This is a genomic window from Pseudomonas sp. GW821-FHT02B10 (assembly GCF_059421865.1).
In genome coordinates, this window is record NZ_JBWKVU010000019.1 from 55,939 (window position 1) to 109,814 (window position 53,876).

At 64.5% G+C, this 53,876-nt stretch carries 54 protein-coding genes and 1 pseudogene (1 of these 55 running past the window's edge); 27 read left to right on the forward strand and 28 right to left on the reverse strand.

The genetic code is table 11. The annotated features are described in order from the left end of the window. From AC07VU_RS28915 to AC07VU_RS28925, 3 genes are all read left to right on the forward strand, one after another. Nucleotides 1–156, forward strand: the end of a protein-coding gene (locus AC07VU_RS28915; RefSeq protein WP_495030920.1) for a GlxA family transcriptional regulator. It extends 843 nt beyond the left edge of the window; the window shows 156 of its 999 coding nt (coding positions 844–999); the start codon falls outside the window, past its left edge; the stop codon is at nt 154–156. 183 nt (nt 157–339) lie between these two features. Next, entirely contained in the window at nt 340–1,449 is a 1,110-nt protein-coding gene (locus AC07VU_RS28920) for a DUF3182 family protein (protein WP_495030921.1), read from the forward strand. Continuing rightward, nucleotides 1,439–2,194: an alpha/beta hydrolase family protein gene (locus tag AC07VU_RS28925; protein WP_053262835.1), complete on the forward strand. Its 756-nt coding sequence runs from the start codon at nt 1,439–1,441 to the stop codon at nt 2,192–2,194. The genes AC07VU_RS28920 and AC07VU_RS28925 overlap by 11 nt, the downstream gene beginning before the upstream one ends. 69 nt (nt 2,195–2,263) lie before the next feature. Here the strand turns inward: AC07VU_RS28925 and AC07VU_RS28930 are convergent, their stop codons facing one another. The 6 genes and pseudogenes from AC07VU_RS28930 to AC07VU_RS28955 form a co-directional block, all read right to left on the reverse strand. Further along, the gene (locus tag AC07VU_RS28930) at nt 2,264–3,259 is read right to left on the reverse strand and encodes a lysylphosphatidylglycerol synthase domain-containing protein (RefSeq protein ID WP_495030922.1); all 996 of its coding nucleotides are present in this window, start codon (nt 3,257–3,259) and stop codon (nt 2,264–2,266) included. Continuing rightward, on the reverse strand, nt 3,246–4,547 hold the full coding sequence (gene clsB / locus AC07VU_RS28935; protein ID WP_495030923.1) for a cardiolipin synthase ClsB: 1,302 nt from the start codon (nt 4,545–4,547) through the stop codon (nt 3,246–3,248). The genes AC07VU_RS28930 and clsB overlap by 14 nt, the downstream gene beginning before the upstream one ends. After that, a complete protein-coding gene (locus AC07VU_RS28940) occupies nt 4,544–5,341 on the reverse strand; it encodes an endonuclease/exonuclease/phosphatase family protein (RefSeq protein ID WP_495030924.1) in 798 nt (265 codons plus the stop codon). The genes clsB and AC07VU_RS28940 overlap by 4 nt, the downstream gene beginning before the upstream one ends. Nucleotides 5,342–5,373: 32 nt before the next feature. Continuing rightward, nucleotides 5,374–5,949: pseudogene (locus AC07VU_RS28945) on the reverse strand (DUF72 domain-containing protein); the annotation flags it as partial. Between the two features lie 256 nt (nt 5,950–6,205). Then, on the reverse strand, nt 6,206–7,417 hold the full coding sequence (locus AC07VU_RS28950; RefSeq protein ID WP_274304804.1) for an MFS transporter: 1,212 nt from the start codon (nt 7,415–7,417) through the stop codon (nt 6,206–6,208). A gap of 194 nt (nt 7,418–7,611) precedes the next feature. After that, nucleotides 7,612–11,925: a DEAD/DEAH box helicase gene (locus tag AC07VU_RS28955; protein WP_274304803.1), complete on the reverse strand. Its 4,314-nt coding sequence runs from the start codon at nt 11,923–11,925 to the stop codon at nt 7,612–7,614. 222 nt (nt 11,926–12,147) lie between these two features. Here AC07VU_RS28955 and AC07VU_RS28960 point away from each other — a divergent pair, with 222 nt between their 5' ends. Beyond that, complete coding sequence (locus tag AC07VU_RS28960; RefSeq protein WP_037034303.1) at nt 12,148–13,032, forward strand: sugar nucleotide-binding protein; 885 nt, start codon at nt 12,148–12,150, stop codon at nt 13,030–13,032. Continuing rightward, nucleotides 13,025–13,954 carry an NAD-dependent epimerase/dehydratase family protein gene (locus AC07VU_RS28965; RefSeq protein ID WP_457275035.1) on the forward strand — a complete coding sequence of 310 codons (930 nt, stop codon included), beginning with the start codon at nt 13,025–13,027 and terminating at the stop codon, nt 13,952–13,954. Before AC07VU_RS28960 ends, AC07VU_RS28965 begins: the two co-directional genes overlap by 8 nt. A gap of 58 nt (nt 13,955–14,012) precedes the next feature. Here AC07VU_RS28965 and AC07VU_RS28970 read toward each other — a convergent pair whose 3' ends face one another. The 5 genes from AC07VU_RS28970 to AC07VU_RS28990 form a co-directional block, all read right to left on the reverse strand. Continuing rightward, entirely contained in the window at nt 14,013–14,711 is a 699-nt protein-coding gene (locus tag AC07VU_RS28970) for an OmpW/AlkL family protein (RefSeq protein WP_087092695.1), read from the reverse strand. 235 nt (nt 14,712–14,946) lie between these two features. Further along, nucleotides 14,947–15,465 carry a DUF3299 domain-containing protein gene (locus tag AC07VU_RS28975; RefSeq protein ID WP_274304801.1) on the reverse strand — a complete coding sequence of 173 codons (519 nt, stop codon included), beginning with the start codon at nt 15,463–15,465 and terminating at the stop codon, nt 14,947–14,949. Nucleotides 15,466–15,493: 28 nt separating this feature from the next. Beyond that, nucleotides 15,494–16,759, reverse strand: a complete 1,266-nt coding sequence (locus AC07VU_RS28980) for an ABC transporter permease (protein WP_101339240.1) — start codon at nt 16,757–16,759, stop codon at nt 15,494–15,496. 1 nt (nt 16,760) lies between these two features. Then, entirely contained in the window at nt 16,761–17,471 is a 711-nt protein-coding gene (locus AC07VU_RS28985) for an ABC transporter ATP-binding protein (protein ID WP_009045830.1), read from the reverse strand. Between the two features lie 138 nt (nt 17,472–17,609). Further along, nucleotides 17,610–18,206 (reverse strand): DUF2796 domain-containing protein, encoded by a 597-nt coding sequence (locus tag AC07VU_RS28990; protein WP_277589694.1) that lies wholly within the window; start codon nt 18,204–18,206, stop codon nt 17,610–17,612. A 135-nt stretch (nt 18,207–18,341) separates the two neighbouring features. Here AC07VU_RS28990 and AC07VU_RS28995 point away from each other — a divergent pair, with 135 nt between their 5' ends. After that, nucleotides 18,342–18,695 (forward strand): hypothetical protein, encoded by a 354-nt coding sequence (locus AC07VU_RS28995; RefSeq protein WP_053262824.1) that lies wholly within the window; start codon nt 18,342–18,344, stop codon nt 18,693–18,695. A gap of 60 nt (nt 18,696–18,755) precedes the next feature. On the opposite strand, the gene trxA is transcribed toward AC07VU_RS28995, so the two are convergent. The 3 genes from trxA to AC07VU_RS29010 form a co-directional block, all read right to left on the reverse strand. Then, nucleotides 18,756–19,628 carry a thioredoxin gene (trxA, locus tag AC07VU_RS29000; RefSeq protein WP_097138542.1) on the reverse strand — a complete coding sequence of 291 codons (873 nt, stop codon included), beginning with the start codon at nt 19,626–19,628 and terminating at the stop codon, nt 18,756–18,758. A 160-nt stretch (nt 19,629–19,788) separates the two neighbouring features. Beyond that, entirely contained in the window at nt 19,789–20,445 is a 657-nt protein-coding gene (locus tag AC07VU_RS29005; RefSeq protein WP_495030925.1) for a class I SAM-dependent methyltransferase, read from the reverse strand. Further along, a complete protein-coding gene (locus tag AC07VU_RS29010; protein WP_457275032.1) occupies nt 20,442–20,900 on the reverse strand; it encodes a hypothetical protein in 459 nt (152 codons plus the stop codon). The genes AC07VU_RS29005 and AC07VU_RS29010 overlap by 4 nt, the downstream gene beginning before the upstream one ends. Nucleotides 20,901–21,029: 129 nt before the next feature. On the opposite strand from AC07VU_RS29010, the gene nrdR reads away from it, so the two are divergent. The 12 genes from nrdR (at nt 21,030) to AC07VU_RS29070 (ending at nt 29,714) form a co-directional block, all read left to right on the forward strand. Continuing rightward, entirely contained in the window at nt 21,030–21,494 is a 465-nt protein-coding gene (nrdR, locus tag AC07VU_RS29015; protein WP_007924133.1) for a transcriptional regulator NrdR, read from the forward strand. Further along, nucleotides 21,491–22,624, forward strand: a complete 1,134-nt coding sequence (ribD, locus tag AC07VU_RS29020) for a bifunctional diaminohydroxyphosphoribosylaminopyrimidine deaminase/5-amino-6-(5-phosphoribosylamino)uracil reductase RibD (RefSeq protein WP_457275031.1) — start codon at nt 21,491–21,493, stop codon at nt 22,622–22,624. The genes nrdR and ribD overlap by 4 nt, the downstream gene beginning before the upstream one ends. Nucleotides 22,625–22,670: 46 nt before the next feature. Continuing rightward, entirely contained in the window at nt 22,671–23,333 is a 663-nt protein-coding gene (locus AC07VU_RS29025; protein WP_007924128.1) for a riboflavin synthase, read from the forward strand. A 31-nt stretch (nt 23,334–23,364) separates the two neighbouring features. Continuing rightward, nucleotides 23,365–24,456, forward strand: coding sequence for a bifunctional 3,4-dihydroxy-2-butanone-4-phosphate synthase/GTP cyclohydrolase II (ribBA, locus tag AC07VU_RS29030; protein WP_007924126.1), 1,092 nt, complete (start codon nt 23,365–23,367; stop codon nt 24,454–24,456). Nucleotides 24,457–24,547: 91 nt separating this feature from the next. After that, nucleotides 24,548–25,024 carry a 6,7-dimethyl-8-ribityllumazine synthase gene (gene ribH / locus AC07VU_RS29035; protein ID WP_007924117.1) on the forward strand — a complete coding sequence of 159 codons (477 nt, stop codon included), beginning with the start codon at nt 24,548–24,550 and terminating at the stop codon, nt 25,022–25,024. After that, on the forward strand, nt 25,021–25,521 hold the full coding sequence (nusB, locus tag AC07VU_RS29040) for a transcription antitermination factor NusB (RefSeq protein ID WP_007924115.1): 501 nt from the start codon (nt 25,021–25,023) through the stop codon (nt 25,519–25,521). Before ribH ends, nusB begins: the two co-directional genes overlap by 4 nt. Nucleotides 25,522–25,539: 18 nt before the next feature. After that, the gene (gene thiL, locus AC07VU_RS29045) at nt 25,540–26,505 is read left to right on the forward strand and encodes a thiamine-phosphate kinase (protein ID WP_457275030.1); all 966 of its coding nucleotides are present in this window, start codon (nt 25,540–25,542) and stop codon (nt 26,503–26,505) included. Further along, the gene (locus AC07VU_RS29050) at nt 26,502–27,005 is read left to right on the forward strand and encodes a phosphatidylglycerophosphatase A family protein (protein ID WP_053262819.1); all 504 of its coding nucleotides are present in this window, start codon (nt 26,502–26,504) and stop codon (nt 27,003–27,005) included. Before thiL ends, AC07VU_RS29050 begins: the two co-directional genes overlap by 4 nt. Before the next feature lie 10 nt (nt 27,006–27,015). Beyond that, nucleotides 27,016–27,774 (forward strand): substrate-binding periplasmic protein, encoded by a 759-nt coding sequence (locus tag AC07VU_RS29055; RefSeq protein WP_274304792.1) that lies wholly within the window; start codon nt 27,016–27,018, stop codon nt 27,772–27,774. A 112-nt stretch (nt 27,775–27,886) separates the two neighbouring features. After that, nucleotides 27,887–28,504 carry a GTP cyclohydrolase II gene (gene ribA, locus AC07VU_RS29060; RefSeq protein WP_007924108.1) on the forward strand — a complete coding sequence of 206 codons (618 nt, stop codon included), beginning with the start codon at nt 27,887–27,889 and terminating at the stop codon, nt 28,502–28,504. Then, complete coding sequence (locus AC07VU_RS29065) at nt 28,501–28,920, forward strand: hypothetical protein (protein WP_009045819.1); 420 nt, start codon at nt 28,501–28,503, stop codon at nt 28,918–28,920. Before ribA ends, AC07VU_RS29065 begins: the two co-directional genes overlap by 4 nt. Continuing rightward, nucleotides 28,920–29,714 (forward strand): cobalamin-binding protein, encoded by a 795-nt coding sequence (locus AC07VU_RS29070; RefSeq protein WP_274304791.1) that lies wholly within the window; start codon nt 28,920–28,922, stop codon nt 29,712–29,714. The genes AC07VU_RS29065 and AC07VU_RS29070 overlap by 1 nt, the downstream gene beginning before the upstream one ends. A gap of 106 nt (nt 29,715–29,820) precedes the next feature. On the opposite strand, the gene AC07VU_RS29075 is transcribed toward AC07VU_RS29070, so the two are convergent. The 4 genes from AC07VU_RS29075 to AC07VU_RS29090 form a co-directional block, all read right to left on the reverse strand. Further along, a complete protein-coding gene (locus AC07VU_RS29075) occupies nt 29,821–31,710 on the reverse strand; it encodes a TonB-dependent receptor domain-containing protein (protein ID WP_495030926.1) in 1,890 nt (629 codons plus the stop codon). Nucleotides 31,711–31,852: 142 nt separating this feature from the next. Next, entirely contained in the window at nt 31,853–33,751 is a 1,899-nt protein-coding gene (gene dxs, locus AC07VU_RS29080; RefSeq protein WP_274330607.1) for a 1-deoxy-D-xylulose-5-phosphate synthase, read from the reverse strand. Nucleotides 33,752–33,862: 111 nt separating this feature from the next. Then, the gene (ispA, locus tag AC07VU_RS29085) at nt 33,863–34,750 is read right to left on the reverse strand and encodes a (2E,6E)-farnesyl diphosphate synthase (RefSeq protein ID WP_495030927.1); all 888 of its coding nucleotides are present in this window, start codon (nt 34,748–34,750) and stop codon (nt 33,863–33,865) included. Continuing rightward, nucleotides 34,747–34,989 carry an exodeoxyribonuclease VII small subunit gene (locus AC07VU_RS29090; RefSeq protein ID WP_007924102.1) on the reverse strand — a complete coding sequence of 81 codons (243 nt, stop codon included), beginning with the start codon at nt 34,987–34,989 and terminating at the stop codon, nt 34,747–34,749. The genes ispA and AC07VU_RS29090 overlap by 4 nt, the downstream gene beginning before the upstream one ends. A gap of 226 nt (nt 34,990–35,215) precedes the next feature. On the opposite strand from AC07VU_RS29090, the gene nirK reads away from it, so the two are divergent. The 3 genes from nirK (at nt 35,216) to AC07VU_RS29105 (ending at nt 37,738) form a co-directional block, all read left to right on the forward strand. Next, the gene (gene nirK / locus AC07VU_RS29095) at nt 35,216–36,304 is read left to right on the forward strand and encodes a copper-containing nitrite reductase (RefSeq protein WP_495030928.1); all 1,089 of its coding nucleotides are present in this window, start codon (nt 35,216–35,218) and stop codon (nt 36,302–36,304) included. 66 nt (nt 36,305–36,370) lie between these two features. Then, a complete protein-coding gene (locus tag AC07VU_RS29100) occupies nt 36,371–36,670 on the forward strand; it encodes an ArsR/SmtB family transcription factor (RefSeq protein WP_007924100.1) in 300 nt (99 codons plus the stop codon). Between the two features lie 63 nt (nt 36,671–36,733). Then, a complete protein-coding gene (locus AC07VU_RS29105) occupies nt 36,734–37,738 on the forward strand; it encodes a zinc-dependent alcohol dehydrogenase family protein (protein WP_495030929.1) in 1,005 nt (334 codons plus the stop codon). Nucleotides 37,739–37,762: 24 nt separating this feature from the next. Here the strand turns inward: AC07VU_RS29105 and AC07VU_RS29110 are convergent, their stop codons facing one another. After that, nucleotides 37,763–38,212 (reverse strand): DUF3828 domain-containing protein, encoded by a 450-nt coding sequence (locus tag AC07VU_RS29110; protein WP_274304787.1) that lies wholly within the window; start codon nt 38,210–38,212, stop codon nt 37,763–37,765. Nucleotides 38,213–38,383: 171 nt separating this feature from the next. Between AC07VU_RS29110 and AC07VU_RS29115 the strand changes: the two genes are divergently transcribed. Both AC07VU_RS29115 and AC07VU_RS29120 read left to right on the forward strand, forming a co-directional pair. Further along, complete coding sequence (locus AC07VU_RS29115; protein WP_007924097.1) at nt 38,384–38,683, forward strand: type II toxin-antitoxin system RelE/ParE family toxin; 300 nt, start codon at nt 38,384–38,386, stop codon at nt 38,681–38,683. Then, nucleotides 38,680–38,973 carry an addiction module antidote protein gene (locus AC07VU_RS29120; protein ID WP_007924096.1) on the forward strand — a complete coding sequence of 98 codons (294 nt, stop codon included), beginning with the start codon at nt 38,680–38,682 and terminating at the stop codon, nt 38,971–38,973. The genes AC07VU_RS29115 and AC07VU_RS29120 overlap by 4 nt, the downstream gene beginning before the upstream one ends. 115 nt (nt 38,974–39,088) lie before the next feature. Here AC07VU_RS29120 and AC07VU_RS29125 read toward each other — a convergent pair whose 3' ends face one another. The 9 genes from AC07VU_RS29125 to exaC form a co-directional block, all read right to left on the reverse strand. Further along, nucleotides 39,089–39,481, reverse strand: coding sequence for a DUF6124 family protein (locus tag AC07VU_RS29125; protein ID WP_274304786.1), 393 nt, complete (start codon nt 39,479–39,481; stop codon nt 39,089–39,091). Between the two features lie 807 nt (nt 39,482–40,288). Then, nucleotides 40,289–40,816 (reverse strand): inorganic diphosphatase, encoded by a 528-nt coding sequence (gene ppa / locus AC07VU_RS29130; RefSeq protein ID WP_003228599.1) that lies wholly within the window; start codon nt 40,814–40,816, stop codon nt 40,289–40,291. A gap of 264 nt (nt 40,817–41,080) precedes the next feature. Continuing rightward, on the reverse strand, nt 41,081–41,890 hold the full coding sequence (locus AC07VU_RS29135) for a M90 family metallopeptidase (protein ID WP_053262809.1): 810 nt from the start codon (nt 41,888–41,890) through the stop codon (nt 41,081–41,083). Between the two features lie 5 nt (nt 41,891–41,895). Further along, on the reverse strand, nt 41,896–42,552 hold the full coding sequence (locus tag AC07VU_RS29140; RefSeq protein ID WP_007924093.1) for a DedA family protein: 657 nt from the start codon (nt 42,550–42,552) through the stop codon (nt 41,896–41,898). A 253-nt stretch (nt 42,553–42,805) separates the two neighbouring features. Continuing rightward, the gene (locus AC07VU_RS29145) at nt 42,806–43,264 is read right to left on the reverse strand and encodes a GNAT family N-acetyltransferase (RefSeq protein WP_277589684.1); all 459 of its coding nucleotides are present in this window, start codon (nt 43,262–43,264) and stop codon (nt 42,806–42,808) included. A gap of 107 nt (nt 43,265–43,371) precedes the next feature. Beyond that, on the reverse strand, nt 43,372–44,196 hold the full coding sequence (gene eutC, locus AC07VU_RS29150; RefSeq protein WP_457275023.1) for an ethanolamine ammonia-lyase subunit EutC: 825 nt from the start codon (nt 44,194–44,196) through the stop codon (nt 43,372–43,374). Between the two features lie 10 nt (nt 44,197–44,206). Continuing rightward, nucleotides 44,207–45,601, reverse strand: a complete 1,395-nt coding sequence (locus tag AC07VU_RS29155; RefSeq protein ID WP_277589683.1) for an ethanolamine ammonia-lyase subunit EutB — start codon at nt 45,599–45,601, stop codon at nt 44,207–44,209. Between the two features lie 55 nt (nt 45,602–45,656). Beyond that, nucleotides 45,657–47,105 (reverse strand): ethanolamine permease, encoded by a 1,449-nt coding sequence (gene eat, locus AC07VU_RS29160; RefSeq protein ID WP_007924089.1) that lies wholly within the window; start codon nt 47,103–47,105, stop codon nt 45,657–45,659. Nucleotides 47,106–47,270: 165 nt separating this feature from the next. Beyond that, nucleotides 47,271–48,791, reverse strand: coding sequence for an acetaldehyde dehydrogenase ExaC (gene exaC / locus AC07VU_RS29165; protein WP_457275022.1), 1,521 nt, complete (start codon nt 48,789–48,791; stop codon nt 47,271–47,273). A 429-nt stretch (nt 48,792–49,220) separates the two neighbouring features. Between exaC and AC07VU_RS29170 the strand changes: the two genes are divergently transcribed. The 4 genes from AC07VU_RS29170 (at nt 49,221) to AC07VU_RS29185 (ending at nt 53,671) form a co-directional block, all read left to right on the forward strand. Beyond that, the gene (locus AC07VU_RS29170; protein ID WP_495030930.1) at nt 49,221–51,134 is read left to right on the forward strand and encodes a sigma-54-dependent Fis family transcriptional regulator; all 1,914 of its coding nucleotides are present in this window, start codon (nt 49,221–49,223) and stop codon (nt 51,132–51,134) included. 278 nt (nt 51,135–51,412) lie between these two features. Continuing rightward, nucleotides 51,413–52,762 carry a UDP-N-acetylmuramate:L-alanyl-gamma-D-glutamyl-meso-diaminopimelate ligase gene (gene mpl, locus AC07VU_RS29175; protein ID WP_009045799.1) on the forward strand — a complete coding sequence of 450 codons (1,350 nt, stop codon included), beginning with the start codon at nt 51,413–51,415 and terminating at the stop codon, nt 52,760–52,762. Then, nucleotides 52,759–53,391 (forward strand): flavin prenyltransferase UbiX, encoded by a 633-nt coding sequence (ubiX, locus tag AC07VU_RS29180; protein WP_007927126.1) that lies wholly within the window; start codon nt 52,759–52,761, stop codon nt 53,389–53,391. The genes mpl and ubiX overlap by 4 nt, the downstream gene beginning before the upstream one ends. Continuing rightward, nucleotides 53,384–53,671: a YceK/YidQ family lipoprotein gene (locus AC07VU_RS29185; RefSeq protein WP_009051050.1), complete on the forward strand. Its 288-nt coding sequence runs from the start codon at nt 53,384–53,386 to the stop codon at nt 53,669–53,671. Before ubiX ends, AC07VU_RS29185 begins: the two co-directional genes overlap by 8 nt. Nucleotides 53,672–53,876: the final 205 nt, after the last annotated feature.

Sequence of the window (53,876 nt, forward strand, 5' to 3'; positions counted from 1 at the left end):
TTCACCAACGGCACCATCGACCATATCGCCTGGACGGTCGGTTACCAGGACCCGGGGGCGTTCCGCGCCACCTTCAAGAAGATCACCGGGCTGGCGCCCAGTGAGTATCGCGCGCGTTTCGGCGTGACACCGCCGGCACCGCTGGCGCGGGGCTGACCCCGCGGGTCGTGCAAAATACCGGGCGTCGCCGGCCGATCGTGCAAAATAAAACAGGCGCAATGCCAGCAGCGATGGCCTGGAGCGCTTATTCCATGGGGGCATTCGACTTCCCCCCTGGCCTTGGCGTGATCCCTGCACCCTGTCTTGTACATTCATCACGCCGATGACGAAGGGGGACGCATGACCCCGACGCAACGCAAGAAGCTAGTGGTCGCCCACTCGGTCCATCCGGGGGCCTCGCAGCATGTCGTGGAGACCAATCGCGCGCTGGCCCGCTGGCTGGCGCAGATCCTCGGGTTGCAGTTCGCCGGTGACTACGACCCGCTCGTGCATGGGCAGAGCGAGCTGTACCTGTTGCCGACGCAGACCATCGTCGGCCCCGCCGCGGCCCGGCAATTGCGGCTCAAGGGGCCGGACGACCTGTGGGGCGGGTATGTCGAGCATGACTTTATCTGCACCAAGGCCATTACCCATGGTCTGTTGAACAGGAACGCCGTGGCCCCGCCGGGCTGGGCGCCGCTGTTCTCCCAGCGGGTGCGCAATGTGGTGCTGGACGGCCTGAGCGTGTTTTCCCTGAATGACGCCCGGCCAGCGGCCAGTCATTTGCTTTACAGCGGGCCGATCCGCATGAAACCGATCCATGCCTGCGCCGGTCGCGGCCAGCAGGTGATCGAGAGCCTGGAGCGCTTCGACGAGATGCTGGCGCAACCGGACGTCGCCCGGCAGTTCAATCAAGGCGTGGTCCTGGAGCAGGATCTGCAACAAGTGGCCACCTACAGCGTCGGCCAGTCCTTTATCGCCGGCCACGTCCTCAGTTACTGCGGCCAGCAGTACCTGACCGAAGACTCCGACAGCGAGCAGGTCTACGGCGGTTCCGAGCTGTTGGTGGTGCAGGGTGGCTACCCTGAGTTGCTGGCGCTGCAACTGCCGCAGGAAGTGCGCCTGGCGGTACAGCAGGCGCGGGTTTTCGACGCCGCCGCCGATGAGGCCTACCCCCGATTTTTCGCCTCCCGGCGCAACTACGACATCGCCCAGGGCCTGGACGCCGAGGGCCGGCAGCGCAGCGGCGTACTCGAGCAATCGTGGCGCATGGGCGGTGCCAGCAGCGCCGAAGTGGCGGCTTTGCAGGCCTTTATCGAGCATCCGGACATGCGCGCGATTCGTGTGTCCGCGGTGGAAACCTATGTCGACCGGCCCTTGCCGGCCGATGCCATCGAGGTCTATCGCGGGCCCGCGGAACACAGTGACTTTCTTCTCAAATATGTAACGGTCCAATCCTATGACGGCTAGAAGCGAAAGCATTCAAATCGACATCGATGACGAGCAGATGCGCGGGACTTTCCTCAGCCCCAAGTCGAAAGTCCCCGGCGTACTGTTTGTCCACGGCTGGGGTGGGAGCCAGGAGCGCGACCTGGAGCGTGCCCGCGGCATCGCCGGGCTGGGTTGCGTGTGCCTGACCTTCGACCTGCGGGGCCATGCCGGCAGCGGCATCCCGCTGAACCGGGTGACCCGCGAAGACAACCTGCGCGACCTGTTGGCGGCCTATGACCGCCTGCTGGCCCATCCGGCCCTCGACACCTCGGCGATCGCCGTGGTGGGCACCAGTTACGGTGGCTACCTGGCGAGCATCCTGACCTCGCTGCGACCGGTGCGCTGGCTGGCATTGCGGGTGCCGGCGCTGTATCGCGACGAAGCCTGGAACAGCCCCAAGCGCGACCTGGACAAAGCCGACCTGCTGGATTACCGCAGCAGCCTGGTGCGTGCCGACAGCAACCGGGCGCTGCATGCCTGTTCGACGTTCACCGGGGATGTGCTGCTGGTGGAGTCGGAAAACGACGAGTATGTGCCCCACGCCACGTTCATGAGCTACCGCGCGGCCTGCCAGCAGACCCATTCCATGACCCACCGGATCATCGACGGCGCCGACCATGCCCTGAGCGATCCCGTGTCGCAGCAGGCCTACACCTCGATCCTGGTGGACTGGATCACGGAAATGGTGGTGGGAGAACGCTTGAGCATCATTCAGTCGCGATAGTCGCAAGCGCTGGTTGAATGAGGCGCGCAAGCTCGCTCCTGGAGAGGAGCGCGCGCGTGCGCGATAGCCTCAGCTGCCTTTGCGCGGATTTTTCTCCACGCGCAACGCCTTGGCCCTGGCCTCCACCACCAGGTACATCAGCAGCGCGATCAGCAGCGGCAGGATGAAGTAGATCGCTCGGTAGGCGATCAACCCGGCCAGCAGGCTGCCGCGGGACACCTCATGTTGCAGCAGGGCGATAAACACCGCCTCCAACACCCCGAGCCCCGCCGGAATATGGGTGATGACCCCGGCGATGCTGCTGATCAGCAGCACCCCGAGCACCACCGGGTAATCGAGCTTGCTGGGCAGCAGGGTAAAGATCACCGCTGCCATCAGCGACCAGTTGAGTGCGCCCAGGGCCAGTTGCAGCAGGGCCATGTGCAACGAGGGCAAGTTGATCTCGACCCCGTGTATCGACCACTCGCGCCGTCGGGAAAACCGACAGGCCGCCAGGTAACCCACGCCCAGCACCAGCAGCAGGACGCCCACCCCCTGCAACGCGCCGTTGCTGAGTTGCCAGCCGGGCGGCAACTTCATCAGGCCACTGGCGAATACCGCGCCGGCCAGGGCCATGTAGCCGAACCAGTTGGTGGCCAGGCTCAGGCCGAGGATCTTGGCGATATTGCCGGTGCTCACCCCGAGCCTGGAATACAGCCGGTAGCGCATGGCGATTGCGCCGACCCAGGCGCTGAGGTTGAGGTTGAAGGCGTAGCTGATGAACCCCACCGGCAGGATCTGCCGCCAGCCGAGGTTCTGCCGGATGTAGGTGCGACCGATCAGGTCGAAGCAGGCATAGACCAGGAAGCTGGCCAGGGTCAGGCCCGCGGCGATGACCAGGGTGCGCACCTTGAAGTCGGCCAGGGTGCCGAGCACTTCGCTCCAGTCGATGCGTCGGGCCAGCAGGGTGAACAGCACGATCAACAGCAGGAAGAAGGCGATGGTCAGCGGTTTCTTCAGGCGTTGCCAGCGCGACCGGGAGTGCGACGCGGCGGGCGTCGAGCCATGGGCGTCAGTGCGGCTCATGGGGCGACTCCCGCTGGGTGGCGGCCTGGCCGAAGGGCTTCAATTGCGGCTTATGGGCGGGTAGCCAGCCGGCCCAGGCCGGGAAGTGACGCAGGATGTGAAACACCAGGAAACCCACGGTCAGGCGCCACAAGCGGCCACGCCCGGAGCCCTTGGCCGGCATGGCCTGGCAGTGGTCGCGACTGAGCCGGTCGAGGCGCTCGAACAGGTCGCGATTGAACGCCCGGTCGCGGATCAGCACATTGGCTTCCAGGTTCAGCGACAGGCTCAGCGGGTCGAGATTGCTCGAGCCCACGGTGCTCCAGTCGTCGTCCACCAGCGCCACCTTGCCGTGCAGTGGCCGTTCGCAATATTCGTAGATGGTCACGCCGTCCTTGAGCAGGTAGTCGTAGAGCATGCGTGCCGCCAGCCTGGCCACCAGCATGTCCGGCTCGCCCTGCAGGATCAGCCGCACCTCGACGCCACGGCGCGCGGCGTTGCGGATCTCGCGCAGCAGCCGATAGCCGGGGAAGAAGTAGGCATTGGCGATCACCACCCGCTGGCGGGCCCCGCGCAGCACCAGGCGGTAGACCTCTTCGATATCGCTGCGGTGCTGGCGGTTGTCGCGGTAGACCAGGCGCACCTGGCCGTCATGGTCGGTCAGGGCCAGCTCCGCGCGGCGCTGCCGGCGGCGTTGCCACCAGTAGCGGGCGCGGGCTGGGCGGTCGCCTTGCAGCAGGGCGAAATGGTGGATATCCACTACCGCCGGCCCCTGGATCTCTACCGAGTAATCCTGTTTGGCCTGGGGGCCGAAATCGGCCAGGTGGTCGGCGGAGAAGTTGATCCCGCCGACAAAGGCGATGGCGCCGTCGACCACCACGATCTTGCGATGCAGGCGGCGGAACCAGTTGGTGCGCACCCCGAAAATCGGCTGCGCCGGGTCGAATATCTGCAAGCGCACCCCGGCGTTGCTCATGGCGGCAAGGAACTCGGTGCTCAATTCGCCGCAACCGAAGCCGTCCAGGCTGACGATGACCCGCACGCCACGCTGTGCAGCCTCGATCAGGATACGGTGCAGCTCGTGGCCGACCTTGTCCTCGAAGAGGATGAAGGTCTCCAGCAGGATCTCGTTCTGCGCCTGGCGCAGCACTTCGAACACCCGGGGAAAATACGCCTCGCCATTCTCCAGCAGCACCACCCGGTTGTTGCTGTGCCAACCGTATTCGAGGTCCATCCGTAGCGGTTCGTGGGCCAGCCCCGCGTCAGGCGGGTGGTCCACCGTGGTTTTTTCCAGGGGCATGTCGTTCATAACTCGACCTCGACCGACAGCGGTGCGTGATCGGAGAGATGGGACCAGGGATGGGTGTCCAGTACCTGGGGGCGGTGGATTTTCAGGTGACGCACGTAGATCCGGTCCAGCCGCAGCAGCGGCAGGCGCGCGGGGAAGCTGCGCGCCGGTTTGCCGTGCTGGCTGACAAAGGCCTCCTGCAAGCCACTGGGGGCGAGCTGTGCACCGGCGCGCAGCCGCCAGTCGTTGAAGTCGCCGGCGACGATCAAGGGCGCGTCGGCGGGAAGCTCGGCGATCAGTTGCAGCAGCAGATCCAGCTGTTGCTGGCGATGGCTTTCGCGCAATCCCAGGTGCACGCAAATGGCGTGCACTTCCAGGGCATCGCCGGGCAGGCGCAGCACGCAATGCAACAGGCCGCGGCTCTCGTGCCCGGACAGGGAGATGTCGAGGTTGTCGTAGCGAATGATCTGGAATTTCGAGAGCAGCGCATTGCCGTGGTCGCCGGCCGGGTACACCGCATTGCGTCCATAGGCGAACTGCGGCCAGATGCTGTCGGCGAGGAATTCGTATTGCGGCATGCTCGGCCAATTGTTGTAGCGCTGCGGGTGCTGGTCGTGGGCGCCGTGCACCTCCTGCAGGAACACCACGTCGGCGGCCACGCTGCGCACCGCCTCGCGCAGCTCGGGCAGGATGAAGCGCCGGTTCAGGGCGGTGAAACCCTTGTGGGTATTCACCGTCAGCACCGTGAAGCGGCGCGTGGCGGCGAGCCCGATCCCGGGCGGTATCGGGTTGTTGGCCGACTCGTCATGGCTCATGGCAGCACCCCGGGCGCGGCAGGCTCGCCGGGCGCTGTCGCCAGTGCCACGCCGTGCTGGCGCAGCAGATGGGTGAATTCGGGCACGGCAAAGCTTGCGTGGCGAATTTCCACGGCATGGCGCATGGCTTTTTTGCCGTAGGCCTTGGTGCTGGCGTGGCCGTTGAGGCGTGGTTCGTGCTGGCGGGCGAGGGCGGCGGCCTGTTCGGTATCGGCGGGCAATTGCTGAAGAAAGGCGCCGAACAGCTCGGCGTCGAACCGAAAGCTTGGCGCAAACTGCCACAGGATCGGTCCGAGCTTGTTCTTGAGCTCCAGCACGCCCGAGGCGAAGAAGTTGGCGATCGGCTTGTGCACATCCCGCAGCCGCAGGATATGGGTGATGTAGCGTGGCGCCTTGACGCTGAACACGAAGTCCTTGGGCGTATCGGCATACCAGTCGGCATAACGCTCGGGGGTCTGCAGCGCGTAGAACGAACCGTTGATTTCGATGCTGTTGACTGCGCGCGAAGCGAATTGCAGCTCGCGCTTGTGCGTCAGCCCCTCGGGGTAGAAATCTCCACGCCAGGGCTTGTAGCGCCAGCCGGAAATACCGATATGAATCGCCGCCATGTCCGCTCCCGTCTCAGGGGCCTTCGAACCACCTCTGTCTTTTGATGACTGCCCGGCTGACGGGAAAGTTTCGACCTTCCTACGGACGGTGTTTTCGATCCTCTAGGAGCCGACCCTGTAGGAGCGCAGCTTGCGCGCGAAGAGCGACAACGCGGTGGAGCAGGCATTGCGCGGCGTGGCGTTCGCGGGCAAGCCTCGCTCCTACAGGGCAGTCAATGGTTTAACTGATCGGCATTAGCCGGTCAGGGCTGTGGGCTCAGTGCCCGACCACCACCCGGCTCGACCCCTCGGCCGGTTCGGCGTACACCGGGCCGAGGCGATCCAGGCGGCCGCTCCAGGCGGTCAGGGCCAGGGCGGCCAGTACCACCAGGCCACCGATCCAGGCGGTGTGGATCAGCCCCAGGTGGGCGACGATCAGGCCGCCGCCCCAGGCGCCGCCGGCGATGCCGAGGTTGAAGGCGGCGATGTTCAGGCCCGAGGCCACGTCTACCGCTTGCGGGGTGTGGTGTTCGGCCTGGCGCACCACGTAGACCTGCAGGCCCGGTACGTTGCCGAAGGCCACGGCGCCCCACACCAGTACGGTGGCCAGTGCCAGCCACGGGTTGCCGGCGGTGAAGGTGAGCAGGAACAGCACGCCGGCCAGCAGGGCGAAGATGATCTTCAAGGCGCTGATCGGGCCGCGCTTGTCCGCCAGCTTGCCGCCCCAGATGTTGCCTACGGCGACCGAGATCCCGTAGACCAGCAGCACCAGGCTGACGGTGCTGGCGCTGAAGCCGGAAATGTCCTGGAGAATCGGCGCGAGGAAGGTGAAGGCGATGAACGAGCCGCCGTAGCCCACCGCGGTCATGGCGTACACCAGCAGCAGGCGCGGTTGTTTCAGCACTTGCAGTTGTTGCAGCAAGGACGCCGGTTTGCTGTGGGCGATGTTTTTCGGCACGTAGACCAGGCTGCCGATAAAGGCGATCACACCCAGGGCGGATACCGCGAGGAAGGTTTCGCGCCAGCCGAAATGCTGGCCGATAAAGGTCCCCAGCGGCACGCCGGTGACCAGGGCCACGGTCAGGCCGGTGAACATGATGGCAATCGCGCTGGCGGCTTTTTCCTTGGGCACCAGGCTGGTGGCAATGGTCGAGCCGATAGAGAAGAACACGCCATGGGCCAGGCCGGTGACGATTCGCGCCAGGACCAGGGATTCATAGCTGGGCGCTTGCCAGGCCAGCAGGTTGCCGAGGGTGAACAGCACCATCAGCGACAGCAGCAACAGCTTGCGCGGGACCTTGCCGGTCAGCGCGGTGAGCACCGGCGCGCCGACGGCGACACCCAGGGCGTACAGGCTGACCAGCAGCCCGGCGGACGGCAGGCTGACGCCGAGGTCGGCGCCGATGGTGGGTAACAGGCCAACGATGACGAACTCAGTCGTCCCGATGGCGAAGGCGCTGAGGGTCAGCGCGAGCAAGGCAATGGGCATGGCTGCAACTCCGGTGGATTTGACAATGGAGCGCAGTGTCCGGATTTGAATCGTGCGGAAAAATAGCGGTTCCGGTATTTGATATTTGACCTGAAGGCAAATATCGAGCTGAGCGCGATCACTGCGCTTCTGTAGGAGCGAAGCTTGCTCGCGATAAGGCCGACGCGATGCACCAGGCCGCCCACGGCCCGATATCAGTGGCGAATCAACCGGGTCCGCAGCTCAAGGCTGGCCTGCGGCTCAAGGTCCAGCCAGACATGCGGTTTGCCGGCGATCTCGGCGGCCGCGGGCAGGCCGTCGCGGTACACCAGCCGGTTGCCGGCCAGGGCCGGAACCTTCGGCCCGGGCAGCAAGGTGCCGGCGAGGTTCAGCGGGTCGACGCCACACACCGCGATCAGGCTACCATCCAGCGGGCGGCGGCGCACTTCGCGCAACAGGGCGATGGCCTCGGGCAGGGCGAACTGCTCGCCGGCCAGGCCGCTGACAAAACGCCCGCCGCGAATTTCGCCGCGGGCCTCCAGCCGATGGAAGGTGCGCAACAGTTCGCGCCAGCTCGGCAGCCAGTCGGCCTCGCGTTCCAGCAGGCGCCAGAACACCACGCCATAACGCCGCAACAGGGTCATGGCGATGTGTTCCAGGGTGGCCGGTGGGGTTTGCCCATGACCGCCGATGCCCTCCGGTACTGGCGACGGACGCCGTAGCAGGGCCCAGCGCCCCGCATCGTCCATGCCGCCGACCACGGCCCCGCGCCCGCGCCGGCCGCTGCGGGCCAGACGCTTGCTGGCCGGGGTGATCAAGGCGCGCAGGCCGGCAAAACTGTCGGCATTCACCAGTCCGGCGGCCACCAGTTCCTGCAGGGCGATCTCCAGCTCGGTGCGCAGGACATGGGCTTCATGCTGCAATTCATCGAAGAACAAGGCGCCGTGCTGGCTCAGGGCCTCATGGACCTTCTGCGCCTTGGGCGACAGTTCGCCGCTGTCGGGCTGTGCGCCCAGCCCGCTCCACAGCGCGACCTGGCTGCGCGGCAGCAGCACGATCGGCGTATTGCGCAGGGTCGCGCCGGCGGCTTTGTGCGGGGCGCTGAGCCGGCTCCAGACCACCTTGCCGTTGCGGCACAGCTCATCCAGCCAGGTGGCGGAGTAATCCTTGATCCGCGCCGGCAGCAGGTCGCTGTCCCAGGCGCCGGCCGCGGCGGCATAGCCTTCGAACTGGGCGACCGTCTGCGCCAGCATGGCACTGCCCTGGCCCTGGGTGGCGCTGGACAGGTGCTGCCAGTCGAACAGAAAACGCATCAGGTCCTGCAGCGACACCGGTTCGATTTCCCGGCGCAAGCGTTTGACGGTGTAGCGATGAATCCGCGCCAGCAGATGCCGTTCGCACCACTCCTCCCGGGCCTCGCCGGGGCTAAAGCGGCCGCGCAGCACATAACCTTCGCCTTCCAGCTGCGCCAGGACCTGGGCGACCTCGCTGGCGCTCAGGCCCAGGGGCATGGCGATGCGCTCCAGCGGCAACGGGCCGAAGCCACTGAGCCGGGCTCGAATCACTTCGACCACCGCTTCATCGCGCTGCCATCGCTCATCGAAGCCGGGCGGCGCCTCGAGGAGCGGTTGCAGCAGCGCCTGTGGATAAATCGCCCGCAGGCAGCCCAGGCGCTCGATGGCCAGCCACAGGGCCTGTCCGTCGCCGATCTGCAAGCGGCTGGCGCGCCCGCTGTCCGCCAGGGTTTGCAGCCAGTCGGTCCACCGCGGGTTGGCCTGGGCTTCGTCCTCGCTGATACAGGCCAGGCTCATCAGCGCTTCATGCATTTCATCCGGGTTGCCGGGGGCGGGCCAGGCTTCCTCGCGCACCGACTGGATGGCCTTGGCATCCAGGGCGCCCAGATCGTCGCTGGACTCGGGGTCGCTCCAGCGGCGGCTGAGCACGGCCTGGGTGCGGCGCTCTTCCAGCGGTGCGTCCTCGAGGAAGGTGTAGGGCCGGGCGCTGAGGATTTCCGCGGCCAGGGGCGAGGGCGCCGGCAGGTCGCGGCTGATCAGGCGCAGCTCGCCGCGCTCCATGCGCCGCAACAGCGTCAGCCAGCCCTCGCTGTCCATGGCTTCGTGCAGGCAGTCGTCGAGGGTCTGTTCCACCAGCGGGTGATCGGGAATCTGCCGTTCGCCGGCGAGGTTCTCCAGGCAGGCGATCTGGTCGGGAAACACGCTGGCGATCAGGTCTTCGCTTTTCATCCGCTGGATCTGCGGCGCTACCTTGCGCCCGCCGACAAAGCGCGGCAGCGCCAGGGCCACCCCGGCATTCCAGCGCCAGCGCACGCCGAACAGCGGCGCCTCCAGCACGGCCTGGACCAGGATGTGTTCGGCGCTGTTGCTGTGCAGGTAACGCCAGACGTCGTCGAGCTCGAAACTGTGGCCGGTGGACAGCGACAGCACGATGGCGTCTTCGCTGGCGGCGGCCTGCAATTCGAAGTTGAAGGTGCGGCAGAAGCGCTTGCGCAGCGCCAGGCCCCAGGCGCGGTTGATCCGGCTGCCGAACGGCGTGTGGATGATCAGTTGGGTGCCGCCGGACTCATCGAAAAAACGCTCCATGATCAGCGTGTCCTGGGACGGCAGCGCGCCCAGGCTCTGGCGTGCGCGGGCCAGGTAGTCGACCAGTTGTTCGGCGCTGGCGGCGTCCAGGCCCAGGCTGTCGCCCAGCCAGTCGAGGGCGGGCTGTAGTTGGCCGGGGGTGGCGCCGAGCAACTCGTCGAGCCGGGCCAGCAGGCGCGCCACGGCAAACGACAGTTCGGCGCTGCGCCCGGGGGCTTCGCCGAGCCAGAACGGAATGGTCGGCGGCTGGCCGTGGGCGTCCTCGACCCGCACCCGGCCGGTTTCCACCCGCAGAATGCGGTACGAGGTATTGCCCAGCTGGAACACATCGCCGGCGATGCTTTCCACCGCGAAGTCTTCGTTGACGCTGCCGATATTCAGCGCCTGGGGCTCCAGCAGCACGGCGTAGTCGGCGTTGTCGGGGATGGTGCCGCCGCTGGTCACCGCCGTCAGCTGGCTGCCCCGCCGACCGCGCAGGCTGCGGTTGACGGCGTCGCGATGCAGATAGGCGCTGCGCATGCCCTGACGCCCGTTGTAACCTTCGGCGAGCATGCGCAGCAGCGCCTGGAAATGCCCTTCGTCGAGGTCGCTGTAGGGCGAGGCGCGGCGGATCATCTCCAGCAGCGGCTGCTCCTGCCATTCCTGGTTGCTGACTTCGGCGACGATCTGCTGCGCCAGCACATCCAGCGGCGCCCTGGGGATCTGCAGGGTGTCGAGTTCGCCGCGATGCACGCAGTCGAGCAGGGCGGCGCATTCGATCAGGTCGTCGCGGGTCAGGGCGAACAGGCGGCCCTTGGGCGTGCCGCCGACCTGGTGCCCGGAGCGTCCAACCCTTTGCAGAAAGGCCGAGATCGAACGCGGCGAGCCGATCTGGCACACCAGGTCGACATCGCCGATATCGATGCCCAGCTCCAGCGAGGCGGTGGCGATCAGTACTTGCAGGTCGCCGCGCTTGAGACGCTGTTCGGCGTCCAGGCGAAACTCCTTGGCCAGACTGCCATGGTGGGCGGCCACCGCGTCCTTGCCCAGGCGTTCGCTGAGGTGGCGGCTCAGGCGTTCGGCCAGGCGCCGGGTGTTGACGAACACCAGGGTGGTGCGGTGTTCCCGCGCCAGTTCGGCGATACGTTCGTAGACCCGTTCCCAGACGTCGTTGGCCATCACCGCCGACAGCGGCACGGGCGGCACTTCGATAGCCAGGTCCCGGGGGCGGGCGTGGCCAATGTCGACGATCTCGCAAGGGCGTTCATGGCCCACCAGGAAACGCGACACCGCTTCGATGGGCTTCTGCGTGGCCGACAGGCCGATGCGCGTCAGCGGCTCGGCGCATAGCGCTTGCAGGCGCTCCAGGCTCAACGCCAGATGGCTGCCGCGTTTGCTGGCGGCGATGGCGTGGATCTCGTCGACGATCACCGTGCGCGTGCTGGCCAGCATTTGCCGGCCGGAGGCCGAGCCCAGCAGCACATACAGCGATTCGGGGGTGGTCACCAGGATATGCGGCGCGCTTTTGCGCATGGCGCTGCGGTCTTTCTGCGGGGTGTCGCCGGTGCGCACCGCGGTGCTGATGCGCAATTGCGGCAGGCCCATGCGTTCGAGTTGCGCGGTGATCCCGGCCAGCGGGTCCTGCAGGTTGATCTGGATATCGTTGCTCAAAGCCTTGAGTGGCGAGACGTAGACCACCAGGGTCTGTTCCGGCAGCGTGCCGCCGTTTTCCAGGCCGCGATGAACCAGCTCGTCGATCACCGCGAGGAAGGCGGTCAGGGTCTTGCCCGAGCCGGTGGGCGCGGCGATCAGCGTCGAGCGGCGCTGGCGGATCAGCGGCCAGGCCCGGGCCTGGGCGGCGGTCGCCGCCGGGAAGCAGCTGTTGAACCAGGCGCTGACCGCGGGATGAAAACCCGGCAGGGCGTTGGCGGGGATCTGGGGAAGGTTCATGCACAACGTTATGCGACCGCCGGAGTGAAGTTGCAAGCCTGCCTTGTCGCCGCTGGCGGCAGCGGCCCTGAAGGGCTGTATGGTTTGTTGCTCTACACTTTCTCAGTGACGGTTGCGCCGGAAACCCGCAAAATGCAACGATTCTGAGCAATATTCATGGCCAAACCCGCGGGTCTGGCCGATTCAAACCATCGTTCCGAACAGATTGGGCCTGCTGACTCTATGCGAATGCGCCTTATGTTACTGGGCGGCGGAAATGCCCTTGGGCAGGCGCTGATTCGCCTCGGTGCGGAGGAAGACATCGGTTTCCTCGCCCCCCGTCCGCCGCAAGACGGCTGGGATGCCGCGAGCCTGACGCAACTGCTCGACGACACCCGCCCGGATGCCTTGATCAACCTTGCGTACTACTTCGACTGGTTCCAGGCGGAGAGTGTCCCCGAGGCACGCCTGGCTGGCCAGGAGCGGGCGGTCGAGCGGCTTTCCGAGCTGTGCCAGCATCACAACATCATTCTTCTGCAGCCTTCCAGCTACCGGGTGTTCGACGGTTCGCGGGCCACCGCCTACAGCGAAAAGGACGAACCGGTACCGCTGGGCCTGCGTGGCCAGGCCTTGTGGCGGATCGAGCAGAATGTGCGCGCCACCTGCCCGCAGCATGTGCTGCTGCGTTTCGGCTGGCTGCTGGACGATAGCGCCGAAGGCACCCTGGGGCGTTTCCTGGCCCGTGCCGAGCAACCCGAAGAGCTGCTGCTGGCCGACGACCGCCGGGGCAACCCGACGCCAGTGGACGATGCCGCCCGGGTGATCATCTCCGTACTCAAGCAACTCGATTGCGCCGCGCCGCTGTGGGGCACTTACCACTACGCCGGCCATGAGGCGACCACGCCGCTGGCGCTGGGCCAGGCGATCCTCACCGAGGCCCGCAGCCTGCATCCGCTGGCCATCGAAGCACCGACCGCCCAGGCCCACGCCGCCCGGCCGGACGCTGCCGAAGAACCGCAGCACGCGGTGCTGGCCTGCAAAAAAATTCTGCACACCTTCGGGATCAAGCCTCGCGCCTGGCGCGCGGCACTCCCGGCTCTACTGGATAGGTTTTATCGTCATGGCTGATGGCCCAATCTTGATCACCGGCGGTGCCGGCTTCATCGGTTCGCACCTGACCGACGCTTTGCTCGCCAAGGGCTACTCGGTGCGGATCCTCGACGATCTGTCCACGGGTAAACCCGGCAACCTGCCGCTGGACAACCCGCGGGTCGAACTGATCCAAGGCGACGTCGCCGACGCGGCCCTGGTGGCGCGGGCCATGAGCGGCTGCCGCGCGGTGGCGCACCTGGCGGCGGTCGCTTCGGTACAGGCTTCGGTGGACGACCCGGTGCGTACCCACCAGAGCAACTTCATCGGCACCCTCAACGTCTGCGAAGCCATGCGCCAGGCTGGCGTCAATCGCGTGCTGTTTGCTTCCAGCGCGGCGGTTTATGGCAACAACGGCGAGGGCGAATCGATCGATGAAGACACGCCCAAGGCACCACTGACGCCCTATGCGTCGGACAAGCTGGCCAGCGAGTACTACTTCGATTTCTATCGCCGCCAGCATGGGCTGGAGCCGGCGATCTTCCGCTTCTTCAACATCTTCGGGCCGCGCCAGGATCCGTCCTCGCCGTACTCCGGGGTCATCAGCATCTTTTGCGAGCGCGCGCAGAAAGGCCTGCCGATCACCGTATTCGGCGATGGCGAGCAAACTCGCGATTTCATGTATGTCGAAGACCTGGTGGACGTGCTGGTGCAGTCCCTGGAAACACCGCAACTGGAAGTCGGCGCGGTCAATGTCGGCCTGAACCAGGCCACTACCCTCAAGCAGTTGCTCGAGGTCCTGGGCGAGGTGTTGGGGCAGTTGCCATCGATCAGCTACGGCCCGGCGCGCTCCGGGGACATTCGCCATTCGCGGGCGAACAACCAGCGCCTGTTGCAGCGCTTCAAGCTCCCCGAACCGACGCCGATGAGCGTCGGGCTGGCACGTTTGCTGGGCCGCTGAGCTTTCCCCAGCGATGAAAAAAGGCGCCTTTGCAGGCGCCTTTTTTTGTCTGGCCGATTTAGAACTTGTAGCCCAGGCCGACCATGTAGACCCATGGATCGACGTCCACGTCGACCTTGGCCCGGGTGCCGCCGGCGACCGCGTTGTTGTTCACGTAGGCGGTGGTGTCGATGTCGACGTAGCGCACCTGGGCGTTGATCATCACGTTGTCGGTCAGCATGTAGTCGGCACCGACCTGCCAGGCCAGGCCCCAGGAGTTCTTCGCCCGGAAGTTGTCGAAACCGGCGGCGCTGGCGCGGCTGCCGACGTGCTCGTCATAGATCCAGGTGTAGTTGATGCCGGCACCGACGTAAGGCTGGAAGGCGGCCTTGTGGTCCAGCGGGTAGTACACGACGCTCAGGGTCGGCGGCAGGTGCTTGAGGGTACCGAGCTTGCCGTTGGCGGCGTCCAGCGCGGTGCCCTTGAGCTTGACGTCATGCTCGAACGGGGTGGCCGCGAGCAGTTCGATACCGACGTTGTTGGTCAGCATGTAGGCGAAGTTCAGGCCCAGCTGGGTGTCGCTGCTCATGGTCGCCTTGCCGCCGAGGTTGGCACCGGCCAATGGACCGCGGTCGACCTTGACGTCTCCGCTGTCGGCTTTCGGATTGACGGTGATGGCACCGGCGCGAACGATGATGTCGCCGGCTTCGTGGGCGTGGGCGATCGGGGCGGCGAGCGCGAGCGCGAACAGGGAGGCGCTGAGCAGGGACTTGTGCATGGGAGCTCCAAAGGACGATTCGAGTTGGCTAGGTCCAATGGTAAGGATCGTCAAGGAACAGGCTTTGACTCAGCTCAATGAAAACCGGATCAGCGTGGAGGCAGGGGAACTGCGGGTGTTGTGTACGCTGTGCAACTGATCGCGGGCAAACGTGCGGCTACAGGGAACTGTGCTGTTTTGTGGGCGCAGGCTTGCTTGCGATGAGGTCATGAATGGCACTGCGAAAAACGCGGTTTCACTCCTGCAATTCGTACACGTAAATTTTCTCTGCCTCCATCTGGTAACCCGCGTCGGCGATTTCGCTGGTGGACGCCTTGACCTGCATCGGCCCCTCGATCCAGTACGGCTGATACAGCTCGTCGAGCTTCACGCCGACGGCGCTTTTCACATGCACGATCTGGTTCGACGGTGGTGGCGGCACGTGGATGCAGGCGCCGAAATACGGCACCAGCAGAAACTCCGTGGTGCGGCCTTCCTCGCTGACTTCCAGCGGCACGATGTAGCCGGGCAGGCGCACCGACAGGCCGTCCAGGCTCTGCACCACCGGAGCGTTGGGCATGTCCTGCTTGGCCGCCGGGGCGGACTCGGCGGCCAGGGCGTCGCTCATCTGCGACAGGTCGTGCAGCGGCTGCATGTTCGGCACCTCCGCCGGCGCGTCCGGCGGGATCATTTCCGACCAGGCCAGGTCACGGGGTTCGGCGGCCCATAGCGGCAGGGCGACCAGCATCAACAGCGCAAGCAGGGCACGGGGCATGCCGGAGCTCCTCATAACCAGAAGTTCCTCATAAACGGATGGACAGGCCATCGGCCAGCGATTGTCGGTAGGCGCGCCAGGCGGGCACGCTGCCCATCAGCAGGGCGGCGATCAGGATACCGCCGAGCAGCGTCCACTCATACTCGCTTGGCCAGGACAGCGGCAGGTACAGGCCGTAGCTCGACTGCACATAACCCTGGGCCAGGGCGATGCCCAGGTACAGCAGGCCCAGCCCGGCGAGCACGCCGGACAGCGCCAGGGCGAAGGCTTCCAGCACCAGCAAGGTCGCGATATGCCAAGGCCGGGCGCCGACCGAACGCAGGATCGCCATCTCCCGGCGGCGCTCGTTGAGGCTGGTGAGGATCGCCGTGAGCATGCCGATCAGGCCGGTCAGCACCACGAACAGCGACACCACGAACAAGGCCTTTTCCGCGGTGCCCATCAGGCTCCACAGCTCCTGCAGGGCGACCCCGGGCAGGATCGCCAGCATCGGTTCGCCGCGGTATTCGTTGATCTCGCGCTGCACCGCGAAGGTGGCGATCTTGCTGTTCAGGCCGAGCATGAAGGCGGTGATCGCTTGCGGCGTCAGGTCCATGTTGCGCGCCTGGTCGGCGCTGATGCGGCCGTTGCCCTGGGCCGGCACGCCGTTGTGCCAGTCGATATGGATCGCCTCCATGCCACCGAGGCTGATGTGCAGCGTGCGGTCCACCGGGGTGCCGGTGCGCTTGAGGATGCCGACCACGGTGAAGGGTTTGTCGTCATGCTTGACCAGGCTGATGGCCGCTACGCCGTGGGCCAGCACCAGCTTGTCGCCGAGCTTGTAATGCAGGGCCTCGGCGACTTCGGCGCCCAGCACCACTTCGAACGGATCACTGGCGAACTCGCGGCCGCTGGCCAGTTGCAGGTTTTGCTGGTGGCCGTACTGGTAATGCTCGAAGTAGGCCGCGGTGGTGCCCATCACCCGGTAGCCGCGATGGGAGTCACCGAGGGAAATCGGGATCGCCCATTTCACTTTCGGGCTGCTGGCGAAGTGCTCGAAGCTGTCCCAGCGAATGTTGTTGGTGGCGTTGCCGATGCGGAACACCGAGTACAGCAGCAGGTTCACCGAACCGGAGCGGGCGCCGACGATCAGGTCGGTACCGCTGATGGTGCTGGCGAAGCTGGCGCGGGCTTCGGTGCGCACCCGTTCCACCGCCAGCAGCAGGCAGACCGACAGGGCGATGGCGAAGGCGGTGAGGATCGCGGTGAAGCGGCGGTTAGCCAGGCTGGCCATGGCTAGACGGAACAGATACATCTCAGACCTCCGCGGGTGTGGCGGCGCGATTGAGTTCGGCCAGCGACAGGTTGCGATCGAACAGCGGCGCCAGGCTCTGGTCGTGGCTGACGAACAGCAGGCTGGCCCCGGCCTCGCGGCATTCGGCGAACAACAGGCGGATAAAGGCTTCGCGGGCGTCGTAGTCCAGTGCCGAGGTGGGTTCGTCGGCGATCACCAGTTCCGGCTGGCCGATCAGCGCGCGGGCGGCGGCGACCCGTTGTTGCTGGCCGATGGACAGCGAGTCGGCGCGACGGCCGAGCAGGCCGGGGTCTTTAAGCCCCAGGTGGGCGAGCAGGGTAGCCGCCGCCTGGTCGACACTGCCGTGGCGCTGTACGGCGCGGCTGGCGCGCAATTTGGAGAAGTGGCAGGGCAACTCGACGTTTTCGCGTACCGAGAGAAACGGCAGCAGGTTGAACTGCTGGAAGATGTAGCCGGTGTGATCGACCCGGAAGCGGTCGCGGGCGCCGGCGGAGAGTTCGGTCAGCTCCTGGCCCAGCAGGCGGATGCTGCCGCGGCCGGGTTTCTGCACGCCGCCGAGCAGGCCGAGCAGGGTGGTCTTGCCGCTGCCGCTGGGGCCCTTGAGGAACAGCGTTTCACCCGCTTCCAGGCGAAAGGCCGGGATATCCAGCAACTGTGGATGGCCGGGCCAGCTGAAGCCCAGGTCGGACAGTTCGATAAGTGCTTGGGTCATGTTGGGCCGATCATGGAGTGAGTTTTGTAGCCGCTGCCGAAGGCTGCGATAAGGTCCGCAGGACCTTGCGAAAACCTCAAGAGCAACGACCCCTTCGGGCTCGATCGCAGCCTGCGGCAGCGGCTACAGGAGTTGCGGTCAGAATTTCAGGCTGGCGGCCTTGGAGGTCGCTTCCACGCCTTGCTGGCCACTTGGCGAGATGAGTTGTACCTGAATTTTCTGAGTGGCGGGGAAGGTCTTGAACACGCCGGCCAGGTCCAGGTTCTTCAGCGCGCCCGGCGTGGCACAGGTGAACTGGTAGTGCGCATGGATCTCGCTGTGCTCGTGGTGATGCTCGTGGCCGCCGGCACTCTTCGCGTCGTCATGGTCTTCGTCGTGATCCTCGGGCTTGTCGCCGAACAGCGGGCTTTCCAGTTCCTGTTGCACCACCACGCAACCGGCGGCGGGCGGCAGGCTGAACAGCGCCAGCGGTTTTTCCAGCTGGGCGCGCACGGCGGCGACCTTGGCCTTGTCCGCGTCGGTGCTGGCGGCGTGCTCGAAGCCCACCAGGTTCATCGCCGGGCTTTCCAGTTCCAGCTCCAGGGTCTGGCCGTCCAGTGCCGCATTCAGGCGGGCCACGCCATGCTCGTGAGCACCGAGGCTGCCGTGCTCATGATCGTGGTCGTGTTTTTCGGCCGCGTGAGCGATGGCCAGGGGCAACAGAGCGAACGGCAGGGCGAGCAGCAGACGACGCATGGCAAGTCTCCGGGAGCGAACATGAAAATAATGTTATGTAATCTTATAACGGAAGTGGCGAGAGTTTGACCGCCTGCTTGGCGTTGCGCAAGACGCATGGGAGCATGCTCGTCAGAAATTTTCGGGAGCAGAGCGATGGTGCGGATTCGTGGAAGCATCGGCGAATGGCCGGTGGATTTGACCCTGGAACTGGACGAGGCCGACTGGGATCAGTTGAGTGCCCGGCTGGGGGCGCCGTTGCAGGCGGCCAAAGCCGAAAGCGGCGCGCCTGTGGCCAAGCCGGCGAGCCAGGACGATGCGCTGTGGCAGATCACCCAGGACCTGCTGCGTAAGGCCGGGCAATTGAGCGGCCCGGATCTTTTGGAGCAACTGGAAGGCCTGACCGGCAGCGCCGCGGCGGGCAAGCGGCTGTTGGTGCGTTTGCGCCATAGCGCACAGGTCAAGGTGGTGAGCGGCGGCGATACGCCGCTCTACAGCTGGATCGAGTAGGCGAGGAAGGCGCGGGCTCGCCCTTGGTCGGGGCGAGTCTGCTTGCGATCCAGTCGTGAATCAGTACAGCGCGGCGAACAGCTTGCGACGGTAGGTGGTCACCAGCGGGTGGTCGTTGCCCAGCAGCTCGAACACTTGCAGCAAGGTCTTGTGCGGCAGGCCTTCGTTGTAGCTGCGGTTGCGGATGAACAACTTGAGCAGGGCATCCAGCGCCGCGTCGTACTGCTGGCGCGCCAGTTGCTGGATGGCCAGCTGATACACCGCCTCGTCATCCTGCGGGTTCTGCGCCAGGCGGCTTTTCAGCTCGGCGCTGTCCGGCAGGTCGGCGGCCTGCTTGAGGAAGGTGATCTGCGCCTTGGCCCCGGCCAGCGCCGCCTTGTGTTCATCGCCGGTGACCGCGTCGAGTACGGTCTGGGCTTCGCCCAGTTCACCGCGTTCGGCCAGGCAGCGGGCGTAGAGGATCAAGGCCTTGGCGTTGCTGTTGTCTTCGCCCAGCAGCACTTTGAGCGTGGCTTCGGCATCGGCGATGCGCCCTTCGGCGAACAGCGCTTCAGCCAGCTCCAGCGGGTCGGCGGCCTTGGGCGGCGGCATCTGCACATGGGGTTCGAGCATGGCGCGCACCGCGGATTCCGGTTGCGCCCCGGCAAAACCGTCCACCGGCTGGCCGTCCTTGAACAGCACCACGGTCGGCAGGCTGCGAATGCCGAAGCGGGCAACGATGTCCTGCTCGATATCGCAGTTGACCTTGGCCAGCAGCAGTTCGCCCTGATAGCTCTCGGCGATCTGTTGCAGCATCGGCATCAGCGCCTTGCAGGGCGCGCACCATTCGGCCCAGAAATCCACCAGCACCGGCTTGTGGAACGAGTTCTCGATCACCGACTGGTCGAAGTCGGCGGTGCTGGCGTCGAAAATGTACGGCGTGTCCTGACTCATGGGGGATCTCGAAGAACGTGAATGGGCCAACTATAAGGCTTGGCGGGGGGCGGCTGAAAGCGGGGTATCGGGTGGCCGGTAGATTGTTTCGCGGGCAAGCCTCGCTCCTGCAGATGCTGCTGGACGTTGCTCGATAGAGCACAAGGTGATTTGTCCTTCATCAATCGCGCTGCGCGTGATACAGGCTCACTTCGCGGAACTCCCAGGGCTCGGCCAGATCCGGCAGGGTCAGGGCGTGGAGCATTTCCAGGCGTTGGTATAGCGGATGTTGGAAGTCCTTGACCCGGGAGTCCGCCACCAGTGCCTGGCGTCCGCGGCTAAGGAATTCATCCAGCAGCGGCAGGTTGGCGCGGTCGTAGAGCACGTCGGCTACCAGGATCAGGTCGAAGCGATCCGCTTGCGCGAAAAAGTCCGTGGAGTAACCCAGTTCAACCCCGTTGAGCGCCGCATTCGCCTTGCAGGCGGCGATGGCCAGGGGGTCGAGGTCGCAGGCCACCACTTCCAGCGCGCCGGCTTTCAGCGCCGCGATACCGGCCACGCCGGAGCCGGCGCCGAAATCCAGGACCCGCTTGCCTTGCACCCACTGCGGACGCTCGGCCAGATAGCGCGCCAGGGCCAGGCCGCTGGCCCAGCAGAAACTCCAGTACGGCGGTTCGTGGAGAATTCGCCGGGTTTCTTCCGGGGTGAAGGCGCGGTCCATGTTGTCGGCATCGATCAACCACAGCTTCAGCTCGGTGCCCGGCAGTTCGCAGGCCACCAGTTGGGCGTCGCCCAGCAGTTCGCTCAGGGCGCGTTGCAGGTCGAGCGGTGGGGTCATGGTGCTTTGATGAATTGCAGTTGGCCCACGGCCTGGGTGGTCGGTTGGGTGATGAGTTGCGCCGGCAGGTGCAGGATCAACTGGCCGGACTGGCTGGCGCGGCCGCGCAGTTCAACGCGGGCGCCTACCGGGAAGACATCGGGATTGAAGCGCAGGCGAAACGGCAGGACCTTGTTGTTGCCGATCAGGTTGCTGCTGGCCAGCAAACGTTGCGGCCGGCCGCGCTCGTCGATCACCAGCAGCGCCAGTTCCACCTCGGCACCGCTCGGTACGCCCTGCAGGGTGCCGCTCAGTTCACGCTGGTAGGCCGGCAGGGGGCCGAGGTCAGTGGATTCCTGGGCTTTTTTCACACTCTGCTGGGGCGGCACGGTGGAGGTGGCCGGTTTCGGGGCGTCGCTGCTGCAAGCGACCAGCAGGCTGAAAAGGCTGAGCAAAACGAGCGGTCGTAGTGGCATGCGAAGCTCCAACAAGGCGAAATTCCATGTGCAAAACATAATAGTCGGTCTGTATACCGTAAAGGCTATGGCTTGTCTTGCCAGTGGGATGCGCTACCATGGCCCTCCCTTTTTTTGTTGCCTGCCACCATGCACTGTCCCTTCTGCGGTGCCAACGACACCAAGGTCATCGACTCGCGTCTGGTCGCCGAAGGCGAACAGGTGCGCCGCCGGCGTGAATGCCTGGCCTGCGGTGAACGTTTCACCACTTTCGAAACCGCCGAACTGGTGTTGCCGCGCCTGATCAAGACTGACGGCAGCCGTCAGCCCTTCGACGAAGAAAAACTCCGCGCTGGCATGCAGCGTGCCCTGGAAAAACGTCCGGTCAGCGTCGAGCGCCTGGAAGCCGCGCTGGTGCACATCAAGCACAAGTTGCGCGCCACCGGCGAGCGCGAGGTCAAGTCCCTGGTCGTCGGCGAGCTGGTGATGGCCGAGCTGCAAAAGCTCGATGAAGTGGCCTATATCCGCTTCGCCTCGGTCTACCGACGGTTCCAGGATCTCAACGAATTCCGCGAAGAGATCGACCGTCTCGCCCGCGAGCCGGGCAAAGAATGAACACCTCCAGCGAACAGGCGGTGCTCGACGCCCACTATATGGCGCGCGCCCTGGAGCTGGCCGCAAAAGGCCGCTTCAGCACTCATCCCAACCCCCGGGTCGGTTGCGTGATCGTGCGCGACGGCCAGGTCGTCGGCGAGGGCTGGCATGTGCGGGCCGGCGAGCCCCATGCCGAAGTCCACGCCCTGCGTGCCGCCGGTGCCAACGCCCGCGGCGCCACCGCTTACGTGACCCTCGAACCCTGCAGCCATCACGGCCGTACGCCGCCGTGCGCCGATGCCCTGGTGGATGCCGGCGTGGCGCGGGTCGTGGCGGCGATGCAGGACCCCAACCCGGAAGTCGCCGGCCGTGGCCTGCAGCGCCTGGCCCAGGCCGGCATCGCTACCCACAGCGGGGTGATGGAGCAGCAAGCCCGTGCCCTCAACCAGGGTTTCCTCAAGCGCATGGAGCACGGCCTGCCGTTCGTGCGGGTCAAGCTGGCCATGAGCCTGGACGGGCGCACCGCCATGGCCAGTGGCGAAAGCCAGTGGATCACCGGCCCCGCCGCGCGTTCCGCGGTGCAGCGCCTGCGGGCCCAGGCCAGCGTGGTGTTGACCGGTGCCGACACGGTGCTGGCGGACAATGCCCGGCTGACGGTACGTGCCGAGGAACTGGGGCTGGATGCGGAACAGACCGCCCTGGCCATGAGCCGTCCACCCTTGCGCGTGTTGATCGACGGCCGCCTGCGGGTGCCGCTCGATGCGCCGTTCTTCAAGGCGGGGCCGGCGCTGGTCGCCACCTGCGCGGCGGTAGAAGAACAGTACGCCAACGGTCCGGAATGCCTGATCGTGCCGGGCGCCGATGGCCAGGTGGACCTGCGTCGGCTGTTGGGCGAGCTGGCTGCCCGCGGCGTCAACGAGGTGCTGGTGGAAGCCGGCCCGCGCCTGGCGGGGGCGTTCGCCCAGCAAGGCCTGGTGGATGAGTACCAGATCTTTGTCGCCGGCAAGTTCCTCGGCTCTACGGCCCGGCCGCTGCTCGAATGGCCGCTGGCGCAGATGAGCGAGGCGCCGCAGCTGAAAATCATTGAAATGCGCGCCGTAGGCGATGACTGGCGAGTCATTGCCATTCCTCTGCCAGCAGCGAGCGTATAATTTCGGGCCTTCGCCACGCGGCGACCCTGTTCTCGAGGAGGACTCCATGTTTACAGGCATCATCGAATCCATCGGCAGCATCCGTGCATTGACCCCCAAGGGTGGCGATGTGCGGGTGTATGTGGAAACCGGCAAGCTCGACCTGGGCGACGTGAAGCTGGGCGACAGCATCGCGGTGAACGGCGTCTGCCTGACCGCGGTGGAACTGCCGGGCGACGGCTTCTGGGCCGACGTCAGCCGCGAGACCCTGGATTGCACTGCTTTCCATCAATTGAAGGCCGGCAGCCGGGTCAACCTGGAAAAGGCCCTGACCCCGACTACCCGCCTGGGCGGTCACCTGGTCAGCGGCCATGTCGACGGCGTCGGCGAAGTGGTGGCCCGGGAGGAAAATGCCCGCGCCATCCAGTTCCGTATCCGCGCGCCCAAGGACCTGGCCAAGTACATCGCCCACAAGGGCTCGATCACCGTCGACGGCACCAGCCTGACGGTCAACGCGGTCAATGGCGCCGAGTTCGAGCTGACCATCGTCCCGCACACGCTGGCCGAAACCATCATGGCCGACTACCGGCCGGGTCGGCAGGTCAACCTCGAAGTCGACCTGTTGGCGCGTTACCTGGAGCGCCTGCTGCTGGGCGACAAGGCCGCGGAGCCTTCGAGCGGTGGCATCACCGAAAGTTTTCTGGCCGCTAACGGCTACCTCAAATCCTGAACCTCAAATTTTGAAAGAAGGGGGGTGCCGCGTGGCGCTCAACAGCATCGAAGAACTGGTTGAAGACATCCGCCAAGGCAAGATGGTCATCCTCATGGATGACGAAGACCGCGAGAACGAAGGCGACCTGATCATGGCCGCCGAGTGCTGCAAGGCCGAACACATCAACTTCATGGCCAAGCATGCCCGCGGCCTGATCTGCATGCCGATGAGCCGCGAGCGTTGCGAGCTGCTCAAGCTGCCTTTGATGGCGCCGCGCAACGGTTCCGGGTTCGGTACCAAGTTCACCGTTTCCATCGAGGCCACTACCGGCGTGACCACCGGTATCTCCGCCGCCGACCGCGCACGCACGGTGCAGGCTGCCGCCGCCAAGGACGCCAAGGCCGAAGACATCGTCAGCCCGGGCCACATCTTCCCGCTGATGGCCCAGCCGGGCGGCACCCTGGCCCGCGCCGGCCACACCGAAGCCGCCTGCGACCTGGCGCGCATGGCCGGTTTCGAGCCGAGCGGGGTGATCTGCGAAGTGATGAACGACGACGGCACCATGTCCCGTCGCGCCGAGCTGGAAGCCTTCGCCGCCGAACACAACATCAAGATCGGCACCATCGCCGACCTGATTCACTACCGGATGATCCACGAACGTACCGTTCAGCGGATTGCCGAGCAGCCGCTGGACAGCGAATTGGGCCAGTTCAACCTGGTGACCTACCGTGATTCGGTGGAAGGCGACGTGCACATGGCGCTGACCCTGGGCAACATCTGCGCCGAAGAGCCGACCCTGGTTCGCGTGCACAACATGGACCCGCTGCGCGACCTGCTGATGGTCAAGCAGCCTGGCCGCTGGAGCCTGCGGGCCGCCATGGCCACGGTTGCCGAGGCCGGCAGCGGCGTGGTGCTGTTGCTGGGCCACCCGCTGGACGGCGACGTGTTGCTGGCGCATATCCGCGAAACGGCCGAGCACGTACCTGCGAAAAAACCGACCACCTACAGCATCGTCGGTGCCGGTTCGCAGATCCTGCGCGACCTGGGCGTACGCAAAATGCGCCTGATGAGCGCGCCGATGAAATTTAATGCGATATCCGGTTTCGACCTGGAAGTTGTAGAATACGTGCCCTCCGAATAAAAGCCGGTTGTTGCGGGCTTGAAATTCGCGGTTCAAATATCACTAGTGAGCGCGTAGTGAACGCGCTCCGGCTCTTTAAGAGATTTGTCGAATGACCCTGAAGACCATCGAAGGTACCTTCATCGCCCCCAAAGGCCGCTATGCCCTGGTGGTCGGCCGTTTCAACAGCTTCGTCGTCGAAAGCCTGGTCAGCGGCGCCGTTGACGCCCTGGTCCGTCACGGCGTGAGCGAAAGCGACATCACCGTGATTCGTGCCCCTGGCGCCTTCGAGATTCCGCTGGTTGCGCAGAAAGTCGCGCAGAAGGGCGAGTTCGCGGCGATCATCGCCCTGGGCGCGGTCATTCGTGGCGGCACTCCGCACTTCGAATACGTGGCGGGCGAATGCACCAAGGGCCTGGCCCAGGTGTCCATGGAGTTCGGCGTACCGGTCGCCTTTGGCGTGCTGACCGTCGACTCGATCGAGCAAGCCATCGAACGTTCCGGCACCAAGGCCGGCAACAAAGGTGCTGAAGCTGCCTTGTCCGCTCTGGAAATGGTCAGCCTGCTGGCGCAGTTGGAGGCCAAGTGATTAGCGACGATAGCGATCGTTTCAACCCGCGCGATCCGAAACCTGCGGACGCTGGCAAGCCATCCAAGAGCGCCAAGCGTCGCGAAGCCCGTCAGCTCGCGACCCAGGCGCTGTACCAATGGCACATGGCCAAGCACTCGCTGAACGAGATCGAAGCGCAGTTCCGGGTCGACAACGATTTCACCGACATCGACGGTGCCTACTTCCGTGAGATCCTGCACGGCGTTCCGGCCAACAAGAATGAGATCGACAACGCTCTCACTCCTTGCCTGGACCTCACCATCGAAGAGCTGGACCCGGTCGAACTGGCGGTTTTGCGCCTGTCCACCTGGGAACTGCTCAAGCGCGTCGATGTGCCGTACCGCGTTGTGATCAACGAAGGTATCGAACTGGCCAAGGTCTTCGGTTCCACCGACGGCCACAAGTTCGTCAACGGCGTACTCGACAAGCTGGCCCCGCGTCTGCGTGAAGCTGAAGTGAAGGCATTCAAGCGCTGATCCGCGCTTGCAGCTGCCATGGGCGAGTTTGAGCTGATCCGTAACTTCTTCGCTGCCGCGCCTTGTGCGCAGGGCGGCGAGGGCGTTGCACTGGGGATTGGCGACGACTGCGCCTTGCTGGCTGTTCCCCCTGGCGAACAGTTGGCGATTTCCACCGACACCCTGGTGGCCGGTGTGCATTTCGCAGATCCCTGCGACCCTTTCCTGCTCGGCCAGCGCTCGCTGGCGGTGGCGGTCAGCGACCTGGCGGCCATGGGCGCCGCGCCTGTCGCCTTCACCCTTGCCCTGACCCTGCCGACGGTTGACGCCGATTGGCTGCAAGCCTATGCCAACGGCCTGAGCGCCATGGCGCAGAGCTGCGGCGTGCGCCTGGTAGGCGGCGACACCACGTGCGGCCCGTTGACCCTGACCATGACCGTGTTCGGTCGCGTGCCCGCCGGCCAGGCCCTGACCCGCAGCGGTGCCCGTCCGGGCGACCTGCTGTGTGTTGGTGGCGAGCTGGGCAATGGTGCCGGTGCCTTGCCCCTGGTGCTCGGACAACGCAGCGCCGAGCCGGCGGTCGCCGAGCCTTTGCTGGTCCATTACTGGTCGCCGCAACCGCAACTGGCCCTGGGCCAGGCGCTGCGCGGCAAGGCTACCGCAGCCATGGATATCTCCGATGGCCTGCTGGCCGACTGCGGGCACATTGCTGCCGCTTCAGCTGTCAGCTTGCTGATCGAAAGTGAAAAACTGCCGATGTCCCGGGCGTTGTTGAGCTTTCTCGGTGAGAATGGCGCCCGCTCGGCGGCACTCAGCGGTGGTGACGATTACGTGCTGCTCTTCACCTTGCCCGAAGCCGAGCTGGCGCCGCTGCTCGCCGCCGGCTGGCCGGTGCATGTGCTGGGCCGGGTCGTGGCCGGGCAGGGCGTGGTGCTGCTGGATGCCGAGGGGCGGGACATCACCCCGAGCACTCGGGGTTATCAACATTTTCGGGAGACACCGTGACAGATCATCCCAAACAGGTTCCGGCAGAGTTCGTGCCGCCCTCCGTCTGGCGTAATCCCTGGCATTTTCTGGCCTTCGGTTTCGGTTCGGGCACCTTGCCCAAGGCTCCGGGTACCTGGGGCTCGCTGGTGGCGCTACCGTTCATCCCGCTGTGGCAGATGCTGCCGGACTGGGGTTACTGGCTGATGCTCGGCATCACCATGCTGTTCGGCTTCTGGCTGTGCGGCAAGGTGGCCGACGACCTGCGGGTGCATGACCACGAAGGCATCGTCTGGGACGAAATGGTCGGCATGTGGATCACCCTGTGGCTGGTGCCGGAAGGCTGGCAGTGGTTGCTGGCGGGTTTCCTGATGTTCCGCTTCTTCGACATTCTCAAGCCCTGGCCGATTCGCTGGATCGACCGGCATGTGCACGGCGGTATCGGGATCATGCTCGACGATGTGCTGGCCGGTGTCTTCGCCTGGTTGGCGATGCAGGGGCTGGTGTGGTGCTTTACCTGAGGAATCAGCCATGCCGGCCGCTCGCGTTCTGCTGGTAACGCTCTGTGTCTTGACCGCCAGCCTGGTCCGGGCCGCCGAGCCGGCGGCGCTTCCCGGCGAAATCCGGGTGGCCAGCGAGGAGTGGGACAGCTACACCCAGGCCGATGGCCAGGGTATGGCCTGGGATATCCTGCGCGAGGTCTTCGAGACCCAGGGCGTAAAGCTCGACATGCGCAGCGTGCCGTACACCCGCTCGGTCGGGCTGGTGCAGCGGCGTGAGGTCGACGCCCTGGTCGGCTCCTATCGGGACGAAACCGATGGCGCCCTGTATCCGCGCTGGAATTACGACACCGACCATATCTACAGCCTGGGCCTGGCGACGAACCCGCCGCCGACCCTGGCCACGCTCGGCAACTATCGTCTGGTCTGGGTACGCGGCTACCGCTACCAGGACTACTTGCCCAATATTCAGCGTTTCAATGAAATCCGCCGGCGTGTCGGTATCTTGCCGATGCTCCAGCAAGGCCGCGCCGACTTCTATATCGATGCCCTGACCGAGGTCGATGTTGTCCTGTCCCAGGCCGGGGACCGCTCGCAGTTCCGGCGCAGCCATTTGGCCGAACTGCCACTGTTCCTGGGTTTTGCCAACAATGAACGGGGGCGGCTGCTGTGCGCGCTGTTCGATCGGCGGATGGCCGAGTTGGTGAAAAATGGCCGTTTGCGCCCGATTTTCCAGCGCTGGCAGCAGCCCTATCCGTTCGATACCGGGCGTCCGCCTGAAGACCGTTGATCTAACTTCTCGATCTTTATGTCCGATAATTCAGCCTAAGCGTCTGTCGGAAGCTGCTGTTACAATGCCGCCTCTGCGAATCTCCAGTCCCATACAGATCAGGAGCACAACGGTGCCCGTCGTTTTTGTTGCCGCTTCCAAGCTGCCTACCCCTTTTGCGCAATTCACCATGCACGGTTTTCTCGATGAAGCCACCGGCCGCGAGCACGTCGTGCTCAGTCTGGGTGATATTGCCGATGGCGCTCCGGTGCTCGGCCGGTTGCACTCCGAATGCCTGACCGGCGATGCCCTGTTCAGCCAGCGCTGCGACTGCGGTTCACAACTGGAAGCCGCCCTGCAGGCGATCGCCCGCGAAGGCCGTGGCGTGCTCCTGTACCTGCGTCAGGAAGGCCGCGGCATCGGCCTGCTCAACAAGATCCGCGCCTATGAGTTGCAGGATGGCGGCGCCGACACCGTGGAAGCCAACGAACGCCTGGGCTTTGCCGCCGACCAGCGTGACTACGCCATGTGCCTGCCGATGCTCGAGCACCTGGGGGTGAAGTCCCTGCGGCTGATGACCAACAACCCGCGCAAGGTCAAGGCCCTGACCGAGATGGGCATAGTCGTTGCCGAGCGCGTGCCGCTGCATACCGGCCACAACCCGCACAACAAACTCTACCTGGCCACCAAGGCCAGCAAGCTCGACCACATGATGGGCAACGAGCACCAGGGCGAGGTAGACCGGGCGTGACCCGCGGTCAGGTCCGGCGGCGCCTGGCCGTCAGCTGGTGGCAATACCTGGCGCTGGCGCTGCTGCCGCTGTTTGTGATCAACCTGGTGTTTGGCCAGGGCGAGCCGTTGCTGCCGATCCTGGCGATGCCGTTTTTCATCGCTGGAGTGGCCTCGATGTTTGTCAGCCTGCGTTTTTTCGGCGGCTACAAACGGGCCTTGATCGCCACCCATAAAGCCCTCGATACCCCTGAAGAGCCAGCGGCCTGGATCGAGTTGGCGGCCCGCCGTCGCGCAGCGTTCCTGGCCGCGGCGCTGCCGGCCTGGGTCGGTGCCCTGGCGGTGTTCGTCGGCCTGGAAGCGGTGCCGCTGATCCTCCTGGCGCTGTCCACCGCGGTGCTGTTCTACCTCTACCGCATCCCGCGTCAGCTCGGTTGATGCGCCGCTGGCTGGCAGTCCTGCTGCTGGCCCTCGCAGGCCCGGCGCTGGCCGTGGAGCGCGTGGTCAGCCTCGCGCCTTCGCTATCGGAAATCGTCGTCGAACTGGATTCCGCCGACCTGCTGGTCGGTGTGCTCGACGCCGGCGAGCGTCCCCCTCAATTGCACAACCTGCCGTCGGTGGGCCGCTACGGCCAGCTGGACATGGAGCGGCTGCTCAGCCTCAGGCCGGATCTGCTCCTGCTCTGGCCCGGCAGCGTCGGCCCGGCTCAGCGCGAACAGCTCAGCCGCCTGGGCATCCCGACCCTGGTGGCCGAACCCCACAGCCTCGACCAGCTCACCACTCAAATTGCAACTATCGCCGCCCGGCTAGGGCGCCCACAACGCGGCCTGGAGCGTGCCAATGAGTTGCGGCAGCAACTGGCCGGCCTGCGTCAACGCTATGCCCGCAGCGCGCCCCTGGCAGTGTTCTATCAGGTCTGGGACCAGCCGTTGTACACCGTGGGCGGCGGGCAAATCATCAGCGATGCCTTGAGTGTGTGCGGCGCGCGCAATGTGTTTGCCGACCTGCCGCTGCCGGCGCCCCAGGTCAGCGTCGAGGCAGTATTGCAGCGCAACCCCGAGGTGATTCTGGCCAGCACCCAGGCGCAACTTGACGCCTGGAAAGCCTGGCCGCAATTGAAGGCGGTGGCGCAAGGCAGGTTGTTGCTGATCAGCGATAAAGGCCTGGAGCGGCCGAGCGGGCAGATGATCGCCGCGACGGCCAAGCTCTGTGAGTTGCTTGATTCTGAGTAGCTGCGGCTAGCGCATCGCGGGTAAGCCTCGCTCCTACAGAAAAATGTGCAATCCCTGTGTAGGAGCGAGGCTTGCCCGCGATAGCGTTCTTACAGGCCCGACCTGACTAAAGCTCCGGCGTCCAGGTCACCCCGAACATCCAGGCCCGGCCTTGCTCCCGATACCCGTACTGCGCGCCGTCATGGCTGTACAGCACCCGGCTGTAGGACTTGTCGAGCAGATTGTCGACCTTCAACTCCAACCGCACCTCGCGAGTCAGCGCCCAATTGCTGCGCAAGCCCAGCAGGGCATAACCGCCGAGGCGTTGCTGGTTGGCCAGGTCGTCATAGCTGCTGCTCACTGCTTGCCAGCTGGCGCCGAGGCCCAGGCGGTCGAACTGCCGATCCAGGTCCAGGCTCAAGGTGCGCCGGGCACGACGGGCCAGGGTGTGGCCGGTGTCGCGGTCGCGGGGATCGATGATCGCCAGCCCCAGATTGCTCTGCCAGCCGAACAACTCCTGCTGCAGCGTCGCCTCGAAGCCGTTGATACGTGCCGAGGCGACGTTCTGCGGGCGCGAATTGCTGCCGAAGATAATCGCGTCTTCCAGGTCGGTGCGGTACAGCGAGGTCTCCAGGCGAGTGCTCTCGCTCAACTGGCTGCGCCATTGCAATTCGTAGCTTTTCGAGGTCTCGGGCTTGAGGTCAGGGTTGCTGAAGTCGGGGTAATACAGGTCGTTGAAGGTCGGGGCGCGAAAGCCTTCGCTGTAGGTCAGCAGGACATCGTTGTCTGCATTCAACGGCAGGGTGAGGGTGCCGCTCCAGCTGTTCTGGCCGCCGAACTGCTGGTTCTGGTCGCGACGCAGGCCCAGTTCGGTGGAGAAACTGTCGGTCTTGAAGCGATGCTGGACAAAGGCCGCGCGGTTCCAGCGGCTGTCTTCGGCGAAGGCGGTACTGCTGTTGACCCGGTCTTGGTACCAGTCGCCGCCGACGATCAGGCTGTTGCGTTCGTCGAGGGTCAGGTCGTTCTGCCAGTTGACCGAGTCGCGGTAGGTGTTGAACACCGTGCGTTCGTCGCTGAGCTTGTCGAAGGTCTTCTCGCGGTTTTCGCTGTGGCCCAGTTCCAGGCGCGACTTCCAGACGTCGTTGATACGCCCGTCGACATAGCTGCTGAAGCTGCTGACCGCGAATTCGCTGTAGGGCTTCTGCGGGAGGCTCTCGAAGGCGCTGCCATTGAAATACGAACGCCCGAAGGGGTTGTCGAACTCGCTTTTACCGCGGTTATCCAGCAGGTTCAGACCGGCTTCCCAGTCGTCGTTGAAGGCGTGGCTCAGGCTCAGGCTGAGGGACTGGTTGCGGTAGGCGTCATTGTCGCGATCGCTGGCATAGGACTCATGGGTGCGATTGCTCCCGGCCGTGTCGTCGAGACTGGCACCCAGGCTGAAGCGGGTCTGCTGGTCGCCGCCGGACAGGCCGATGCTGCGCTCCCAGCTCTGGTGGCTGCCGACCCCCAGGTGCAGGCGGGGTTGCAGGCCCTGCTCGGCGCTGCGCCGGGTGAAGATCTGGATCACCCCGCCGATGGCGTCGCTGCCGTAGATCACCGAGCGTGAACCGCGCAGTACTTCCACTCGCTCGATCTGCTGGATATTCAGATGCTGCAGATTGCTGTCGCCGGAACTCGAACTGCCGATGCGCTGGCCATCCACCAGCACCAGGGTCTGCGCCGACGAAGTGCCGCGGATATAGATCCCCGGCACGCTGCCCCGGCCGCCACTCTGCGCCACTTGGACGCCAGGCACCCGTTGCAGCAGGTCGGTGACGCTGGAGGGTTGCAGGCGGTCGATGTCGTCGCGGGTGAATACGGTGTTGGCAGCGCTGCTGTCGTTGCGGGCCTCTACCTGGCGGTTGGCGCTGATCAGCGTGTCGGGCAGCTTGAGGGCCTGTTCGCGGTCGAGAGTGTCGGCCAGCAGTTGGCCGGTGGGCAGCAGGACAAGGGGCAGGACGAGGAGGGCGGGTTTCATCGGCAATCTATAGCGAATGGAGCATGCGAGGAAAAACCGTAGCCGCTGCCGCAGGCTGCGATAAGGTCCGCAGGACCTTCCTGCGACCTCAAAAGCAACGCCCCCTTCGGGGGCGATCGCAGCCTTCGGCAGCGGCTACAGGTTACAGGCCGAGCCGTTGCAGGCGTGCCCGTATGGCGGCTTCGATACCGGCTTCGTCCAGGCCGCATTCGGCCAGCATCTGCGCCGGCTTGGCGTGTTCGACGTAGAGGTCCGGCAGGCCCAGGTGCAGGATCGGCTTGAGGATCGCTTCGCGCGCCAGGAACTCGCCGACCGCGCCACCGGCGCCGCCCATGATGGCGTTCTCTTCGATAGTCACCAGCAGTTCGTGGCTGGCGGCGATCTCGCACACCAGGGCTTCGTCCAGCGGCTTGACGAAACGCATATCGACCACAGTGGCATCCAGCTTGTCGGCGACTTTCAGCGCCTCGGCCAGTTGCACGCCGAACACCAGCAGGGCGACCTTGCTGCCCCGGCGACGGACCACGCCCTTGCCGATCTCGATCGGCTGCAGGTCCTTTTCGATGGTGGCGTTCGGGCCGGTACCGCGTGGATAACGCACGGCGGCCGGGCCGTTGTACAGGTGGCCGGTGCTGAGCATCTTGCGCAGCTCGTTCTCGTCGCTCGGGGTCATCACCAGCATGCCGGGGATGCAGCGCAGGAACGACAGGTCGAAGCTGCCGGCGTGGGTCGGGCCGTCTTCGCCCACCAGGCCGGCACGGTCGATGGCGAACAGCACATCGAGGTTCTGCACCGCTACGTCATGCACCAGCTGGTCGTAGCCGCGCTGCAGGAAGGTCGAATAGATCGCCACCACCGGCTTGGCGCCTTCGCAGGCCATGCCAGCCGCCAGGGTCACGGCGTGCTGCTCGGCAATCGCCACGTCGAAATAGCGCAGCGGGAAGCGCTCGCTGAAGGCCACCAGGTCCGAGCCTTCCTTCATCGCCGGGGTAATGCCCACCAGGCGCGGGTCAGCGGCGGCCATGTCGCACAGCCATTCGCCGAACACACCGGAGTACTTCGGCCCGCCGGCTTTTTTCGGCGCGGCGGCGGGGCTGTCCAGAGGGTCGAGCTTGGTGATGGCGTGGTAGCCGATCGGGTCGACTTCCGCTGGGGCGAAACCTTTGCCCTTTTTGGTCACCACGTGCAGGAACTGCGGACCCTTGAGGTCGCGCATGTTGCGCAGGGTGGCGATCAGGGTCGGCAGGTCGTGGCCGTCGATCGGGCCGATGTAGTTCCAGCCCAGCTCTTCGAACAGGGTGCCGGGAACCAGCATGCCTTTTGCGTATTCTTCGGTGCGGCGGGCGATTTCCCAGGCGCCGGGCAGGCGCGACAGCACCTTCTTGCTGCCTTCGCGCATGCTGGCGTAGGTGCGGCTGGAAAGAATCTTGGCCAGGTAGTTGGACAGGCCGCCGACGTTGCGCGAGATCGACATGTCGTTGTCGTTGAGGATCACCAGCATGTTGGCGTCCACTTCCGGCGCGTGGTTCAGCGCCTCGAAGGCCATGCCCGCGGTCAGGGCGCCGTCGCCGATCACCGCGATGGCCTTGCGCTCGCTGTTCTGCAGGCGGGCGGCAATGGCCATGCCCAGCGCTGCGCTGATCGAGGTGCTGGAGTGGCCGACGCCAAAGGTGTCGTACTCGCTCTCGGAACGCCGCGGGAAGGCGGCCAGGCCGTCCTTCTGGCGCAGGCTGGCCATGCGCTCGCGACGACCGGTGAGGATCTTGTGCGGATAAGCCTGATGACCCACGTCCCACACCAGACGGTCGTCCGGCGTGTCGAAGACATAATGCAGCGCGATGGTCAGCTCGATGACGCCCAGGCCGGCACCGAAATGCCCACCGGTCTGGCCGACCGTATAGAGCAATTCCAGGCGCAACTCATCGGCCAGGGTTTCCAGCTCGGCTTCGCCTAACCGGCGCAGGCCGTCCGGCGTGTTGGCACGGTCGAGCAGGGGCGTGGTCGGGCGCTTGCGGGGAATCTCATGAAACGTCGTGGGCATCAGGCGAATCGTTATAGGTATAAAAGAGGCGGCAGTTTACCTTATGCATCGCAAGCTGCCCACGCAGAGCGCGGAACTTGGCCGATATGCGGTCTGCCGCGCCGGGGTCGATCAACTGCGTCGTTCGACGATATAACGCGCCAGTTCCCGCAGGGGTTCGGCGGCCGCGTCAAAGGGTCGCAGTGCGTGCAGGGCCTGATCGCGCAGCTCCAGGGCATAAACCTTGGCCGCTTCCAGGCCGAGCAGGGCCGGGTAGGTCGGTTTGTCCCGGGCGATGTCGGCACCCTGGCGTTTTCCGAGGGTCGCGGTATCGCTTTCCACGTCGAGAATATCGTCCTGCACCTGGAACGCCAGGCCGATGGCCTGGGCATAGGTCTGCAGGGACTTGAGCTCGTCTTTTTCGGCCCGGCCGCTGGCCAGGGCGCCGAGCTTGACGCTGGCCTCGATCAGCGCGCCGGTCTTGTGCCGGTGCATGTACTCCAGGGCTTTCTGGTCGAGCTTGAGGCCCACCGAACCGAGGTCGATGGCCTGGCCGCCGACCATGCCCGCCGGGCCCGCGGCCAGGGCCAGGGCGCTGACCATCCGCAGGCGGATCTCGGCGCTCGAATCGCTCAGGCGCGGGTCGAGCAGGGCGCTGAAGGCCAGGCTCTGTAAACCGTCGCCGGCGAGAATCGCGCAGGCTTCATCGAAGGCTTTATGGGTAGTTGGCTGGCCGCGACGCAGGTCGTCGTCGTCCATGGCTGGCAGATCGTCGTGCACCAGGGAATAGGCGTGGATCAGCTCCACCGCGCAGGCCGCGCCGTTGGCCTGCTCCGGCCGGGCACCGAGGGCTTCGCAGGCGGCGTAGGCCAGCAGCGGGCGCACGCGCTTGCCGCCGTTCATCACGCTGTAGCGCATGGCCTGGTAAAGACGGGCCAGCTCCGGGCTTGGCGTGTGGAACAGGGTTTCCAGTGCAGCATTGACCCGGGCCTGGCTGCTGGCCTGATAGGCCGCGATCATTCTGGTTGTTCCGCGTCGAAGGGTTCTTCGGCCAGTTCGCCATCGCGCTCCAGCAGGATCTGCACCTTCTGCTCGGCCTGGGCCAGGGCCGCCTGGCAATCGCGGGTCAGGCCGATGCCTTGCTCGAAGGCGGTCAACGAGTCTTCCAGCGACAGCTCGCCGTTCTCCAGACGCTCGACCAGCGTTTGCAGGTCGGCGAGGGATTGTTCGAAATCTAAGGCAGCTTTTTTGCGGGCCATGGCGGCTATCCCGGTTGACGTTAAACCGGCGCGACACTAGCAGACATGGGGTTTTGGGGCAAATGAGCGGCGGTTGCCGAACGGCTCGGCAGGGCGATTTTCTGCCCTGGGTCAGGGGCCGGTTGCGCGGGTCGACCTTCTGTCGCCATTTCTTGCTTTACGACAAGGAAAGTTGCGCGCACTTGCCTTGCAATGCCCCATCGTTGATTGGCAAGGAGAAGCTGCAATGAGTGTTTTTCGAAGTGTATTGGGGGCCTGTGTGCTGCTTGGCAGCTGTACCAGCAGCCTGGTCCTGGCCGGTGGGGCAGAGGGTTTGCAGCGGGTGCAGGTCGAGCTGGTCGCACCGCCGCTGGTTCATCCACATGAGCAAGTGGTCAACGGGCCGCCCAAGGTGGTGCAGTTCCGCATGAGTATCGAAGAGAAAAAAATGGTCATCGACGACCAGGGCACCACGCTCCAGGCCATGACCTTCAACGGGTCCATGCCTGGCCCGACGCTGGTGGTGCATGAGGGTGACTATGTGGAGCTGACGCTGGTCAATCCCGCGACCAACAGCATGCCCCATAACGTCGACTTTCATGCGGCCACCGGCGCCCTGGGCGGGGCGGGCCTGACCCAGGTGGTGCCGGGGCAGGAAGTGGTGCTGCGTTTCAAGGCTGATCGCAGCGGTACCTTTGTCTATCACTGCGCGCCGCAAGGCATGGTGCCGTGGCACGTGGTGTCGGGCATGAACGGTGCACTGATGGTGCTGCCCCGTGACGGTCTGCGCGATCCTCAGGGCAAGCCCCTGCATTACGACCGCGTCTACACCATAGGCGAGTCCGACCTGTATATCCCCAAGGACAAGAACGGCCACTACAAGGACTACCCGGACCTGGCGTCCAGCTACCAGGACACCCGTGCGGTCATGCGCACCCTGACTCCGAGCCACGTGGTGTTCAACGGCCGTGTCGGCGCCCTGACCGGTGCCAACGCGCTGACCTCAAAGGTCGGTGAAAGCGTGCTGTTCATCCATTTCCAGGCCAACCGCGACAGCCGTCCGCACCTGATTGGCGGCCATGGGGACTGGGTCTGGACCACCGGCAAATTCGCCAACCCGCCGCAACGCAACATGGAAACCTGGTTTATCCCCGGCGGCTCCGCGGTCGCGGCGCTGTACACCTTCAAGCAGCCGGGTACCTACGTGTACCTCAGCCACAACCTGATCGAGGCCATGGAACTGGGGGCCCTGGCCCAGATCAAGGTGGAAGGGCAGTGGGACGATGACCTGATGACCCAGGTGAAAGCGCCGGGGCCGATCGTCGAGAGCAAGTGATAGGTGGGCGGGCGGGGATATTGCTCGGATCTTGAACATTTCGTAAAAGTCCGTAATATTCTCGCCATGCTCATCGACCAAATCAAAGCCCTGGCCAGCGACATTCGTATGCAGATGCTCGAATGGCTGAAGGACCCGGAAGGTAACTTCCCGCCCCAGGGACATGACGCGCCGAAAGAAATCGGCATCTGCATGACTCACCTGCAGCACAAGGCCGCGCTTTCGGCGTCCAGCACGTCCAGCCATCTGGCGATCCTGCAGCAGGCCGGGCTGGTCGAGGCCACGCGTATCGGCAAATGGACTTACTTTCGCCGTAACGAAGCGGCCATTGCTGCTTTTGCCGAGCAACTGAAGCGCGAACTCTGAGTTTTTTTACTTGAACATTTCGTTATTTTTCGAAATGAAAAGGCAACCCAGGAGGATCTGTTCATGAAAGCAATCTACGTACAACCCGGTGGTGGCTATGACAACGTAGTGGTCGGCGAGGCGCCGGCCGCGGCGCCACAAGCGGGCGAAATCACCGTGCGCCTGCGCGCCAGCTCCCTCAACTACCACGATTTCGCAGTGGTCAGCGGCATGTGGGGGCCGACTGAGTCGCGCATCCCGATGGCCGATGGCGCCGGTGAAGTGGTAGCGGTGGGCGAGGGTGTCAGTGAATTCGCCGTTGGCGACTCGGTGGTCAGCACCTTCTTCCCCGAATGGCTGGACGGCCGGCCCAATGTCATAGGTTTCGCCACGGTGCCGGGCGATGGCCTGGATGGTTACGCCCGGGAAGTCGTCACCGCCCGCGCCACCGCCTTCACCCGTGCGCCCAAGGGCTGGAACCACGCCGAAGCGGCGACCCTCACCACCGCCGGCCTTACCGCCTGGCGCGCGCTGGTGGACGACGGCCGCGTGACCGCTGGAGATACCGTGCTGGTGCAAGGCACTGGCGGCGTGTCGATCTTCGCCCTGCAATTCGCCAAGATGCTCGGCGCTACCGTGATCGCTACCTCGTCCAGCGATGCCAAGCTGGAACGCTTGAAAGCCCTCGGCGCCGATCACCTGATCAACTACCGCCAGGACCCGGCCTGGGGCGAGACCGTGCAGAAGCTCACCGCCGGCCGTGGCGTCGACCATGTGATCGAAGTGGGCGGCCCCTCCACCCTGGAGCAGTCGATGATCGCCGCGCGGGTCGGTGGCCATATCTCGGTGATCGGCATCCTGACCGGGGTTGCCGGTGAGTTCCCGATCGTCACCGCGCTGGTCAAGCAACTACGTCTGCAAGGCGTGCTGGTGGGTAGCCGCCGGCAGCAGCAGGACATGGTCCGCGCGATCGACGCCAACGGCATGCATCCGATCCTCGACAAGCACTTCGCCCTGGACGCGATGGTCGATGCCTTCCGCTACCAGGAAAGCAACCAGCACTTCGGCAAGATCATTCTCGATATCTGATCCTGCCTGGCCGGCCGCCGCGGATCACTCACTCTGATCCGTGGTGGCCAGCACCTCGTTGATCTTCCAGCAGCCTTTGTCCTTGACCAGCAGCAGGTCGACGATCTGCGTGGTGTCCGGCGTATTGCCCAGGGTCACCGACTCGCGCGCCGAGGCGCCTTGCACCTGCGGTTCGCTGACCTTGATCTGGGTCAGCCACTCATCCATGTAGTCCTGGGTCTTGAGGAAGTAGTCCTCTTCCAGGCCCTCGGGGCTGCTCATCTGTTTCTTGATCCGTTCGATCAGCGTTTGCGTGACGTACTGCTGCAGGTGCGGCAGGTCATCGGTGATCGGGTCTTTTTCGTTGCTGAAACTCTGTAGGTACCAGTTGTAGAAAGCCTCGGCCACCGGCTTGGGCGAGCTGGCGCAGTCGGCGAGCGCGAGGGGTTGATGGAAAGCCGCGGCGAGGAGCAGCAGGGGGAACAGCTTTCTCATGGGGACGTCCTTACAGGAGTTAAGACATTGAGCCGTTGAGACATCAGGTTTATGGCCGAGTGCTCGATTTCAACACGCTGTGGCCCGGATCGCTATCTGCCTGTGCGTTGGCAGCGCTTTGCAATACAAATACGCTTTCAAATGCTGTAGTCTTCAAACTACAGTCGCGGGATGATCGAGATCAAACAGACCGCGACCTTTATGGAGTGGGAAAACAGGCTCAAGGATTCCAGAGCCAGGGCGTTGATTGCTGCGCGGATTTTTCGCCTGGCCAACGGTCTTGCCGGGGACGTGTCCCCGGTGGGCGAAGGCGTCAGTGAGTTGCGCATCCATTACGGGCCGGGCTACCGGGTTTACTTCCAGCAGCGCGGCTTGCAACTCGTCATTCTGTTGTGCGGCGGCGACAAGAGTCGCCAGAGCCGCGATATCGAACTGGCCAAATACCTGGCCCGTCGTTGGAGCCGATCATGAACGAACCGCTATTCGACTATGACCCCGCCACGGCCTTGCGCGACCCGCAAGCCATCGCCCTGTTCATGGCGGACGCCTTTGAAACCGGCGATGCCGGCTACATCGCCAAAGCCCTGGGTGTGGTGGCGCGGGCCAAGGGCATGACTGAGCTGGCCCATGAAACCGGGCTGTCCCGCGAGCAGCTGTATCGCTCATTCAGCGACAAGGGCAACCCGACCCTGAAGACCCTGCTGGCGGTGATGCGTGCACTGGGGTTGGACATGACGGCGCGGGTGCATGGGGCGTCTTGATTGATGGCCGGGTCGAGCCGCCAATGTCGGGGTGGGCGGCCCTGTCCAGCGCCAGGCGGGAACTCATGGCGCACGGGGCGAATGAGCTTCGCCCCGTTCCAGTGTTCGCCGATTTTTAACGCCCCGCGCCAGCCTCGGCCGGCCGGTTGGCGTCGAGCAACGCGCTCACTACGGCATTGGCCATCTCCACCGAGTGGATCATCGACCAAATCAGCCCGCGCTCCACACCGCTGGCGCGTTCGCTGATCTCGTCGCTGACCTGTACTGCGCAATCCAGTAGCAGCGACACATGCACCAAGGCTTCTTCGGCGCTGACGCCGGGGCGGACGCTGAACAGGGCGTCACGGCCCACGGCTGTCGGGACGGTGGCTTTCAGGTTGCCGAGGATTGAGGTTTCAGCGGTGTTCGCGGCCAGGGCCAGGCGGATGCGCTGGGTGGCGAGATCGTGTTCGGGGGTTCTGAATTGCTCGGGCAGGGGCATGGGCGGATCGGGAACAAGCTTTTTCATGGTGCATCTCCAACGTGAGTGGAGCTGCCAAATGTCGCTGCTAAACGATGGGGTGGCAGCTGTACGCAGGTTAGCAGGCCGGTCACATTGGAAAACCGGCGCATCCGAAGATGCCCTGCGCACAGCCACCATGACAGGCAGAATAAAAAATCTACCGACCGGTGACATCGATGCGCCCAATGTGATGTTTCGAGCTGCTAAACCCGATCACTGAATAAGCAGTGACAGGCCGAGCCTAGACAGCAGGTTTCACAGGCGCAAGCGGGTGGGAGTTTCTAGGAAAAGTCGCTCAATAGAAAGCGAAGAGCCTTACTTTTGTCGGGGCAGAAGCGGGGGCTGATGACCTGTCCGATTCCGTCGGGTTGCGCATTGAACAGGGTTTTCCAGGCATTAAAAAGCCGGCTTGTGGCCGGCTTCTCGGGGACTGGCTTGGTTCATTTTTGGTAAACCGCACCAGCCTGCAAAACGTACACCCAGCTCTTGCGGCTGGCTGTGGGACTTGGCGAGAAAATCATCTGCCGCGTCGGGCGGATCTGACCGGTTGAACAGGTCGATGCGCAAAGGTGGGGCGCAGCATACTGATATTCGAAGAGAATTCCCAGCGCAAAGCGTTAGCCGGAGCCTGTGACGAGGGTGAAAAGCAGAGGCGTTTTGTATCGGAGGGTGTGATTGGCGGGGGATGGAGTGTTGTTCTGGGGGGATCGCGGGCAAGCCTCGCTCCTACGGGGAGGGGATTCGACAGGCACAAAAAAGCCCCGGGTCAGCAGGGCTTTTTCTTGAAGCTTGGCGCTGGAAGCTTGCAGCTGCTTAGCCTTTGTAGGCGGCAACCGACTTCGTGATCGCGGCGCGGGCGGCGTCGGCGCCGTCCCAGCCTTCGATCTTCACCCATTTGCCTTTTTCGAGATCTTTGTAGTTCGCGAAGAAGTGCTCGATCTGCTGAATCAGCAGCGGCGGCAGGTCGGTGTATTCCTTCACGTCGACATACAGCTGGGACAGCTTGTCGTGTGGAACAGCGATGACTTTGGCATCGCCGCCGCCGTCGTCGGTCATGTTCAGGATGCCGACCGGACGGGCGCGGATGACCGAGCCTGGAGCCACCGGGTAAGGGGTCACGACCAGCACGTCGAGGGGGTCGCCGTCGTCGGCCAGGGTGTTCGGGATGTAGCCGTAGTTGGCCGGGTAGAACATCGGGGTGGCCATGAAACGGTCAACGAACAGGCAATCGCTGTCTTTGTCGATTTCGTATTTGATCGGCGCGTGGTTGGCCGGAATCTCGATTGCGACGTAGATGTCGTTCGGCAGGTCTTTGCCAGCCGGAATCTTGCTGTAGCTCATTGGGCGATGCCCCCGTTAGTTGACCAAAATGTCTTGGCCGGATTGACCAAAAAGTGGCGGCGATTATAGGCATATTCCAAGGGCTATGCCACGTACCGAAGGACGTATGGACGCCTTGGGCCAAACGCCGCGAACCCTGTGCAGGAGCCGTCGGTCGACGCTCGATTGCTTGCGAAAAGAAGAGTCGCCGCAGCCTGTTTAGTTCAGAGACACCCGTCAGGATCGACGATTATTTCGCCAGCGGGCGCGTTCCGGCAGGACGCCTCAGTGTTGCTGGTAGTGCGGGTCGCTGGCCTGCAATTGCTGGAGCCGGGCCAGGGGATTCTGCCGGTAAAACAGCTGCAGTTGCTGGTAGACCTTCGGATAGGCCTCGTGCAGCAGATCCGGGGCGCTGAAGAAGTATTCGCTGGTGACGGCGAAGAACTCCGCGGGGTTTTCCGCGGCGTAAGGGTCGATGGCGGTTTCGGCGTCCGGGTTGTGGTCGAGCTGGCGGTTGAGGTCGTCGTAGGCCGCCTGCATCACCTGCGCCCAGTCGCTGATGCGCATGTCGCTGTGCAGCGGCGGCAGGCCGTTGGCATCGCCGTTGAGCATGTCCAGCTTGTGCGCCAGTTCGTGGATCACCAGGTTGTAGGCTTCCCAGCCGCCGCTGGCGAGCACGCCGGGCCAGGCCAGGATGATCGGCCCCTGTTGCCAGGCTTCGCCGCTGTGTTCGCCGTCCCATTCATGTTCGACGCCACTGGCATCGCGATGGCGCTGGGGGCTGAGGAAGTCGTCGGGGTAGAGGACGATTTCGTGGAAGCCCTGGTACCAGTTCAAATCCCCCAGGTGCAACAGCGGCAACTGGGCCTGGGCGGCCAGCAGCAGGCGTTCGAACTGGTGCAGCTCGACCCCGGGCAGGGCGCTCAGGTGCTTGTCGTCGAGAAACAGCACGCTGGTTTCCCGCAACCACTGGTCCTCGGCATCGCTCAGGCCGTCGAGAAAGGGCAGGTGCTGGCGCACCCGTTGCCACATTTCATCGGCAACCGGGTGCTTGGCCAGCCGACGCCGGCGGCGCCAGGCACTGAGGGGCCACATAGCGATCAGTGGCTTTCAGCCTTTGCCGCCGAGCGGCCCAGGCGGCTGCGCACCACGCCGATGATCATCGGCACCAGCGACAGCAGGATGATGCCCACCACCAGCAGCGACAGGTTTTTCTTGATGAACGGCACGTTGCCGAAGAAATAGCCCAGGGTCACCAGGCCGCCGACCCACAGGATGGTGCCGGCCACGCTGAAGGCGAAGAAACGCGGGTAAGGCATTTTCGCCACGCCGGCGACGAAGGGTGCAAAGGTACGGATGATCGGCAGGAAACGCGCCAGGGTCACGGTTTTGCCGCCGTGGCGGTCGTAGAAGTCGTGGGTCTTTTGCAGATAGTCGCGGCGGAAGATCTTCGAGTTCGGGTTGCTGAACAGTCGTTCGCCCACCGTTCGCCCGATGATGTAGTTGGTGCTGTCGCCGAGGATCGCCGCCAGCATCAGCAGGCCGCCGAGCAGCACCGGGTCCATGGCGCCACCAGCGGCGACCGCGCCGGCGATGAACAGCAGGGAGTCGCCAGGCAGGAACGGCGTCACCACCAGGCCGGTCTCGCAGAAAATCACCAGGAACAGGATGGCGTAGATCCATGGCCCGTAGTTGGTCACCAACATGTCGAGGTAAACGTCGAGATGGAGGATGAGGTCGATCGGGTTGAAATCCATTGGGGCACCTGTGGTGACGGCCCGACTCTGCGGGCCTGTGCGATGACTGGGGCAAAAAACTTACAGCTGGCGCAGATTCATCTTACGCCCCGAAAAGGTCGGCATTATAAGACCTGATAGGTGAAATGGGCGTTGAGTTTGTAGCGAGGGATGTCTTGACGGCGCTGGCTGGCCAGAGGCGAAAGATCGTGGCCTTCGGCAGCGTCTTCCCAGGCACTGTCGAAGGTTGTGATCGGGCGGTTGCAGAGGGGGCTTAGCCCTCGCTGATCGGCAATATGTAGTTCTTGAATTCGGTATCTTCGCGAAAACCGATGGATTCATAGGTTTTCTGCGCCACTTCGTTGTCACTGCTGGTGGAGACACGCATGCGCACGGCCTGGGTGTCCTTGGCCATTTTCTTCGCGGTGCGGATCAGGTTGTCGGCCACCAGTTGTCGGCGAGCGTCTTCGGCGACGTAGATGTCGTTGAGGATCCACACGCGCTTCAGGGACAGGGAGGAAAAGCTGGGGTAGAGCTGACAGAAACCGAGGAGTTTCTTGTCGTCATCGTCGGGCAGGGCCAGGTAGATCACCGATTCCTTGCGGCGCAGGCGCTTTTCCAGGAAGGCCCGGGACGAGTCCGGAAAAGGTAGGGCGCCATAGAACTCGCGGTATTTGACGAACAGGGGGGTCAACAGATCCAGGTGTTCGAGGGTCGCTTGAGTAATCCGCATGAGTTGTCCTCAACTTCGAATGGATACGACGGCAAACGGTTCATTACTCGGGCAGCCGTGTTTCGATGCTGCCTAAAGCCTGGAAAAAGCGCAATCGTCTCGAAAAGTCATGGCTTTGCAGGCCCCAGCAGGAAATTGCCCTTAAGGGTGTCGGGCGCGTCGCTGTCCAGGGTGTTCACCTGGGCCTCGTCTTTCAGGTTGACCCCCGAAAGCTGCCGCCTGCAGGCCTCGCGCATCAGGTACAGCAAGCGGTGGGCCGCCATGCCGTAGCTCAGGCCCTCCAGGCGCACATTGGAAATGCAGTTGCGATAGGCATCGGTGAGCCCGACCTTCGGGTTGTAGGTGAAATATAGCCCCAGGCTGTCCGGTGAGCTGAGGCCCGGGCGTTCGCCGATCAGGATCACGGTCATTTTCGCCCCGAGCAGCTCGCCGATTTCGTCGGCCACCGCCACCCGGCCCTGTTCCACGAGGATGACCGGCGACAGCGACCAGCCTTCGGCCGCGGTCTGTTCTTCAAAACGGGCGAGAAACGGCAGGGTATGGCGATGCACCGCCAGCGCCGACAAACCGTCCGCCACGACCACCGCCAGATCCACCCCGCCCGGATTGGCGGATGCGTGATCGCGCAGGGCCTGGGCCGAATCGTCGCTGAGCTTGCGCCCCAGGTCCGGGCGTTGCAGGTAGCTGTGGCGATCGCTGGCGGCGCTGTGCAGCAGCAGGCTGTCGCGGCCGCGTTCGGCCAGTTGGCTGCTCAGCCCGGCATGGTCGAAGGGCAGGTGCACCGCATCGCGGGCCTGGGCGTGGGCGAACTGGAAGTCCAGCTGGGCGCCGGTGGGCAGGCTGGTGCCGGTGCGGCCCAGGGCGATACGCGCCGGGGTCAGGCGGCGCAGCTCCAGCCAGGGGTTCTGGCTGTCGGTCGGATGTTTGTCCATAAGCCTGTCCTTACTGAAGCTGTGCCAGCGCCTGGCGGAAGGCCGGCGGCAGGTTGTGGCCGAACTGAACCTTGCCGTCGGGCTGGGTGAAGATGCCGGTTTTCGCCAGCCACTGCTCGAACTCTGGCGCCGGTTTCAGGCCCAGGGTCTGGCGGGCGTAGAGCGCGTCGTGAAAGGAGGTGGTCTGGTAATTGAGCATGATGTCGTCGGAACCGGGGATGCCCATGATGAAGTTGATCCCGGCCACGCCCAGCAGGGTCAGCAGGGTGTCCATGTCGTCCTGGTCGGCTTCGGCGTGGTTGGTGTAGCAGATGTCGCACCCCATGGGCACGCCCAGCAGCTTGCCGCAGAAATGGTCTTCCAGGCCGGCGCGGATGATCTGCTTGCCGTTGTACAGGTACTCCGGGCCGATGAAGCCAACCACGGTGTTCACCAGGAACGGCTTGAAGTGCCGGGCCACGGCATAGGCGCGGGTTTCGCAGGTCTGCTGGTCGACGCCGAAGTGGGCGTTGGCCGACAGCGCGCTGCCCTGACCGGTCTCGAAATACATCAGGTTCTGCCCCAGGTTGCCGCGCTTGAGGCTCAGGCCGGCCTCGTAGCCTTCCTGCAACACATTGAGGTTGATGCCGAAACTGGCGTTGGCCGCCTCGGTGCCGGCGATCGACTGGAACACCAGGTCCAGCGGCACGCCACGGTTGATCGCCTCGATGGAGGTGGTGACGTGGGTCAGCACGCAGGCCTGGGTGGGAATTTCATAACGCTGGATGATGGCGTCGAGCATTTCCAGCAGGGCGCAGATCGAGGCGATGCTGTCGGTGGCCGGGTTGATGCCGATCATGGCGTCGCCGTTGCCGTAGAGCAGGCCGTCGAGAATGCTCGCGGCGATGCCCGCCGGTTCGTCGGTCGGATGGTTGGGCTGCAGGCGGGTCGACAGCCGCCCACGCAGGCCCAGGGTGCCGCGGAACCGGGTGACCACGCGGATCTTCTGCGCCACCAGCACCAGGTCCTGGACACGCATGATCTTCGACACGGCGGCGGCCATTTCCGGGGTTAGCCCCGGCGCCAGGGCGCGCAGGCTCTGTTCGTCGGCGGCGTCGCTGAGCAGCCAGTCGCGAAAGCCGCCGACCGTGAGGTGGCTGACGGTGGCGAAGGCGGCCTTGTCGTGGGTGTCGATGATCAACCGGGTGACTTCATCGGTCTCGTAGGGAATCAGCGCTTCTTCGAGGAAATGCTTGAGCGGAATATCCGCCAGGGTCATTTGCGCGGCGACTCGCTCGCCGTCGTTGAGGGCGGCGACGCCGGCCAGGAAGTCCCCGGAACGCGCCGGGCTGGCCTTGGCCATGACCTCCTTGAGGCTGTCGAAGCGGTAGGTCTGGGCGCCGACGGTGTGGGCGAAACTTGCCATACAGGTTCTCCATGACGACGCAGGGACATGGCCCCTGCGTCGAGGTTTTCGGCGGTTAGTGCAAGGCTTCTTCAGCTTTCTGAATGGCCGCGAATTCTTCTTCGGGCGTGCCTGCTACCAAGTGATGCCGACTGTAGAAAGCAAAGTAAGCAATTAATACTCCATAGATGATCGCGGCGCCAATGACCACCCGCGGATCCACCAGGAAGCCCGCGACCACGGCGATGCAGGCCAGTACCAGGGCCACGCCGGAGGTGAAGATGCCGCCCGGGGTGCGGTACGGACGATCCATTTTGGGGCGGCGGATGCGCAGGGTGATGTGCGCGGCCATCATCAGTACGTAGGAGATGGTCGCGCCGAACACCGCCACCAGGATCAGTAGGTCGCCCTGGCCGGTCAGCGACAGGCCGAAACCGATGATGCCGGGGATAACCAGCGCCAGGACCGGCGCCTTGCTCTTGTTGGTTTCCGACAGCTTGCGCGGCAGGTAACCCGCGCGGGACAGGGCGAAAATCTGCCGCGAGTAGGCGTAGATGATCGAGAAGAAGCTGGCGATCAGGCCGGCCAGGCCCACCAGGTTGACGAAGCTGCCCATCCAGGTCGAGCCGCCGTAGGCCTTGGCCAAGGCTTCCACCAGCGGGTTGCCGGAGGTCAGCAGGGCGTTGGCACCCGCGCCACCGGGGCCGATCACCAGGATCAGCAGGGCGAAGCTCAGCAGCACCAGCATGGCGCCGATCAGGCCGCGGGGCAGGTCGCGCTTGGGGTTCTTGGTTTCTTCCGCGGCCAGCGGGACCCCTTCGACCGCCAGGAAGAACCAGATGGCGTAGGGAATCGCCGCCCACACACCGACATAACCGAACGGCAGGAAGCTGCTGGCGCCCACGGCCTCGGTGACCGGGATATCCAGCAGGTTGGCCACCGAGAAGTGCGGCACCATCGCCACCAGGAATACGCCCAGGGCGATGGCGGCCACGGCAGTGATGATAAACATCAGCTTCAGTGCCTCGCCGACCCCGAAGATATGGATGGCGATGAACACGATGTAGAACGCCAGGTAGATCATCCAGCCGCCGATGCCGAACAGCGATTGGCAATAGGCGCCGATAAACACCGCGATCGCCGCCGGGGCGATCGCATATTCGATGAGGATCGCGGTGCCGGTGAGGAAGCCACCCCAGGGGCCGAAGGCGCTGCGGGCGAAACCGTAGCCACCGCCAGCGGTGGGGATCATCGAGGACAGCTCGGCCAGGGAAAAGCACATGCACAGGTACATGGTGGCCATCAGCAGGGTGGCGAGGAACATGCCGCCCCAGCCGCCCTGGGCCAGGCCGAAGTTCCAGCCTGCGTAGTCGCCGGAGATGACGTAGGCCACGCCCAGGCCCACCAGCAGGACCCAGCCTGCCGCGCCTTTTTTCAGTTCGCGTTGTTGGAAATAGTCGGAGCCGACTTTTTCAAAGTCGACCGAAGAGCCAGCCGACTGCACGCCGGTATGTTCGCTAGGCATAAGGGTTCACCTGTTCTTATTGTTGTGCCCGGTCGGCAGACCGGATCGGTGTTGCAAGGCGATGGAGTGTTCTGCCTTGAGGTCGTCATCGCGAGCTTGCGCGAGCGGCCCCCAAGGGTGAAACCGCGTTGGCGGCTTCACCCTTGTCCCTGGCGTTGCTGGTTTTTAGAAGAAGCCCAGCGGGTTGATGTCGTAGCTCACCAGCAGGTTTTTGGTCTGCTGGTAGTGGTCGAGCATCATCTTGTGGGTTTCACGGCCGACGCCGGACTTCTTGTAACCGCCGAACGCCGCGTGGGCGGGGTACAGGTGGTAGCAGTTGGTCCACACACGACCGGCCTTGATCGCCCGGCCCATGCGGTAGGCGCGGTTGATGTCGCGGGTCCACAGGCCGGCGCCAAGGCCGAACTCGGTGTCGTTGGCAATCGCCAGGGCTTCGGCTTCGTCCTTGAAGGTGGTGATGCTTACCACCGGGCCGAAGATTTCTTCCTGGAACACACGCATCTTGTTGTTGCCCTTGAGCAGGGTCGGCTGGATGTAATAACCGCTGGCCAGGTTGCCCTCGAGTTTCTCCACCTTGCCGCCGGTCAGCAGCTGCGCGCCTTCGCCCTTGGCGATTTCCAGGTACGAGAGGATCTTGTCGAACTGCTGCTCGGACGCCTGGGCGCCGACCATGGTGTCGGTGTCCAGCGGGTCGCCGCGCTTGATCTGCTCGACCTTTTTCATCACCACTTGCATGAACTCGTCGTAGATCGACTCTTCCACCAGGGCGCGCGACGGGCAGGTGCAGACTTCACCCTGGTTGAAGAACGCCAGCACCAGGCCTTCGGCGGCCTTTTCGATGAAGCTCGGTTCGGCCTGCATGATGTCGGCGAAGAAGATGTTCGGCGACTTGCCGCCCAGTTCCACGGTAGACGGGATGATGTTCTCGGCGGCGCATTTCATGATGTGCGAGCCCACCGGCGTCGAACCGGTGAAGGCGATCTTGGCGATGCGCTTGCTGGTGGCCAGGGCTTCGCCGGCTTCTTTGCCGAAGCCTTGCACCACGTTGAGCACGCCCGGCGGCAGCAGGTCGCCGATCAGCTCCATCAGCACGCAGATGCCCAACGGAGTCTGCTCGGCCGGCTTGAGTACCACGCAGTTGCCGGCGGCCAGGGCCGGGGCGAGTTTCCAGGCGGCCATCAACAGCGGGAAGTTCCACGGGATGATCTGCCCGACCACGCCCAGCGGTTCGTGAATGTGATAGGCCACGGTGTTGCCGTCGATTTCCGCGGCGCTGCCTTCCTGGGCCCGCAGGCAGCCAGCGAAGTAGCGGAAGTGGTCGGCGGCCAGGGGAATGTCGGCGTTGAGGGTTTCCCGCACGGCCTTGCCGTTGTCCCAGGTTTCGGTGACGGCCAGCAGTTCGAGGTTCTGCTCAATGCGGTCGGCGATTTTCAGCAGGATCAGCGAGCGGGCCTGTGCCGAGGTGGCACCCCAGGCATCGGCGGCGGCATGGGCGGCGTCCAGGGCTTTCTCGATGTCTTCGGCGGTGGAACGCGGGAACTCGGCGATCGGTTGGCCGTTTACTGGCGAGGTATTGGTGAAGTACTGACCTTTGACAGGCGCGACGAATTCGCCGCCGATGTAGTTACCGTATTTGCTCTTGAACGAAACGATAGCGCCTTCAGTACCGGGGTGTGCATAACGCATGGTGGGTATCTCCTGGCTTTTGTGCTTATAGGGGAGGACGCGCTGTTGCGCTTGTAAAAGCGTAGAGCAAAGCCCGGGCCACTGCGTTGCAGGCCAGAAAAATCAAGGGTTTACGAATGTTTCAGCGGCTGCGTACCGGGCGTATGTGGCAGTTGTGGCACAGGCCGGGTGACACTTTGTACCGCTTGTGGCACAGCCTGTGGCTCATTGGTCGAAGCAGCATTGCAATGCATCCATGGCTGGAGGATGCTGGTGGGCCGCGAGGATCTGAAGAACTCTTCTGTAGCCGCTGCCGCAGGCTGCGAACGACCGCGAAGCGGGCGCTGCTCTTCAGATCGCGGAAGCCCCTGCGGGGCTTGGCGCAACCTGCGGCAGCGGCTACAGGTGGGTGCCTTCTGAGCGGTCAGCGCAGCAGGAGAACAATAAGAAATGCACAGCAATCACCTCACCCGGCACGCCCAGCAAGTGCTGACCGTGACCCAAGGCAAGGCCCATCTGCAGGGGCCCGGCAGCGATCCTTCCATCGCCCGCTCCTGGCTGCGTTGCCTGGAGGACTATCACCTCGACCCGGCCCTGAGCATGGCGCCCACCGTGCTCGAGCACGGTCGTCTGCTGGAAAGCCGCGAACGCCTGCAGCAGGTGCTGCAGATCGCCGGCAACGAGATGACCAGCCTGCACCAGCAGCTGTCCGGCGCCGGCCATGCGGTGCTGCTGACCGACGCCCGGGGGGTGATCCTCAACTGCGTCACCGCGCCCGCCGAGCGCAAGATTTTCGAACGCGCCGGGCTCTGGCTCGGTGCCGACTGGAGCGAGGCCTGCGAGGGCACCAACGGTATCGGCACCTGCCTGGTGGAGCGCCAGTCCCTGACCATCCACCAGGACGAACATTTCCGTGGCCGTCATACCGGCCTGACTTGCTCGGCCAGCCCGGTGTTCGACCCTCACGGTGAACTGCTGGCGGTGCTCGATGTTTCCTCGGCGCGCCCGGATGTGTCGCGCCAGAGCCAGTTCCACACCATGGCTCTGGTCAATCTCTCGGCGAAGATGATCGAGAGCTGCTATTTCCTGCGCTATTTCGACAATCAATGGTTGCTGCGTTTTCACCTGCAGGCCGAGTCCGTCGGCTTGTTCAGCGAAGGCTTGCTGGCATTCGACGGAGAAGGGCGGATCAGCGCGGTGAACCAGAGCGCCTTGAACCTGCTGGGGCATATTCGCGGTGGCTTGCTGGGCAAACCGGTGGAAGCCTTTTTCGACTGCTCGCTGGACGAGTTGCTGGGTCGCGCCAGTGTCAATGCCAGCGCCAGCTGGCCGCTGCGCACTCGTGATGGGCGGCATCTGTTCGCGGTGTTGCGTGGCCAGCCGCGCAGCGTGCCGCAACCGCTGCCGCCGAGGGCGGTGCTGGAGCGTCCGCGCCTGCCCGAGATCTGCCTGGGCGATGCGGCCCTGCAAGATGACTTCCGTAAATCCTTGCGCGTGTTCGAGCGCGATGTGCCGCTGCTGATCAACGGCGAAACCGGCTCCGGCAAGGAGGCGTTCGCCAAGGCGGTGCACCATGCCAGCCAGCGGGCGGAGAAAGCCTTCGTTGCCTTGAACTGCGCGGCCATTCCCGAAAGCCTGATCGAAAGCGAGTTGTTCGGTTATCGCGGCGGCACCTTCACCGGGGCACGCAAGGAAGGCATGCGCGGCAAGTTGCAGCAGGCCGATGGTGGCACGCTGTTCCTCGATGAAATCGGCGATATGCCGCTGGCTTTGCAGACCCGCCTGTTGCGGGTGCTGGAGGACCGAATGGTGGTGCCTATCGGCGGCGAGCCGCAGGCGGTCAACGTGCGCATCATCAGCGCCACTCACCGGGACCTGCTGGAGCGGGTGCGGGATGGCAGCTTCCGCGAGGATTTGTATTACCGGCTCAATGGCCTGGAAATCAGCTTGCCGGCGCTGCGCGAGCGCAGCGACAAATCCCAGCTGCTGGATTTTCTCCTGGCGCAAGAGGCCGGCGACCAGCAGGTCTCGCTCGACGGCCCGGCACGCCAGGCCCTGCTGGACTTCCACTGGCCAGGCAACGTGCGGCAACTGCGCAACGTATTGCGCACCCTGGCGGCGCTCTGCGACGACGGACGCATCGGCCTGGAGGATGTGCCGGCGATGATTCGCCAGGGCCGCCCGGCACCGATGCCGACAGCTGCCGAGGAGGCGGGCGGATACCCGTTGGACGATGCCGAACGCCTGGCCTTGCTCAATGCGCTGGAACAACAGCGCTGGCATATGACCCACACCGCCGAGCAGCTGGGGGTGAGCCGCAACACCCTCTATAGAAAGCTGCGCAAGCATGGGATCGCGCGCTAGGCGCGGTGCCGGGTTATCGTTCATCGCGAGCAAGCTTCGCTCCTACAAAGCAGTGCGCACCTGTAGCAGCGAAGCTTGCTCGCGATAGGCGGCGCGGCCGCCGATACGTCGGTAACCGCAGTCCAAGGCTCCAGCCGCGTTCGAGCGATTCCCCGGCAAAAGCCCCACAGAACTGGTCACAACCTCCGGCAGCGACAACAGCCTGTTCCCCCATCAGCTAAAGAGTGCGATTTGCAGCCCTCTACGCTAACCTGCCTCGATGTTTTACGAGGCCTTCTATGCACATTCATATTCTCGGTATTTGCGGCACCTTCATGGGCTCGATGGCGGTTCTGGCCAAAGAACTGGGCCATCATGTCACCGGCTCCGATGCCAACGTCTACCCACCCATGAGCACCCAGCTCGAAGCTCAGGGCATCGAGTTGACCCAGGGCTACGACCCGGCTCAGCTTGACCCGGCACCGGACCTAGTGGTGATCGGCAATGCCATGTCCCGCGGCAACCCAGCGGTGGAATATGTGCTGAACAAGGGCCTGCCCTATGTTTCCGGCCCGCAATGGCTGGCCGACCATGTGCTGCAAGGCCGTTGGGTGCTGGCGGTGGCCGGCACGCACGGCAAGACCACCACCAGCAGCATGCTGGCCTGGGTGCTGGAGCATGCGGGCATGAGCCCGGGCTTCCTGATCGGTGGCGTGCCGCAGAATTTCTCGGTGTCGGCCCGCCTGGGCGGCACGCCGTTCTTCGTGATCGAGGCCGATGAATACGACAGCGCCTTCTTCGACAAGCGCTCGAAGTTCGTGCACTACCGTCCGCGCACGGCGATCCTGAACAATCTCGAGTTCGATCACGCAGACATCTTCCCAGATCTGCCGGCGATCGAGCGGCAGTTCCACCACTTGGTGCGGACCATCCCGAGCGAAGGCCTGGTCATCCACCCGACCACCGAGCCGGCCCTTCAACGGGTGATCGACATGGGCTGCTGGACCCCGGTGCAAACCACCGGAGCGGGTGGCCAATGGCAGGTCAAGCTACTCAGCGAAGACGGCTCGAAGTTCGAAGTAATGTTCGAAGGCGAGGCCCAAGGCGTGGTCGAGTGGGACCTGACCGGCCAGCACAACGTCGCCAACGCCCTGGCCACCCTGGCCGCGGCGCGCCATGTCGGCGTGGTGCCGGCCATGGGCATCGCTGCGCTGAGCGCGTTCAAGAGCGTCAAGCGGCGGATGGAGAAGGTGGCTGAAGTCCATGGCATCACCATCTACGACGACTTCGCTCACCACCCGACCGCCATCGCCACCACCCTGGATGGCCTGCGCAAGCGCATCGGCGATGCGCCATTGATCGCTATCATCGAGCCGCGCTCCAACTCCATGAAGCTCGGCGCCCACCGTGACGGGCTGCCGGAAAGCGTCAACCAGGCCGATCAGGTGGTCTGGTACGCGCCGGCCAATCTCGGCTGGGACCTGGGCGCCACCGCCGCGCTGTGCAGCGTGCCGTCGATTGTCAGCGACTCCCTGGAAGGCATCATCGAGCGGGTGAAAAGCCAGGCCAAGCCGGGCACCCACGTGGTGATCATGAGCAACGGCGGCTTCGGCGGCCTGCACGGCAAGCTGGCCGAGGCACTGCGATGAACAACGGCCCGGAACGCATCACCCTGGCGATGACCGGCGCCTCGGGCGCCCAGTACGGCCTGCGCCTGCTCGATTGCCTGGTGCGCGAAGATCGTGAAGTGCACTTCCTGATCTCCAAGGCCGCGCAGTTGGTGATGGCGACCGAGACCGACGTGACCCTGCCGTCCAAGCCGCAGACCATGCAGGCCTTCCTCACCGAGTACACCGGTGCGGCAGCCGGGCAGATCCGCGTGTATGGCAAGGAAGACTGGATGTCGCCGGTGGCCTCGGGCTCCGGTTCGCCGGCGGCGATGGTGGTGGTGCCTTGCTCCACCGGTACCTTGTCGGCCATCGCCACGGGCGCCTGCAACAACCTGATCGAACGGGCGGCGGACGTCACCCTGAAGGAACGCCGCCAGTTGATCCTGGTACCGCGCGAGGCGCCTTACTCGAGCATTCACCTGGAAAACATGCTCAAGCTGTCGAACATGGGCGTGACCATTCTGCCGGCCTCTCCGGGGTTCTATCACCAGCCGCAGACCATCGACGACCTGGTGGATTTTGTCGTGGCGCGGATTCTCAACCTGTTGAACATCCCGCAAGACATGTTGCCGCGGTGGGGCGAGCATCACCTGAGCAGCGATGAGTAAGTCGCTGCTGATCCTGCTGGTCGCCCTGCAACTGGGCGGCTGCGCCACGGCACGCACGCTGAACGCGGCCAAGCCGGGCGCACCGGTGGTGTATTCCGGGACGCGCCTGGATCTGTATGTGATGCAGGGCGGTTGTTGCCCGATGGATCGCTTCGGTGCCGAAGCACCGAGCTATCCGGGGGTCGATCTGCCGGCCAGCGCCTTGCTCGACACGCTGCTGTTGCCGCTGTCGGTGCTGACGGTATTGGGGGTTGGTTTCCAGGCTACAGGCGGGTTGTAACCTTGTAGCCGCTGCCGCAGGCTGCGATCGGTCGCGCAGCGGCCGTAGAGGCGGGCGGCGCGGTAGAGCAGGCGAGCCGCGTATTCAGGATTGCGCCTGCTGCGCAGTCGATCGCAGCCTGCGGCAGCGGCTACAGGCGCGATCCATGGCGTTTATTTGCCCAGCTTGCGCAATTCGTCGGACTCGACGATCCGCACGCCATCCT

Excerpts from the sequence above, each read along its gene's own strand:
- AC07VU_RS28920 (WP_495030921.1), top strand. The coding sequence starts at position 340 with ATGACCCCGACGCAACGCAAGAAGCTAGTGGTCGCCCACTCGGTCCAT.
- AC07VU_RS28925 (WP_053262835.1), top strand. The coding sequence starts at position 1,439 with ATGACGGCTAGAAGCGAAAGCATTCAAATCGACATCGATGACGAGCAG.
- AC07VU_RS28930 (WP_495030922.1), bottom strand. The coding sequence starts at position 3,259 with ATGAGCCGCACTGACGCCCATGGCTCGACGCCCGCCGCGTCGCACTCC.
- clsB (WP_495030923.1), bottom strand. The coding sequence starts at position 4,547 with ATGAACGACATGCCCCTGGAAAAAACCACGGTGGACCACCCGCCTGAC.
- AC07VU_RS28940 (WP_495030924.1), bottom strand. The coding sequence starts at position 5,341 with ATGAGCCATGACGAGTCGGCCAACAACCCGATACCGCCCGGGATCGGG.
- AC07VU_RS28950 (WP_274304804.1), bottom strand. The coding sequence starts at position 7,417 with ATGCCCATTGCCTTGCTCGCGCTGACCCTCAGCGCCTTCGCCATCGGG.
- AC07VU_RS28955 (WP_274304803.1), bottom strand. The coding sequence starts at position 11,925 with ATGAACCTTCCCCAGATCCCCGCCAACGCCCTGCCGGGTTTTCATCCC.
- AC07VU_RS28960 (WP_037034303.1), top strand. The coding sequence starts at position 12,148 with ATGCGAATGCGCCTTATGTTACTGGGCGGCGGAAATGCCCTTGGGCAG.
- AC07VU_RS28965 (WP_457275035.1), top strand. The coding sequence starts at position 13,025 with ATGGCTGATGGCCCAATCTTGATCACCGGCGGTGCCGGCTTCATCGGT.
- AC07VU_RS28970 (WP_087092695.1), bottom strand. The coding sequence starts at position 14,711 with ATGCACAAGTCCCTGCTCAGCGCCTCCCTGTTCGCGCTCGCGCTCGCC.
- AC07VU_RS28975 (WP_274304801.1), bottom strand. The coding sequence starts at position 15,465 with ATGCCCCGTGCCCTGCTTGCGCTGTTGATGCTGGTCGCCCTGCCGCTA.
- AC07VU_RS28980 (WP_101339240.1), bottom strand. The coding sequence starts at position 16,759 with ATGTATCTGTTCCGTCTAGCCATGGCCAGCCTGGCTAACCGCCGCTTC.
- AC07VU_RS28985 (WP_009045830.1), bottom strand. The coding sequence starts at position 17,471 with ATGACCCAAGCACTTATCGAACTGTCCGACCTGGGCTTCAGCTGGCCC.
- AC07VU_RS28990 (WP_277589694.1), bottom strand. The coding sequence starts at position 18,206 with ATGCGTCGTCTGCTGCTCGCCCTGCCGTTCGCTCTGTTGCCCCTGGCC.
- AC07VU_RS28995 (WP_053262824.1), top strand. The coding sequence starts at position 18,342 with ATGGTGCGGATTCGTGGAAGCATCGGCGAATGGCCGGTGGATTTGACC.
- trxA (WP_097138542.1), bottom strand. The coding sequence starts at position 19,628 with ATGAGTCAGGACACGCCGTACATTTTCGACGCCAGCACCGCCGACTTC.
- AC07VU_RS29005 (WP_495030925.1), bottom strand. The coding sequence starts at position 20,445 with ATGACCCCACCGCTCGACCTGCAACGCGCCCTGAGCGAACTGCTGGGC.
- AC07VU_RS29010 (WP_457275032.1), bottom strand. The coding sequence starts at position 20,900 with ATGCCACTACGACCGCTCGTTTTGCTCAGCCTTTTCAGCCTGCTGGTC.
- nrdR (WP_007924133.1), top strand. The coding sequence starts at position 21,030 with ATGCACTGTCCCTTCTGCGGTGCCAACGACACCAAGGTCATCGACTCG.
- ribD (WP_457275031.1), top strand. The coding sequence starts at position 21,491 with ATGAACACCTCCAGCGAACAGGCGGTGCTCGACGCCCACTATATGGCG.
- AC07VU_RS29025 (WP_007924128.1), top strand. The coding sequence starts at position 22,671 with ATGTTTACAGGCATCATCGAATCCATCGGCAGCATCCGTGCATTGACC.
- ribH (WP_007924117.1), top strand. The coding sequence starts at position 24,548 with ATGACCCTGAAGACCATCGAAGGTACCTTCATCGCCCCCAAAGGCCGC.
- thiL (WP_457275030.1), top strand. The coding sequence starts at position 25,540 with ATGGGCGAGTTTGAGCTGATCCGTAACTTCTTCGCTGCCGCGCCTTGT.
- AC07VU_RS29055 (WP_274304792.1), top strand. The coding sequence starts at position 27,016 with ATGCCGGCCGCTCGCGTTCTGCTGGTAACGCTCTGTGTCTTGACCGCC.
- AC07VU_RS29070 (WP_274304791.1), top strand. The coding sequence starts at position 28,920 with ATGCGCCGCTGGCTGGCAGTCCTGCTGCTGGCCCTCGCAGGCCCGGCG.
- AC07VU_RS29075 (WP_495030926.1), bottom strand. The coding sequence starts at position 31,710 with ATGAAACCCGCCCTCCTCGTCCTGCCCCTTGTCCTGCTGCCCACCGGC.
- dxs (WP_274330607.1), bottom strand. The coding sequence starts at position 33,751 with ATGCCCACGACGTTTCATGAGATTCCCCGCAAGCGCCCGACCACGCCC.
- ispA (WP_495030927.1), bottom strand. The coding sequence starts at position 34,750 with ATGATCGCGGCCTATCAGGCCAGCAGCCAGGCCCGGGTCAATGCTGCA.
- AC07VU_RS29090 (WP_007924102.1), bottom strand. The coding sequence starts at position 34,989 with ATGGCCCGCAAAAAAGCTGCCTTAGATTTCGAACAATCCCTCGCCGAC.
- nirK (WP_495030928.1), top strand. The coding sequence starts at position 35,216 with ATGAGTGTTTTTCGAAGTGTATTGGGGGCCTGTGTGCTGCTTGGCAGC.
- AC07VU_RS29100 (WP_007924100.1), top strand. The coding sequence starts at position 36,371 with ATGCTCATCGACCAAATCAAAGCCCTGGCCAGCGACATTCGTATGCAG.
- AC07VU_RS29105 (WP_495030929.1), top strand. The coding sequence starts at position 36,734 with ATGAAAGCAATCTACGTACAACCCGGTGGTGGCTATGACAACGTAGTG.
- AC07VU_RS29110 (WP_274304787.1), bottom strand. The coding sequence starts at position 38,212 with ATGAGAAAGCTGTTCCCCCTGCTGCTCCTCGCCGCGGCTTTCCATCAA.
- AC07VU_RS29115 (WP_007924097.1), top strand. The coding sequence starts at position 38,384 with ATGATCGAGATCAAACAGACCGCGACCTTTATGGAGTGGGAAAACAGG.
- AC07VU_RS29120 (WP_007924096.1), top strand. The coding sequence starts at position 38,680 with ATGAACGAACCGCTATTCGACTATGACCCCGCCACGGCCTTGCGCGAC.
- AC07VU_RS29125 (WP_274304786.1), bottom strand. The coding sequence starts at position 39,481 with ATGAAAAAGCTTGTTCCCGATCCGCCCATGCCCCTGCCCGAGCAATTC.
- ppa (WP_003228599.1), bottom strand. The coding sequence starts at position 40,816 with ATGAGCTACAGCAAGATTCCGGCTGGCAAAGACCTGCCGAACGACATC.
- AC07VU_RS29135 (WP_053262809.1), bottom strand. The coding sequence starts at position 41,890 with ATGTGGCCCCTCAGTGCCTGGCGCCGCCGGCGTCGGCTGGCCAAGCAC.
- AC07VU_RS29140 (WP_007924093.1), bottom strand. The coding sequence starts at position 42,552 with ATGGATTTCAACCCGATCGACCTCATCCTCCATCTCGACGTTTACCTC.
- AC07VU_RS29145 (WP_277589684.1), bottom strand. The coding sequence starts at position 43,264 with ATGCGGATTACTCAAGCGACCCTCGAACACCTGGATCTGTTGACCCCC.
- eutC (WP_457275023.1), bottom strand. The coding sequence starts at position 44,196 with ATGGACAAACATCCGACCGACAGCCAGAACCCCTGGCTGGAGCTGCGC.
- AC07VU_RS29155 (WP_277589683.1), bottom strand. The coding sequence starts at position 45,601 with ATGGCAAGTTTCGCCCACACCGTCGGCGCCCAGACCTACCGCTTCGAC.
- eat (WP_007924089.1), bottom strand. The coding sequence starts at position 47,105 with ATGCCTAGCGAACATACCGGCGTGCAGTCGGCTGGCTCTTCGGTCGAC.
- exaC (WP_457275022.1), bottom strand. The coding sequence starts at position 48,791 with ATGCGTTATGCACACCCCGGTACTGAAGGCGCTATCGTTTCGTTCAAG.
- AC07VU_RS29170 (WP_495030930.1), top strand. The coding sequence starts at position 49,221 with ATGCACAGCAATCACCTCACCCGGCACGCCCAGCAAGTGCTGACCGTG.
- mpl (WP_009045799.1), top strand. The coding sequence starts at position 51,413 with ATGCACATTCATATTCTCGGTATTTGCGGCACCTTCATGGGCTCGATG.
- ubiX (WP_007927126.1), top strand. The coding sequence starts at position 52,759 with ATGAACAACGGCCCGGAACGCATCACCCTGGCGATGACCGGCGCCTCG.
- AC07VU_RS29185 (WP_009051050.1), top strand. The coding sequence starts at position 53,384 with ATGAGTAAGTCGCTGCTGATCCTGCTGGTCGCCCTGCAACTGGGCGGC.